Genomic DNA, 52459 nt, shown 5'->3' on the forward strand with positions numbered 1-52459 from the left:
CTTGGCATCATCTCGGGTGCAGTGGCCGGCCTGGTTGCCATTACCCCTGCAGCCGGCTTCGTCCTGCCGGGCGGTGCGCTGGTGATCGGTCTTGTCGCCGGTGTGGTCTGCTTCTGGGCATCCGCCATTCTCAAGCCCCGCCTCGGTTACGATGACAGCCTCGATGCGTTCGGCGTGCATGGTACAGGCGGTATTGTGGGTGCGCTGCTGACCGGGGTGTTTGCCTATGGTCCGCTTTCGGCAACCGATGCCAATCCTGCCGGTGTTGTGGGCTCGTTCGCCCAGCTCGTGCGTCAGGCAGAGGCTGTTGCCGTGACGATTGTCTGGTGTGTGATTTTCACCTTCATCATCCTGAAGGTCATCGATCTTACGATCGGGCTCCGTGTGACGCGCGACGAGGAACTCGAAGGTCTGGACATGGTTCTTCATGGTGAGCGGATCAACTGATCCGCTGGTATCCACATAACGGGGAAATACCCATGGCACTGAAACTCTCTCATGGCCGCGCTTGGATGGCCGGTCTTCTGCTCGGCGGCGTGGCGCTTGCCAGTTCTTCCGCTCAGGCCCTGACGGCCAAGGAATGCCATGCGAAGTTTCAGGCTGCCGAAAAGGCGGGTACGCTGAACGGTCAGAAATACAAGGAATTCAAGGCGGCTCAATGCGGCGATGTTTCCACAACGACCGCACAGCAGGCCATGCCCGCTCAGGAAAAAGAGGCCGCTACCGACAGGAAAGTGACGACCGAAGCCCCTGCTTCGCCCGGTGCCGGGATTGCTTCGAAGCCCTCTACGACGGCTTCGGGTAATGTGGTCTTCCCTACGAGCGTCTCTACCGCCTACGCCAAGCTCTCGCCAGGCAAAGCGCGCATGAAAACCTGTCTCGATCAGTATCATGCCAACCAGCAGTCGGGTGGTAATGGCGACCTGAAATGGATCCAGAAGGGCGGCGGGTATTACTCCCAGTGTAACGCCAAGCTAAAGTAAACAGCTTATCCTAAAACGTCTCTACGGCCGCCTGTCGCAAGATCGGGCGGCTTTCTTGTTTATTGGCACTGATACGTATTGGTATATCTGCGTGCGATCGCGCGCTTTCCCGGAAGCGGTAAGGCCATGATATATAGAGCATGCCAGTGACTGCGCGTTCATGCGTGGAAATTGGCTTGCGTGTTCGTGGAGTGGAATCAGGACTGTGAGGGGAGGGGAAACTATCTGGCATCCGGATGGGTCGGATATCTGGCATCCGGATGGGTCGGATATAGGGAGCCAGATCTGTTTTCCCGCGACTTGCGGCGTACTGGCCGATGCGCAACGCGTTTGACCTGTACCGTTATGCGTGACGAAACAGCTCAGTGCGTGAAGCGTATCGGCAAAAGCCAAAGCCGCGTTCCGTCGCTTTCAGGATATGCAGCATTGCAAGAAAATCCCCGGACCAAGGAAATACGGTCCGGAGGATCGTTTGAGCGCGATTGTCAGGGCAGGGGTCTGCCGCTGAGGGGGTTCTGGGGGGCTGCCACGAGTCGGTCCATCAGATCCTCAAAACGGGGAATGTCTATCTTCTGCACCACGACTGTTTTCCCCTCGCCCAGTCCGGGCTGATAGCCTGGCGACCAGGAAATGATATCGCCGTAGGATGGCCCGAACTGGCTGTTCACATCCACATAGAGATCGGCCTTCTGCGTGATGAGGCTCGGATCGAGCCATACGGCTGCGGCAATCTCATCCCACAGAGGAAAGCCCGGTTCGCGCGTTTTCAGCGATCGGGCGACGGGGGTGCCTGAACGCGAGAGACGTTTCAGCAATTCGGGCGTCAGTTCGGTATCGGTGGAGGGGTCGACCGGGATCATGGTGATTTTGGCCCAGGGCGCGCGCAGCGCGATGCTGGCCCCTTCGGGGTCGAAGCGTATGTTGAACTCCCGACGCGGCGTGTTGAGAAATTCCCGTGCAAACTGGTGCGCTACTTCATCCGGTCGTGTCTGGCGTGGGTTCAGGCTGCCGCCCATATAGACCAGCTCTTTCGCCAGAGAGGCGAATTCGGGGTCGAGGCGCTGCGCCAGAGCAAAGTTGGTCAGCGGGCCTGTGGCGATGATCGAGACCTGATGCGGATAGCGATGCACCATATCGATCATGAAATCGGCCGCGCGTTCATGCTGTGCCTTGATCGTCGGATTGCCCTGGGGCAGGTCGGGCACGACATCGGGGCCATGGTAAGGTGGGAGTTTTTGCAGGGTTGGCTCCACCCAGTGCTTCATCCACACCCCTTTCCATACCAGCTTGCCATAAAGAGCTTCCCAGCGTTCGGTCTGGGCTTCCGTATTGACCAGCGGGTATGTCGCCCCCGTATAGACGGGCAAATCCGGACGCCCTGCAATCTCGACGCCACGCAAGGCATCGGCAGTGGCCTCTTTTGCCCAGGCATCGCCTGTCACGGTGGTGACACCGAGAACCTGCACATCGGGGGCCTTGATCACTATCCATTGCGCAAGGGCAAAGCCGTCGTCATCGAGAATGACCTTGCGTGGCTCCGCATGGGCGAGCGCGGTGCAGGCGAACAGCGCTGTCGTGACGGCAGCCAGCCTCATCGATTTGGCGGAACGTCGTCTGGCCGGTTTCAGGCATGATGGAAAGAACGCATAAAGGGACATGGATCGGAGACTTTCACGGGTTGGGGCTCGACAGGGCACGGTGGAAGCGCTGAGTCGTTCGGGCTCCAGTCGCCTTCATGGTGCAATGGCAGAAAAACCCTTGTGGTTTTCGGTGCCAGTGTGAAGCGCCCAATGGTACGCGACAATCCGTCAAAGCAGGGCGGAGGCTGACAAAACAGCGAGAAGGTCACACTGCTGGGTACAGCACCCTGACGGTACGTGGCGCTTCTCGCTTCAAAGCGTTCGAGCCTGTGACGGCCTGATGAAGACGGGATCGGTCTCAGGTCATGACGTGCGTGTTGCACAGATATCGGTCAGGCGTCGTCAGGCCTGCATCCGACTGGAAAGCCGGGCTGGCTGTATTGTCTGTCTCTGGATGAGGATATGCGAGCGACTGATCGTTGTGTGGCCATTCCTATCGGGAGGGGCGGCACTATAGATGCGGGCTTGTGCCGATAGCTATAATGGAACGAAGGTGACGATAAGGCCGGGAGAGCATGAGCCTCGATTGGCTGCGTCGGTCGCATCGGGATCGGATTTTCGGGAAAAGGTGACCTGGTGGAGAGAGTTGGATTCGAACCAACGTAGGCGTACACCAGCGGATTTACAGTCCGCCCCCTTTAGCCACTCGGGCATCTCTCCGGGTCGGGACGGGGAATATGGCGGATCAGGTTTGGTGTCAACGGGCATTCTTCATTTTTGTTGCATGAGAGGCCGGTTGCTTTCATAGAGCGCTCATGTCCAGACGTCCCTCCCGCTCTTCAGCTTCATCTTCTTCTCCAGCCCAGGAAGGCCGCACGCTAGGCAAGCGTAACGCCGAAGGGCATTCAGGCGGGGGGCGTTCAGGTGGAGGGCGCTCCACAGCGTCCGGCTACTGGATGTATGGGCTTCATGCGGTCGAGGCCGCTCTGCGCAATGCCGACCGGCAGGTGCACGAGCTTCTCGCGACGCGTGAGGCGCTTTCTGCACTCGAAGCCCGTCAGGTTCCCACCCGGATTTCACCCAATGTGGTCGAGCGTCAGCGTCTCGATCACCTGTGCGAGCGCGATGCCGTGCATCAGGGGATCTGCCTGCGTGTCGAACCCCTGACGCCTCCTTTCCTCGACGAGGTTCTCGATCGGCGCGAAGGCCCATTGCTGATTCTCGATCAGGTCACCGATCCACGCAATATCGGTGCCATCCTGCGTTCGGCCGCCGCATTCGGGGCTGCGGCTCTCGTGGTTCAGGACCGCAATACACCTCAGGAAGGCGGTGCTCTGGCAAAGGCGGCATCGGGGGCGCTCGATGCCGTGCCCATTCTGCGCGAGGTCAATCTGTCGCGTATCATTGCCCAGTTGCAGAATGCAGGACTTTGGACTGTCGGGCTCGATGCAGGTGGCTCCGTGCTGAATGGCCCGTCCTATACCGGTCGTCGCGTGGCGCTTGTGCTTGGCGCAGAGGGCGCAGGGCTGCGACGTCTTACGCGCGAAAGCTGTGACGAGATCGCAAGCGTCTATATGCCCGGAGACATGGAAAGTCTGAACGTCTCCAACGCAGCTGCCGTCGCCCTTTACGAACTGGTCCGCCCGGCCTGAATCCGGGTTCGGCGCCACTCTTCGCGTCTGTAGGGTATATAGGGTACGCGGCAAGACGCTGTCTGTTGTCGCGTTTGCGATGGCGTCCCATGTCTTGTCATGCATCTGTATTCGTCATGCATCGCAGCAAGGGACCTGTCATGAAAGCAGTCGGCTATACGGCACCGGGCGCGCCCGACATTTTGCAGGATATCATGCTCCCCGATCCGGCATCGCCGACGGGGCGTGATCTTCTGGTCTCCGTCAAGGCGGTTTCGATCAATCCGGTCGATACGAAAATCCGCCAGCGCGCCGGTGCACTTGAGGGTGAGCACTGGCGTGTGCTCGGCTGGGATGCCGCGGGGATTGTCGAGGCAACAGGGCCGGAAGTGACGTTCTTCCGCCCCGGCGATCATGTATTCTATGCCGGAGCGTTGATGCGTCAGGGGAGCAATGCTGAAAAGCAGCTCGTCGATGAGCGACTTGTCGGGGTCATGCCGGCCAGGCTCGATTGGGGGCAGGCGGCTTCTCTGCCGCTCACGAGCGTGACGGCGTGGGAAATGCTGTTCGATCGCATGGCGATCACAGCCCGGACACAGGGTGTCCTTCTGGTTGTCGGTGGGGCAGGCGGTGTCGGTTCGATCCTGATCCAGCTTGCCCGCAAGCTGACCGGGTTGACCGTGATTGCCACGGCTTCACGCCCGCAGACGCAGGAATGGGTGAAGACCATGGGCGCCCATCATGTCGTCGATCATCGGGGCGATATGGCCAGCCAGATACGCGCGCTCGGTTTCGATCACGTGACCCATATCGCAGCCCTGACCGCAAGCGACATCCATCAGCCATTCTACGAGAAAATCCTCGCACCTCAGGGGCATCTCAGCCTTATCGACGATCCGGCACAATTCGATATCACCGGCTTCAAACGCAAGAGCGCTACGGTCTCCTGGGAATTCATGTTTACCCGCTCGCTTTTCGCCACACCCGATCAGGTCAGGCAGCATGAGATAATCGATCGGGTTTCCGCTCTCGTTCAGGACGGTACGCTCGTCCCGACCGAACACGATCGGGTGCAGGGGCTGAGCGCCAGCACAGTGAGTGCGCTCCATCGTGAAAGCGAAAGCGGCCGTTCCATAGGAAAAACCGTTCTGGTTTTCTGAAATTCCGTATTGGCAGAATGGAGCAGGTTCAACACAGGACGAGGGCGCCGCTCTCTGTCGCTTGCGAATGGCGCCAGAAGGCTGTTCCCGCCAGCTTGTCGCGAATGACGGGTGGCAGAATGGAGCGCCGTGCTTCCAGAGCCACGCTCGGGCGCAGACGATGAAGTCCCGGTGTGGCCAGATTTCGGTCAAACGTTGCGCAATCGGGTGTTTTTATACTGTGCGGGTCATAAGGATGTTTCGGCAGGCCCAGCACCCGTGTCAGCGTGTCGAGTGTGGCAACCGGATAACGGGCCAGATAATCGTAGTCGACAAGAACGAGGCGATGCGCAAAGGGGCCGTGAAAGGCCTCGTTCAAGACGCGCCAAGCATAGCCGAAAATACCATCCTGCGAGAGCATATGCTCGATCCTGTCATGCTGTGTGGCGCGGCAGGAAAGCGGGACGAGGCGCGATGACAGAACAGGATCGCGCACGATCAGTCTTTCAAGGGAATCAAGTATCCATACCGGATCGCGCACACAGCATATGACCTTTGCATCCGGAAAGACGGCGTCGATCAGCCCCATGCGTGCGCACCAGTCGCGATGGGTGTCGATCACGATCCTGTTGTCCCTGGTCCTGTGGTCTTCGGGTCTGCTCTCGCACGCCCTTTTGTCGCAGGTTTCAGTATGGGTGGAGCCGGATGGATCGAGCCCGGCATAATACCCATCGAGTATAAGATGCAGAATACGGTCGCGCCGCGCGGCATCGAAATCGCTGGCATAATCGCCTTCTGCCATCAGCGATGCGATACGCAGCATCATCGGCGCGACGGGAGAGCTTCTGCCCGATGTGACGAGGCCAGGATTTTGCGTCAGGAGGGCAGAAAGCAGAGTCGATCCTGCGCGTGGCAGACCCGATATGAAATGAACAGCGCGTCGATGCGGCATGGGGAAATATCGTCCATCAGACAATTGATGGACAGTCGCCTAGAGCCCGGTGGATCCGTCCGCAATAGAGCGCCAAATCCTCATGGTGTGTCCGAAAAGGCACAGAACAATATAAAACTAATCTGCCGCTCAAGCGATAAGGATGATTGCAAGGAATGTGGTGTTTTCAGGCAACAAGCACATTTCATTACAGCATGAAACAAAGGGAATTTCCTGTTCGTCGATAACAGGAAGTTCCGAGAAACGGAGAGATGAAATGGGTATTTTCAGCACGATCATGAGCAAGATCTTCGGTCATGCAGAGGCCGCTCCGGCCAGCGGTGCGGCTAACAGCAGCGCCGGTACAGCGGGCGCTCCCGCAGCCTCGGCATCGACCACACCCTCTGCGCCGAGCGCCCCTGTCGATGTCGATGCCGTGCTCACCCGTATGGCCGCTGAAAAAGGCCAGACGCTCAACTGGCGTACGTCGATTGTCGATCTGCTGAAGCTGCTCGATATGGACAGCTCGCTGGAGGCCAGAAAGCATCTTGCACAGGAACTGCATTATACCGAAAGCACGGAGGATACGGCAGCCATGAATGTCTGGCTGATCCGTCAGGTCATGCAGAAGCTGTCGGAGAACGGCGGCAAGGTTCCCGAGGAGCTGCGTCACTGACGCACACGACTGGTCCCTGATTTATCCAGCCTGAAGAGGGAGCCATCGGCTCCCTTTTTGGTGTGGATGCCCGGTCTCTTCGGCATCACGAGGTTACACGGTATTCCGTTTGCCCGGACCTGTGCCTTTGGCGCGCCGGATCGGGAATGTCCGGACCGACCTCAGACTGCGAAATTCCTGACGAGCTGATAAAGCTCGATCGGGTCTTCGATCAGCATGGCCTGACGATAAAGCGTGTCGCAGGCGTCGAGGCTGAGCGAGCGTATCATTCTCTTCACCGGTGGCAGGAGAGCAGCCGACATCGAGAAAGAACGCAGCCCCATTCCGATCATGAGAGCGACGGCACGCGGGTCGGATGCCATTTCACCGCACACGCAAACCGGTCGGTGCGCGCGCAACGCCTCATCGACCGAAAGCCGGAGCAGACGAAGAAGGGCGGGATGCAGGGCCGTGTAGAGATCAGAGCCCATGGCGGCAGAACGATCCATGGCCAGCGTGTACATGGTCAGATCGTTGGTACCCAGCGCAAGAAACTCTGCCTGACGCAGGAGAGTGCCCGCGGTCAGAGCCGCTGCCGGTGTTTCGATCATGACACCGAGCGGTGGAAGATCGGCAGGGAGCTTTATTCCGCGTCGACGCAGCCTTTTGGCACATCGTTCGTAAATCTGTCTTGTGGTGACGACCTCGTTCACGGAGCTGACCATAGGCAGCAGGATGCGCAGATTGCCATCGAGGCTCGCGCGTAGAATGGCGCAGAGTTGCGTCTCGAGTATCTCGGGATGACGGAGCAGCAGACGCAGGCCGCGCACACCGAGTGCCGGATTTTCCTCGTCTTCCTCGCCTTGTATTCCGAGCTGCCTCAGGCGCGTCAGGCCTTTTTCTCCGCCCCAGTCCAGCACCCTGATCGTGGTGGTCTGACCGGGCATATTGCTGACGATACTGGCATAGGCCTGATACTGCCCGTCTTCGTCAGGGAGTGGCTCGCTTTCATCGAACAGGAACTCGGTGCGCAAAAGCCCGATCCCGGCTGCGCCGTTGCGATGCAGCAGCGGCAGTTCGTTGGCAATTTCGACATTGGCCAGCAATTCGATGTCTTCGCCACTGACCAGACGGCTCGGCAACCGCCTCAGGCGGCCTATACCCTTGCGCTCTTTCGCCTCTTCGGCCATCGCCGAACGGGCATCGGCCAGCGTGGTTGAGTCAGGGTGAAGAATGATGCATCCACGCTGCCCATCGACCACCAGAAGGTCGCCGTCGTGAATGCGTTCGGTCAGATCGGGTACGGCCAGTATGGCGGGCACGTTGAGCGCACGCAGCATGATTGCCGTATGGTCCGTTACGCCACCGCCCTCGGAGAGGACGGCAGCGATGCGGTTGGGATCGATGACCGCGGCATCGGCCGGGCGTATCTGCTCGGCAACGAGAATCGATCCGCCCGGAATATCGGAAAAGGCCCTGAACGATACGCCCGTAAGATTGCGCAGAAGGCGTCGTGCAACCTCGCGGAACTCGCCTTCACGTCGGCGGGCGCTTTCCACTTCCTCTTCGGGCATGTCGGGCTGCGGCCCTGCCATGGCGGCAAGGACGTCGCTTTCCAGCTGTACGGCCGCCTCGGCGGTCAGGCCGTCTTCAGCGAGACGACGATGGGCCGCACGCACCAGCCGCGAATGGTTGAGCATACGCTCATAGACCGAAAGCAGGGCATCGATCTCGATACGCCCTTCCTCGGGCAGGGAGCCAAGCTTGGTGCGGAGCTTTCTGAGCTGCTTGAGGGTCAGGGCTATGGCCTGATCCAGTCTTGCCCTCTCGGCCTCTACCCCCAGCTGGGAGGGTAATGCCTCTATGTGGGGAAGGGGGCGCTCGTAGGTCAGGCTGGCCCGGGCGATGACGACGCCGGGAGAAATGCCGATACCCTGCAGGATTTCCATCGGCAGGTCATGATCGGGGAGGGCTGTTTCGCTGGAAGGACGGCGCAGTCTCTTAATCACGTTCGCCAAAGCCGTCAGAGACCAAGGCAATCAGCGCGGTCAGAGCCGCGTTGGCCTGAGGTCCCGTTGCCTTGAGCCCGATCACTTCGCCTCGCCCCGCGCCGAGCATCATCAGTCCCATGATCGACAGGGCAGAGACGGTCTGTCCCTGACGGCTGACATCGATCGTGGCATCGAACGTTTCTGAAAGAGTCACGAATTTGGCTGCGGCCCGGGCATGAAGTCCAAGCCGGTTCACAATGGCCACATCGCGTTCCAGCGCCGGGCCGGAACCAGTCAGACCAGAACTGCCGGAGCCAGAGTCAGTGGGACCGGAATTCATCGGGCGACCTGACGCATAGGCGTCAGAAGGGGGGAGATGGGAGGAACATAGCTCATGGTGGTTGTCACCACCATTTCACAGCTTTTGCCGCCTTGCAAACATGACGGCGGCAACTGATAGGCCGCCGCAATGTATTTGCGCCCCGCCATGGTTGCCAGCTCGGCACATTCGGCCAGGCTGCGCGTGCAGCGCGCCTTGGCCAGTTTGACCAGCATAGGCACGTTCACGCCAGCCAGAACCTCGACACGCCCTTCCTGACGAAGGGAAAGGGCCAGATTGGAGGGGGTGCTGCCGAACATGTCGGTCAGAAGAAGAACGCCATCGCCAGCATCGACAGAGGCGATGGCCGCATCGAGCAGCGTACGGGCTGCGACCACATCATCATCGGGGGAGATGCCCATCACAGCGATCTGTCGCTGGGGTCCCACCACATGGGTTACAATTTCGAGAAGAGACTGGGCCAGAGAGCCATGGGTAACAAGAACGATCCCGATCATCGGGGCATTCCCTCAAGAGGTCTGCAACGCCATTGTCGCGTGGACCTCATGACATATTGGTCATCCGTTACGGTTATCAAGACGGCTCGGTCCGTATCTGTTCATCCGGTGTGACACGCTGTTGCGGAGCGCGCGCCCATCGCCATGAGCTGCGTCCCTGACGTGCCAGTTCCCGATGCATGACGACGATTGGTACGTCTGACAAGAGTTTAATGTCATCGGATTGGCTTAAAGATGCCGCAATCTCTTCAACAAGTGTTACAGACCGGTGCTGCCCGCCGGAGCATCCTATGGCAACGGTCGCATGTTTTTTTCCCTCGCTGACGAAGCGAGGCAGCACAAGCTCCAGCAACTCCATGATACGCGTGAAGAAAATCCGGTAATCGGGATCCTCTGCCACATAGTCGCGCACGGCCTGGTCGAGACCGGTCAGGGTCTTGAGTGCGGGGTCGTAATGCGGATTGCGCAAAAAGCGCGCGTCGAACACCAGATCGGCCTCACGCGGCAATCCCGCAGGGTAAGCGAAGGAAAGCAGCGTGACCGTCATCGAGTCGCCGTCATTCTGATGACCGAAGCGCGACCCGATCAGCCGGCGGAGATCGGGCGGCGGCAGGTCTGACGTGTCGATCACCAGATCGGCGGCATCGCGCAGGGGGGCGAGGAGGGCAATTTCCTGTTCGATGCTCGCCACAAGTCCGGGGGCTGATCCGCTGCTGTTATCGAGCGGATGCCGGCGTCTCGTCGCCGTAAAACGCCTGAGCAGGATATCGGTCTCGGCAGTCGCATAGAGCAGTTCGACATGCAGATCGGACTGTGTACGCAGCTGTGCCAGTGCCAGAAGCACGGCTCTGGCCTCGAATCCTCTCGTGCGGACATCGATCCCGATGGCAATCGGGTGCTCGGTCCGGGCGGCAAGCGCATCGAGCAGGGTGAGAGGCGGGTTATCCGTCACTTCGTAACCGATATCCTCGAGTATGCGCAGGATCGAGGATTTCCCGGCCCCTGACAGCCCCGTGACCAGAAGAATACGTCGCGCCGTACTCACAAACCGTTTCTCCTGCCCCGCGATGGAAAGTCGGAGGAAAGCTTATCCTCGTTCCGGGTTTCTGGGGAGGGGAGAGAATGCGCCGTGCCGCCATTGAGGCCGCATACCAGGGTCAAATCGCCGCGAAAACAGCGCAATGCCGTGCGTATGACCGACACGGAATCGGCATGAAACCCGTCCAGAACGAGCTGCCACAGGCCCGTCGCCTCGTCGATACTGCGTTCGGGCAATCTCGGCGGGACGCAGCCCGGCACAAGCTGCACGTGAAGGCCGAGTACGGTTTTGTGCAGATAAGGCATGCGCACGATGCCCAGCCCGCGTATCCCGATCAGCCCGGCGAGAGCGGGGGCGGGGCTGGCAGAGCGCCCTTCCAGGCAGATCCGGTCATCTCCGACAAGAGAGAAGCCGGAATCGATCAGACGCAGCAGAAGCGAGGATTTGCCACTGCCGGAAGGACCGCTCAGCAGAACGCCCGTCCCCTCCAGCGCAGCGCAGGAGGCGTGGACCGATCCCGGGGGTGCAAGGGAGCCGTCTCCGGCAAAAGGCGATGTGCAGTCCGATATTTGTGCGTTATGACTCAGCGCATGCACGATCATTCCCCCTCATCTCTCCGGCCTGTCCTGCAGGACAGTGTGACCTATTACGGTGTGACAGGGTTGGGCCCGGATGGCACCCCGCCCGAAAGCCTGATCGAGGAGTGCCAGAATGCCCTTGCCAAAATCCGGGAAACTCTTGCAACCCATGGTCTCGTGCCTGAGGATATCACCCATCTGGCCTATATGATTCCCGATAGTACGGTGTTCAGTACCTGTCAGCGTATTATCGCGGAGGCTCTGGGCCCCGCACGACCTGCCATGACCCTGCGCCTCAAGCCATCTTTTGACGTGCCTGGGCAGAGGCTGGAATTCAATTTCATCGCCTCTGCCTGATTTATTGCTCCCGTCTCAAGCCGGGTACGAATATCGGCAGCAGCCCGGACCGGTCATGCGGCTGGATTCTGCCTGACGGGCCATCAAGGGACCTGCCCCCCAGTCGCCCCCCCCCCGGTCGCACCCGCCGGGAGATGGCCGGGCAGCCGATTGTGACGGAAGGAGAACGCATCTTCCGTATCGCTGGGGTGGAGGGTTACCCATAGCCCTGGAACCGGGGTTCGATCGTCCCCGGTTCGGTGTCAACGCCCGTTCAGTTTCTGGGCGAATACAGTGTCGTCAGGCGATCGGGCGTGTTGTCGAGGCGTTCCAGATGCGGATAGCGCAGCCCGTCATGATACGGGATGGAGACCGTGCGGAAATGCGTGCCCGATTTGACCAGAAGCGTAATGGGCGCCTTGTCGGTCTTTGCTGTCTTGATGGCGTCGATCAGCCCTTCGGGTGAGAAGGTATCGCCATTGACGGCGACGATCTCGTCATGAATGGCCAGACCTGCCTTATAGGCCGGGCTGTCCCAGGCCACCGTGCCGAGCGTGCCGTTCTTGGCGTTGATGATCACGCCAAGCGAGAAGCGCAGGCCCACGCGATGACGGTTCTTGAGCAGCTGCGCCTCGAAGGCATTTTCCTGATCGGTATAGACCAGCTTGTACCCGCCCGCTTCGAGACCGCCCAGCGGTGCGCGCTTCTGCACTGTGCTGATACGCTCATGAAGGAACTTGGCCCAGTCATAAGGCACGACCTTGTTCAGCGTCAGAACCACATCGTCGAGCGTGTAGGGGCTGACGACGATGCTACCATTATTGGTGCCGAAGAAGGCCTTGGCAAAATCGTCGATCGACTTCGTGTCATGCGATAGTTTGCGGATCATCATGTCGGCATCGAGCCAGACCAGCTGACCTTCGACATAATAATCTTCCGAACGCTGGTAATCGCGCCAGGACTGCGGCGCACGCTGGGCAATGATCGGATCGTTGGTCGTATCGGCCACGGGGCGCCAGCTGCGACCTGCCTGCGAGTCGTAGGTGGCGGCCATCAGAGCAAGGCTGTCGAAGCCCTGATCCTTGGTCACCAGTCCTGAACGGGCGGCGAGGACATTGCCCCAGAACTCCGTCTGTCCCTCATACACCCAGAGCAGCGATCCGCGCTGGGGCGAGTTGAAGGTCGGGCCGTACAGATCGGCCGGACGGCGATACTTGCCGTTCCAAGAATGGGTGTATTCATGCGCCAGCAGATCGCGCTGGGGGAAGGAGTGCTTCCAGTCGGTAAAGTAGTCTTCGCTCACGCTGTCTTCGCTGGACTGATGATGCTCCAGCCCGATGCCGCCCAGCTCGTCCGTCAGCGCCATGAGGAAGTCATAATGGGCATAATGCTGCGAGGCGAAGACCAGAGTGGCCTGTTTGACGAGATTGCGATGGATCTGGATTTCCGCGTCGTCATAGGCCAGATCGCCCGGCTTGTCGGCAACCATGTTGAGCGTGACCGGCACGCCGCCCGGTGCATTGAGCGCGACCTTGCGGAAATAGGACCCGGCGAAGAGCGGTGAATCGACAAGCGTATTATAGGACACAACACCGTAATTCAGCGTGTCGCCCGTGTTGTTGCCGTTGGTGCGCAGTGCTGTGGCGGCCTGCCAGCCATGAGGCAGTGTCACGCTGGCCTGAACGGGAATATCGCGCGAGTAGTAGCCTGCCGGATAGAGCGAGACCTCGTTCCACTGCACATTGACGATATGGGGCGTCATGACCACGCGCCCTTCATTATCGGTCACAGGCGACAGCAGCTTGAAATCGAGATCGAGCTGGGTCTGATCCTTGGTGACAGGCACATGGAAGGCGAACACATCCACCGGGTCGCGCAGCCATGGAATGGTCTTGCCGCCTGCACTGACCACCAGTCCGCCCAGCTGTGTAATCGTGCCTTCAGGCGCATGGCCGCCCGGAATCCATTTGGGGTAAAGCAGCACGATCTCACCCGCCTCGCGTGCAGCCTGGGGCACGGGCACGGTTTCATGCATGGTCATGACATGATGATCGAGATCGGTGGCATTGACGCTCAGCTTGAGCGTGCCAGGGAAGGCGACGTCCTTGGGCTGGGGAAGCGGCGAAGGCAGGGGGGCTGCCTCGGGCTGGGGCTGGGCAGCCAAGGCTGGGGCGAGAGGTGCACCGAGAACGAGGGCAGCAACAAACGTGCCCGCGCGGAAAAGGCGGATGGTCAAGCGTGATACTCCACGGAATGCAGATCGATCCTGTCTGTTCATCACCAAAGTGCAAACGAACGCGGCTGACAACCCATATTCAGGGCGATATTCCGGATACGATACGAATTAAGGGCTTGCACCCTGTCCTGACCTGCTGCTTCCGATATCGCCCCGGGTGCCTCAGCTCACCGAGGCGATATCGCCACCCAGAACAGCCTCGTTCGTCGTGATCACCGTTTCGCTCAGCAGCCATTCAGGTCTGACGGTATCGAGATCGTAAACCGGCACGACCATTCCTTCACGGGCCGTGATTGTCAGCGCCGCTTGTTCGGCACTCTCCGCGCCGCGCTGGATCAGCATGGCATCGCATTCCGGCAAGGCGCCCGGATCGACGCGCGTGATCACATTGGCCAGTTGTCGCGATACCTGCCTCAGCCATTCCACAGCAGGATCGGGAGCCAGAACGAGCACTGTATTCCCTGCACCCAAAGCCAGCCCCACGGCATGAATAAGGGCAGGCCAGCTTTCGCAGGCGCACAGAATCACCCCTTTTGGGCGGATCGTATAGCGGTTGCTTTCTCCAGACGGGCCGGGCAGATCGAGGGTCAGGCCGCAGAGCCGATGCGCTATGGCCGCACGGACGCGTCTGGCCGAGGGGGGGTCGCGCGGCTCGAGAAATGCCAGAAAGGCCCGTGCTGCAGGAGGAACGGGCGCCGTTTCGCTGGCTTCGAACGGGCAGGCCGCTCCATACATCAGGCGTGGCAGAAGCAGAGGGCCGCCGAGCTTCGGGCCGGAACCCGACAGCCCACGGCCGCCAAAAGGCTGCGTTCCGATGGCGGCGCCGATGATCGCGCGGTTGACATAGATGTTCCCCGCACGGCTGCGTGCGCAGGCGCGTGCAATGGTATCGTGAATGCGGCTCTGCACGCCGAAGGTCAGGGCGTAGCCGGTTGCATTGAGGGCATCGATCACACCGTCGAGCTCGTGTCTGGCGTAGCGCCTGATATGCAGAACGGGCCCGAAAACCTCCTGTCCGATATCGGCCACGCGACCGATCTCGATCAGCGTCGGTGGAACGAAATGACCCTTGAGGGTCTCGGCCTGCAAACCGGGCTGCCAGACGCGATAGCCCGCCCGACGCATACGCTCGATATGCTCTTCGACGCGGACGCGGGCACCGGCAGAAATAAGAGGACCGATATCGGTGCCGATACGGTCTGGGGCACCGACATGACGTTCGTTCAGGGCAGCGCGCAGGCGTTCGATCAGGTCTTCGGCCCCGTCCTCCTGCAACAGCAGCACGCGCAGCGAGGCGCTACGCTGGCCCGCACTGTCGAAGGCCGAGGCGAGAATGTCAGGAATGACCTGCTCGGGCGGGACGCTGCTATCGACGATCATCGCATTCTGCCCGCTGGTATCGGACAGGAGCGGAACCGGTTGTCCCGTTCGCCCCGTACGACCGAGCAGCTCGCGGCTGATGGTCTTGGCAACGGCGGTCGAGCCGGTGAATATCACGCCATCGATGCGGGGATCGGCCACCAGAGAGGCGCCGACATTGCCTTCGCCCGGCAGGAGCTGAAGCGCACGTGAGGGCAACCCGGCCGAGAGGAACAGCGAGACGAGACGCGCCGCCACCAGTGGCGTTTCCTCCGCCGGTTTTGCAATCACGGCATTTCCCGCCGCAAGGGCCACCGCGACCTGCCCCGTAAAGCTGCTGACCGGGAAATTCCACGGGCTGATGCACAGCACGATGCCCAGCGGGGCACCGTGCCCGCCAGTTTCATCGAACAGGCGAAGCTGCGCGGCGTAATAGCGCAGGGCGTTGATCGCTTCGCAGATTTCGTCTGTGGCACCCGACAGGGTTTTGCCCGCCTCGCGTATCAGCAGGTCGAGCAGGGTCGACCGGTCGGCGTCCAGAGCTTCGGCTATGGCGTCGAGACAGGCGGCACGCGTTTGCGGGTCGGTACGACGCCACTCCTGCTCGCCCTCGGCCGTATTCAGTGCCGCATCGATGTCGCGCGGGCGCGCATAGGTAACGCTGCCGGGATGGTCGTCGTGCAGGGCGGGATTGACGATCGTGCGCGCGCGCCCCTCCGGGCGCGGCATGGCGGGGCCGAGGGGCATGGCCCTGAACGGCGCCGGGAGAGGAAGCAGGTCTTCGGCCAGCCTCTGCATGAAAAGCCTGTCATGCAGATCGGGTCTGATTGCAGTCTGTCGCCCGGGCAGGGAAAGATCGGGCGGCAGGGGAATGGTGCGGCTTGGAGACCCGCGAGGCACAGGGGTGCGCGCCAGGGCGACCGGATCGGATACGAGCGTATCGAGCGTAACGGTACGGTCGTAGATCTGGTTGACGAAAGAGGTGGAAACACCGTTCTCGATCAGCCTGTCGATCAGAAGAGGCCCCAGGCGGGATTCGGGGCCTACCGGCACAAGCAGGCGGCAGGCCGCGCCGGGAAGGGGAACCGGAACACCCCCTACCATTCCCGAAAGCGGAGCATGGTTTTTTGTGCGTGATTTTGCCGCTGCACCCGATGGGCGCGCCTGTAATACGGCTTCGTAAGGCGTTTCACCCGTACCGAACAGACAGCCGAATTCGTAGCGACCGGGAGACCAGGGCGGCGCAATGGCAAGGATCGTGGCGATGCTGCGCGCATTATGGGTAGCGAATTGCGGGTAAAGCCATGCCTCGGATGCAAGTGCCTGACGGGCACAGGCGATGAAACTGACATCGGTATGATATTTGCGCGTGAATACGGTGTACTCGGCGCAGGACTCAGCCTGACTCTGCCTTATCTCATGCGTGTGATATCGCCCTTTGACAAGGCGCAGGGCAATGCGCCGACCGGTCTCCCGCGCAATGGCGATCAGGTGATCGATCAGGGGCAGGGCGCGTTTGTCATAGGCCTGAACGGTAAACCCCAGCCCGTTCCAGCCCGCGAGCTCGGGTGCGCGACAGAGTGCATCGAAGAGATCGAGCCCGAGATCGAGCTTCTCTCCCTGTTCGGCATCGATATGGACAATGAGATTGGCCGCGCGCGCGCGCAGGGCGAACGCCGTCAGAAACGGTAGCAGCTCGCTCATCACGCGCTCGCGCTGGGTCTCTTCGAAACGTGGGTGCAACGACGAGAGCTTCAGCGACAGGGAAGGACGATCGTGAAGACTCTGACCGCGCCCGTGGCGCGCGAGCGTTTCGACCATCGCCAGCGCGTCCTGCCTGGCCCACTCGGCCTCTTCCGCTGTCTGGGCCGTGCCGTGCAGCGCGCTATAGGCCAGGCTGAAACCGGCCTGTTCTGCCGTGCGGCTGCGTTTGAGCGCCTGGGTCAGCGTTTCTGCGGGTACGAACTGTGTGCCCATCATCTGCATGGCCCGTTCGACACCATGACGTATGAACGGTGCGCTACCGCGCATGGCGAGACGGCGCAGCCCGCCGGGCACGGCATGAAAGCGCGATGAGGTGGACATGGCCCAGCTGGCCGCATTGAGAAACAGCGGCGGCTCATGACCTCCATGATGCTGCCAGCCCCCCTGGCCGATCTGGTCGCGTATCAGGGTATCGCGTGTCGCGGCATCGGGAATGCGTAGCAGACAGCCAGCGAGGCAGAGCAGTGCCCTGCCTTCTGCCGAATGCAGGGGAAAAGCCTGCAACATGGTGTCGATGCCATCCGTGCCCGCGTGGTTGCGCCAGTAGGTAACAAGGCTGCGTGCGTGACTGTCGATCTGTTCGGGCAGCGGGTCGGCAAGGGTTGCAAGAGTCAGCAACCCGGCAAAGGCTTCCGCCTCCGGGCGTCGCGCAGCATGGGAGATGGCCTCTCTCGAGGGCTCGGACGCCGGAAGCCCGGAGAGAAGGCGGGAGAAAACTGTCATGCTGCTTCAGTCACGCAAAGACCCAAAACACCAGACTAGGCGAGGGCACGGATCAGGAAAACCCTTGAGACGGGACTTGAGCGTTACTTGTGAGTCATACGCCGGGGACACCCGACATACGGCAATCGAGCAGACTGCCATCCGACGGGTTTTCCCACTTGTCGGGGGCGATTTCAGGCGGGGTGGCGACGCGTGAAAAAGCGTACGGAGCGTTCCTCAATGGAAAATTCGCGCAATGCTGCGGCAAATTTCTCGAAATGCGGTGTTTTGAGATGAGCTTCGAAAGCGGCACGGCCTGCATAGACCTCGTGCAGCACAACGACGTCTTTCACATCCTGCTCGGTCAGCACATCGAAGGCCAGGCAGCCTTCTTCATCGGCCAGGGAGCGGTCGCTGTCGTAGCGACAGATATCGAGAAATTTCTCGAAATTTTCAGCCGGTGCAGCGAATTCCGCGATCACTGTAAAGTTTTCAGACATGGAATGAATCCTCCCGGTTTCCTTAATTGACTTTTCTGCCGCATTTCTGCGAAGAGTAAACACCGATTCACGGGAGAGACCGGATAATTTTCCCGGCGCCGAAGGAGCAACCGCCCCGGAAACTCTCAGGCAAAAGGACCGCGATCGGCTGGAACTTCTGGAGAGAGGCATCCCTGTGGGATGTCCGCCGACGGGATAGCGATCTCAGGCAAAGGCGACAGAAGGGGCGACGAATTTTTCGTTTTCTGCCTTGGGGGATTCCACCCGTTGTCCGACGCTCTCTCGCTTACGCCGCTTGACGCCCTGCATATCGAACTCGGCGCCCGTATGGTGCCGTTTGCCGGCTATTCCATGCCGCTGCAATATCCTGCCGGATTGATGGCGGAGCATCTGCACACCCGCAAAAGCGCCGGATTGTTCGACGTCTCCCATATGGGGCAGCTGCGCATTACCCCCAGACAGGGCACGTTGCAGGATGCCGCGCTGGCTCTGGAAAGCCTGATCCCCGTCGATCTGGCAGGTCTGGGACCAAACCGTCAGCGTTACGGGTTCCTCACCAACGAGAACGGGGGCATCCGCGACGACCTGATGGTTGCCAATATGGGCGACTGGCTGTTCGTGGTCGTCAATGCCTCCTGCAAGGTTGCCGATACCGCGCTGATGAAACAGGCGCTCGGCGATCGTGTCATCATCGAGAAGCTCGACGATCGTGCGCTTCTGGCACTTCAGGGGCCGGAAGCGGTCAATGTGCTGCAGGATCTGTGCCCCGATGCTGCCGAGATGCGCTTCATGGATGCGATCGAGACCCATATCGACGGCATCCCCTGCACGCTGACGCGCTCGGGCTATACGGGCGAAGATGGCTACGAGATCGGCATTCCCGCCGAGCATGCCGAGCAGATCGCCCGTGCAATACTGGCCGATGAGCGCGTTCTGCCGATCGGGCTCGGCGCGCGCGACAGCCTGCGTCTCGAGTCCGGTCTGTGCCTGTATGGCAACGATCTTGACGAAACCACCACACCCGTCGAAGCCGCGCTCGGCTGGGCCATGCAGAAGGCCCGCCGTGAGGGTGGCGCCCGTGCAGGGGGCTATCCGGGTGCCGACATCATCATGAAGCAGGCTCGTGAAGGCGTCTCCCGCCTGCGCGTCGGTCTTGCTGCCGAAGGACGCGCGCCCGTACGTGCCGGGACCGAGCTGTTTGCTGATGAAGCTGGCACGCAGAAAGTCGGTGTCGTCACCTCGGGGGCCTTTGGCCCGAGCGTCAATGCGCCGGTTGCCATGGGTTATGTCGACACCGCCCATGCAACGCTCGGCACCACGCTTTACGGTGCCCTGCGCGGCAGGTTCGTACCGGTGCAGGTGCGCACCCTGCCTTTCGTCCCGCCCGGCTTCAAACGCTGAAAACCGTCAACTGAGAGAACGCGATCGATGAGCACCACCTATTATACTCCCTCCCATGAATGGATCCGTCTCGAAGGCGATATCGCCACGGTCGGCATCACGGCCCATGCTTCCGACGAACTCGGTGAGCTGGTGTTTGTGGAAGCCAAGGACGAAGGCACCGAAGTTCCGCAGGGCGAGCCCGCTGCTGTCGTGGAATCCGTCAAGGCAGCTTCGGATATCTACGCGCCGGTGAGCGGCGTGCTGGCCGGGTTCAATACCCGTCTTTCCGACGAGCCGACCCTTGTCGGATCCGATCCGGAAGGCGAAGGCTGGATCTTCAAGCTGCGTGTCAGCGATTCTGCCCAGCTCGAATCCCTGCTCGATGCAGACGCTTACAAGGCTTCTCTCTGACCAGCCGATACAATGCACCAGCAACAGTCCAGTCGATCTGGCTGCCGGGCCGGTGCATGAGACTTCGCCAGCGCCGGTTCGCCGGTCTGGCTCATGATTGTTCTGTCAGATACGGCCTGCCGTTCTGATGTTCCGAGCTGAGCGCAGGCTGGCGTAGCGACGCTGACCTGCCTCTTTTGCGTTCCTGACGAGGATCTGCCGCGACGTGACCCGTAACGCTCCTGCCAATACGCCTCTCTGGCCTGCCCATGAGGCCGATCAGTTCGTTTCCCGCCATAACGGCCCCCGCCCCGGCGAGGTCGTTTCCATGCTCAAGACACTCGGCGTGCCGAGCATCGACGCGCTGATCGAACAGACCGTGCCGGGCGCCATTCTCGACCGCAAACCATCGGGTGTGGGCGAAGCGCTGACAGAGAGCGAGGCGCTGGCCCGTCTCAGGCAGATCGCAAGCCGCAATGTGGTCATGCAGTCCATGATCGGTCAGGGCTATCATGGCACGATCCTGCCCCCCGTCATTCAGCGCAATATCCTCGAAAACCCCGCGTGGTACACGGCCTATACGCCGTATCAGCCTGAAATCAGCCAGGGACGTCTTGAGGCGCTGCTGAACTTCCAGACGCTGGTCTGCGATCTGACCGGGCTCGACATTGCCAATGCCTCGCTTCTCGATGAAGCCACGGCCTGTGCCGAGGCGATGGCGCTGGCCCAGCGCAATGCCAAGACAAAGAGCACGGTCTTTTTCGTCGATTCCGACACGCATCCCCAGACGCTGTCTGTGTTGCGCACGCGCGCCGAGCCGCTCGGCTGGACCATTCAGGTTGGCAACCCCGAGACCGACCTCGATGCGTCTGCCGTTTTCGGCGCCCTGCTGTCCTACCCGGGCAGCTCGGGTGAGGTGCGCGATTTCCGTGGCGTGATTGCTGCCCTGCATGAAAAGGGTGCGGTTGCTGCCATGACCTGCGACCCGCTGGCGCTTGTCATGCTTGAGGCGCCGGGCAAGCTCGGTGCCGATATTGCCATCGGCTCGATGCAGCGTTTCGGCGTGCCGATGGGCTTCGGTGGTCCCCATGCCGGATTCATGGCCGTGCGCGATGCCTATAAGCGCACCATGCCGGGACGTCTGGTCGGCGTGTCGCGCGACTGTCGCGGCGCCCCTGCCTATCGTCTGGCCCTGCAGACGCGCGAGCAGCATATCCGCCGCGAAAAAGCGACGTCCAATATCTGCACGGCGCAGGTGCTCCTGGCGGTTATCTCCTCGATGTACGCGGTCTATCATGGTCCCGAGGGCCTGCGTGCCATCGCGCATCGCGTGAACCGTCTCGCCTCCATCCTGGCTGAGGGTCTGCGCGATCTGGCAGTGAAGGTCGAGACCGGCGTTTTCTTCGACACCATCACGGTCGAGGCCGGTGAGTCTGCTGCCCTGGTTCTGGAACGTGCCCGCAAGGTCGGTATCAATCTGCGCGATGCCGGTCAGGGTCGTATCGGTATCGCCTGCGACGAGACCACCGAAGCATCTCATATCAAGGCACTGTGGCGCTGCTTCTGCCCCGATGAAGCACGTCTTGCTGCCCTTGAGGCCAAGCTCGACGGTGCCAGCACCCTGCCTGAAGTGCTTTTGCGCACCGGTGCCTTCCTGAATGCTGCCGTGTTCCATGCCCATCGCTCCGAAACCGACCTGCTGCGCTATATGCGCCGCCTGTCGGATATGGATCTGGCTCTGGACCGCACCATGATCCCGCTCGGCTCATGCACCATGAAGCTGAATGCAACCGCCGAGATGATCCCAATCACCTGGCCGGAATTCGGTGCGCTGCATCCTTTCGCGCCTGCCGATCAGACCGAGGGATATCAGGAGCTGTTCGGTATTCTCGAACATGCCCTGTGCGCCGTCAGCGGCTATGACGCCGTCTCGTTGCAGCCGAATTCCGGGGCGCAGGGTGAATATGCCGGTCTGCTGGCGATTCGTGCCTATCATCAGGCTAATGGCCAGAGCGAGCGCGATGTCTGCCTGATTCCGGCTTCGGCTCACGGCACCAACCCTGCGTCTGCCCAGATGGTCGGTATGCGCGTGGTCGTGACCGCCTGCGATAGCGCAGGCAATGTCGATCTGGATGATCTGCGCAAGAAGATTGCCCAGCATGAAGGGCGTATCGCCGCGCTCATGCTCACCTATCCCTCGACGCATGGCGTGTATGAGGAAGCGGTGATGGCGATCTGCGATCTGGTTCACGAAGCGGGCGGACAGGTTTATCTGGACGGTGCCAACATGAACGCGCAGGTCGGTCTGGCGCGACCGGGCCTCTACGGCGCCGACGTGTCTCATTTCAACCTGCACAAGACCTTCTGCATTCCGCATGGCGGCGGCGGTCCGGGCATGGGGCCGATTGGCGTCAAAGCCCATCTCGCACCGCATCTGCCCGGTCGTCCGGAACGTGGCGATGCGCGTGCTGTATCCGCCGCCCCGTTTGGTTCCGCCTCGATCCTGCCGATTTCGGTCGCCTATGTGCTGATGATGGGCGATGACGGCCTGCGTCAGGCGACGGAAATGGCAATCCTGAACGCCAATTACATCGCTGCCCGTCTCGAGCCGCATTATCCGGTGCTCTATCGTGGCAGCAATGGACGGACCGCGCATGAGTGCATCATCGATCTGCGTCCCCTCAAGGATGCGGTCGGTGTCACGGTGGACGATATCGCCAAGCGCCTGATCGATCACGGGTTTCATGCGCCGACGGTCAGCTTTCCGGTGGCAGGCACGTTCATGATCGAGCCGACGGAATCCGAGGGCAAGGCAGAGCTGGATCGCTTTTGCGATGCCATGATTGCTATACGCGAAGAGATCCGCGCGATCGAATCCGGCAGCATCGCCATGGAAGCCAGCCCGTTGCGCCACGCGCCCCATAGCACTGCCGATCTGGTGGGCGAGTGGGACCGCGCCTATGACCGGATGCAGGGATGCTTCCCCGGCGGCCTGGATCGTGTGAAATATTTCGCGCCGGTCAACCGTATCGACAATGCCTGGGGCGACCGCAATCTGGTCTGTTCCTGCCCGGATATCTCAACTTACGCTGAAGCAGCGGAGTAAAGTCGGGCGACCCCCGTTCCCGGTTCGGGGCGGGGGTTTTTCTTTTCCGGAAGAAGATGCCCAAGACGCCTCCGCATTTCGCTTATGGGCACCGGGTAGCGCAGAAGCCCATCAACCGTCGGAGGCATCAAACTCCCGAGCGGCGATGCCGGACGACTGGTGGCACGGTTCTGTCTCAAGACGACCGTCCTCCCAGATTAGAACAGGAGCTTTTTGGTTCTTTTTCTCAAAAAAGAATGATCACTTCCCATCTTGTCGCACATGCACCCATAAGCCGCCTGTCAGTTCGACAAGACGTTGCGGCGTCATGCGAACGGAGGCGGTAATCGACCCTGCAGCGGGAATGATTTCCTCGAAGGCCTGAAGAGACTCGTCGCAATAAACGGGCAGGGGGGCTGGCAGGCCGAAAGGGCAGACGCCGCCGACGGGATGGCTGGTCGCTTCCAGCACGGCCTCCGGGCCCAGAAAACGCGGCTTGCCACCAAGCGCTTCGCGGGCACGCCTGTTATCGAGACGTGCCGTTCCTGCCATGACCACCAGTACGATACGCCCGCCAACATCGACGCAGAGGGTTTTTGCGATCTGGTCGGGTTCGACGCCATGGACTTCTGCGGCCTCTAGAACCGTGGCGGTGCTGCGCCCTTCATCGATGATCGAAAGTTCCGGGGCGAGGCGGGCGAGTTCGGCGCGAACGGAATCCAGGCTCATGAGAGTCTCAGCGTCTTATCAGGATATAGTTGATGGTAAGATCGATGTCGAAGTGATCGCCCTTCATGTCCGGGGGCACGGGTGGAAGCTGCGCGCCCTGGAACATGCCCGTGGTTGCCGCATCGAGCGAATAGGAACCCGATTGCCCCGTAAGGCGCACGGATTTCACCCGGCCATTCCGGTCAAGCACGACATGAACGGAAGAGGGGCCATCCTCGCCATTCTTGATGGCATCTTCGGGATAATACAGATGCGCACGGATCCAGCGGTCGATCTCGCTGCCATAATCGTCACTGACGCCCCGGATGGAATTGCGCGTCATGAAGGGCGCGTTGATCTGGCCGTTGGTCGACAGTGGGCCCAGCGACATGTCGATCGGCGCCCCGGAGCCGCCGCGTCGGCCGCGCTGGCGGCGTGGCGTGGAGGGCGCTTCGCCGAAATCGAGCGTCGTCATGTTCGCAAACGGATTATCCGACTGCTTCGCGGTCGGGCGACGGCTCGAACGATGGCTATGCGCGTGCGTCTGGCTTTTCGTGCCTGATTTGGCAATGCCCGGGCTGACAGGACGATCCGTGCGGGTTTTGGGTATTTCCGTCGAGGGACCGTCGGGGATTGGGGGCGATGCAGGGGGCGTCGGTGTGGGAGGCGCCGGGGTCGGTACGGATTCCTCCTCGTCGGGCTGCTGTTCCTGCTCCTTGTCCGGGCTGGAGGCTGAAGGCGCGTCATGGCTTTCGGACGGTTTTTCCTCGCCGCCCGGCTTGTCTTCATGCGGGCCGGCCATGCCACTCCGGGACGGGGGAGCGAACATCATTTCGACCTGCGGCTGATCGATGCCCTGCGGCAGGCCACGCGCATGACGTGCCCCTTCATAGATCAGCAGGCCGAGCAGCAGCGCATGGGCGACGGCGGAAACGACGAGAACCGTTATGACGCCCGGGTCTTCGAGCACCTGCGGCCGGATGAGGGAGGTCCCTGCCGGTTTCAGGTCGGGTTCGAGCCCGGTGCGCGGTTCGTAATGGGTAAGAGGCGCGCGGCTTCCCCTCATCGGAGGAAGGGCGCGCGTCGATCTGGCGGCCGGTGCGAACAGCAACGGCTCGTTACGCGCCCGTTTCCTGTCCGGGCGCGGACCATGGACTGCACCGGATGGCGGTGGAGCCGGATCGACGGGTAGGGTGCGTTTCAGAAGAACACCTGCAAGAATCAGAACACACGCCACCACCTGAGCGGGCAGGCAAGGGACCTGCTTCGCGACACGATCTGGCATCTGCTGCTATCATGGCATCTGACCCATCGTCTTGCCAAGCGCATCGGCGTCACGCCTGTTACAGAAGAGGAAAAACCTTGTACGACGATCCGGTGCTTTATGCCTGTCTGGGGCAGGATCCCGCGCTTCGGTCCGCCATCGAACGTATCGGTCCGTGTCGCCTCAGAGGGGCGGACGGCAAAACGCCGTATCAGGCCCTGATACGCGCCATTATCGGCCAGCAGCTTCATGGGCGCGCGGCAGAAGCCATTCTGGGCCGTGTCTGCGCCCTGTCTGGCGGCGATATGCCGGAGCCGGAAGCCCTTCTTGCATTGCCGGAAGAAACTCTGAGGGGGTGCGGTCTGTCGGCTGCAAAATTCGTGGCCCTGCGCGGTCTGGCTCAGGCGCGTCTTGAAGGGATTGTGCCCGGCGTGGATGAAGCGCGGCTACTGGATGATGAAGCACTTATCGCCCGCCTGACTTCCCTGCGTGGTGTGGGGCGATGGACTGTGGAGATGTTACTCATTTTTACACTGGGGCGTTCAGATGTGCTGCCGGTCGATGACTTCGCCATCCGCGCAGGGTGGCAGAAGCTCTATGGGCTCGATACACCGCCCCGACCCACCGCGCTCAGAACGGCAGGGGAGAAATTCTCTCCCTGGCGTTCGGCGCTCGCCTGGTATCTGTGGCGTCTGTCCGAAGAGGGGAAGTCGGTCAGAAATGCCCTGACCGGGTGAATACCCTTCCGGGCAACGCTTTTCCCGTCAATGTGGCGCGCTTTCTTTTCCCGACAGGTCGCGGATGAGCGACAGCAGAAAATGCAGTCCCGGGGTGATGGTTGAGAGCGGTACGCGCTCGTTCAGCCCATGGCTGAAATCATCCGAGGTCTTCATGAATATGGGGCTCGCGCCGTAGCTCGGAATCCCGGCGGCCCGGAACCACATGCTGTCCGTTGCGCTCGATGTCATGCTCGGGAAAACCGGAACGCCGGGATAGGCGGTCTGAACGGCCTGGGTCACGGCGTGAGCGAAAGGCGTGTTCAGAGGCGAGGCCTCGGTTTCCACATAGCCAGCGCTTCTGTCCTCGAACCGGACGGATGGATCATCGACCACCGATTTCAGCTCGTGAATGATATCGAGCCGGGAATGGCCAGGGAAAATGCGACAATTGACATTGGCCTCAGCCTGTTGGGGCAAAGCGTTCAGCGCGTGGCCACCCTTTATGGTGGTAACGACGCATGTCGTGCCGATGCTCCCGGCGAGCAGCGGATTGGCGCGCAGAACCGAGACGGCCTTCGCATTATCCGGTGTTGCAGCGAAAGTCCGCAGTGCTTCGGCCAGATGCGGAGGCGTAAAGCGGGCGACATTCATGAAATAGCTTCGCGTCAGGGCATTCAGCTCCGGACGGAAGGGGTGAGCCTCGATCTTGAGAAGGGCCTGAGCCAGTACGTCGATCGCGTTGCGTGTGCGTGGTTCGGATGCATGACCACCCGGATCGCTGACGCTCAGGCGCACATCGAGATAGGTTTTCTCTGCCCCGGACCAGGCATAGAACAGCGGTTTGCCGGTTTCCTCATCGAGCGTTCCGCCACCGACATCGAGATTCAGGACCTGCGAGGCGTTCGAGAGCGTCTTTGCAAGTATCTCTCCGGTTTTCATGGCCGTTTCTTCATCGCCGGAAAACGCGAGGACAATCTCCCGCTCGGGGGTGAAGCCGTGCTTGTAGAGATGAATGAGGGCCGTGATGGCCATGGCATTGCTGAGCTTCATATCGCCAGCCCCACGGCCGAACAGATAACCGTCTTCGACGACGGGAACCAACGGGTCGCGTGTCCAGTCCGATGGATTGGCCGCCACAACGTCCATATGTCCGAGAATGACGAGTGGCTTGAGCGATGGATTGCGGCCGGGCCAGCGCATTATGAAATAGGCGGTATTATCGACCCGCGTGATCGATATGGACTTCTCGGGAAAGCCGCCCGCGACCAGCGTTTTCTTGTAAAGCTCGGCGACCGAGGCGGTCTGGTTGTGCTCGCCGGCAGACGATTGAAAGGCGATGGAGGCTTCCGCCAGTGTCAGGGCTTGCAGCCCTTCGCGTGTCAGTGGGGGAAGTGGATCGGCGAGGGCAGGCCCAATCGAGAAAAGCAGCAGCGACAGGGCAGCGCGCTTAAGCATAGTAAAGGAAAACCTCAGTACAGAAAACAAACGGTCATATCGATGCTATGAAGTCTAGCATCTTCTCGCTGAAAAGTTTTGGATTATCTGCATGGAGCCAGTGTCCTGCATCGGGGATGGTTTCAAGCCTGTAATGCGGGAAGAGACGCCTCATGACGGGTTCGTGCTCTTTGCCGATATAGGGCGAATGCTCACCGCGCAGAAACAATGTCGGTCCCTCATAGACATAGCCCTCGGGCATATAGGGCCAGTTCTCGATATTGGGCATTGCCACCGTGATGTCCTGCAGGCCGATCTGCCAGCCGGGATCGCTGCCCAGACGGACATTCTGCAGCATCAGGTCGCGCACGCTGCGATTGGGTATTTCCTGCGCCAGGAGTTGATCAGCCTGCTGTCGGTCAAGCTGATCGGGGAAGTGGATGTGCAGCATGGCTTCGGCCAGTTTGGCCTGGCCGAAGCCGGTGCGTGCGGGCGCCATATCGCCGACGAGCAGCCCTGAAACAAGTTCCGGATACTGAAGCGCCAGGAGCATGGCGAGTTTGCCGCCCATGGAATGACCGACCAGAATGGCGGGGAGGGCTTCATGGGCGCGCAATGTCTCGACCACGTCGTCGACCATTGTGGGGTAATCCATGGGGCCGTGTGGACTTTCCCCATGGTTGCGCAGGTCGAGAGCGAGGGTACGATGGGTGCGTGAAACCTGTCTTTGCAGGAAGCCCATATTGCGTGCGCGTCCGAACAGGCCATGCAGGAACACGACCGGCGGGTGTCCCGCTGGCTGGGCCGGAAGGCGTTCGATAACGTTCAGCAGCACGATAGGGAGATCCTTTCGGGGAGAGAGCCGGCCGGAGCACGGATAAAAGCGACCGGAATTCTGGGGTTTTCTGTTGCTTGGGACAAGTCGGCACGACAATAAGGACTGCGCTTGCCTCCGGTCCTCAAAGTCATGTCAGGGTCTTTCTTGGGTTCAGGGTTCCACAGAACTATCGGACGACACGGTGTCAGGCGACTCCGTCTCATGGTTCACGTCCCGTATTATGTGCGTGCCCTCGTCCGATCCAATGAAATCTGGTTGACTGTTCTATCATCCTGTGTCGGCGTTCTGGCGGGGCTGAGTGTCTGGATCATGACGCGTGCCACGCTGATGGCTCATCGCGTTCTGTACAATCTGCATAACGACGGCAGGCTCTCTGGTCTTGCGACGCTCGCCCCCTGGCGCTGCGTGCTTGTTCCCTGCCTCGGCGGGCTGGTGCTGGGTGGATTCGGTCTGCTTGTGGCGCGACGGTTCCGGCACAGGCCGGTCGATCCGATCGAGGCCAATGCCCTGCATGGCGGGCGTATGTCGGTGCGCGACAGCGCCATTGTGGCGTTCCAGACATTTCTTTCCAATGGAAGTGGCGCTTCGCTTGGACTGGAAGCCGGATTTTCGCAGATTGCTGCGGCATTGGGGTCGCGCTGCGGTGCCATTTTCAGGGTGCGCCGTGCCGATATGCGCATTCTTGTCGGATGCGGGGCCGGAGGCGCGATAGGGGCGGCGTTCAATGCGCCCATTGCTGGGGCATTCTATGCTTTCGAGCTGGTGATCGGCACGTATTCCCTGGTCAATCTGGCGCCTGTTGCCGTGGCGAGTATCAGCGCAGTCGGTATCGTGCGCCTTCTGGGCGGTGTGACCGCGACCGTCACGCTCCTGCCGCATGAAAGCCTGGGTATGCGTGACAGCCTGCCTGTCATGGGGCTGGGTATTCTGTGCGGTCTTGTCGGCATTGGCGTCATGCGCGGCGTCACGATAGCCGAACTGGTATTTCGCAAGAGCCACCTGCCTGTCTGGTTTCGCCCCTGCCTGGGCGGGCTATGTGTCGGATGTCTGGCCCTTTATTCGCCTTCCATTCTGTCCGCAGGTCATGCCGCCGTCAGGAAAGTGCTCGATGGAGGGCTGCCGCTCACGACGCTCTTGCTCCTTCTCCTTCTCAAGGCAGTAGCGTCTGCAATCTCCATAGGCAGCGGGTTTCGTGGCGGGCTGTTTTTTGCTTCGCTTTTTCTGGGCGTGTTGTCGGGGTCGCTTTTCGGGCATGGGCTTGAGGCTCTTGTGGCGACCGGTCTTTCGGTCACAACCTGTGCCATTCTCGGTATGAGCGCTACGGCCGTGGCCATTATCGGCGTGCCCATGACGATGACCTGCCTCATTCTTGAAATGACGGCAGATATCACACTTGCCAGTGCCGTCCTGTTGTCCAGCGTGCTCTCCCTGCTCACGGTGAGGCGGCTATTCGGATATTCCTTTGCCACATGGCGGTTTCACCAGCGCGGTGAATCGATTCGCTCTGCCGTCGATATCGGCTGGCTGCGCGCGTTGACCGTCGGACGCATGATGCGACGGGACATGACCGTGTTTTCCCCTGATACCACAATTGGTGAAGCACGCCTCTGCTGCCCCCTTGGGGCCATGCCTCAGGTCGTTCTGGCTGATGCAGAGGGTGCTTACAGGGGGATCGTGCTCGTTTCCGATATTTACGGCCCCGATCACCCGCCGGGACGGACGCTCGCCGATCTGGTCCAGCATGAACAAATTATGCTTCTTCCCGACATGACCTGCCGTGACGCCGCACGCCGTTTCGAGGAAGCCGAAGCCGATGCCCTTGTTGTGATCGCCGACATGGCCTCGCGTCGGGTGATCGGCCTGCTGAGCGAGAAATACGTGCTGCGCCGTTATGCCGAGGCACTCGACCGGACGCGTCGGGAGCTGGCTGGCGAGACGAGGGCGTAAGCTGCGCATGCGACACAGGTGTGTGACCTCTGCCGCGGGGGCTGAAGAAATCATTCTCCTGCAGGTACGAGACGTTGACATGACACCTCTTCATGGGTAGCAGACGCGCACCAAGGACTCCCCGGACAGGGGGGATAAGCGAGGTATGGAATCGTGGGCGCACAGGACGACCTGAACGTTTCCTCGCAGGCGGAGAAAGGGGCCGACAGCTTCGACAAGAGGCTGGCCGATGCCGAACTCCGGATGCGCGGCAAAAGCGACAAGTCGGACTCTGTTTCCACCGGAAATGAAGGCAGTGCCGATTATTCGGCATTCGGGCTGGCAATGAGGATCGGGACCGAGATGGTCGCGGCACTGGTTGTCGGCGTTGTTCTGGGTTACGGGCTGGATCGCCTGTGTGGAACAAAGCCTCTTTTCCTGATCCTGTTCTCGCTGGTCGGCGGTGCAGCAGGGATGCTGAATGTCTGGCGTGCGGTGAAAAACGCCAACGTCTGACAGAGCGGCGCAAGGTATCGCGCCTGTTTTGTGGGTTTCATGGATCTCCGCCTTGGCGGAAGGTTCGTATCGTAAGCGGGAGAGGCAGCTTGGCCGCCGGATCAACGATTGACGCGCTCGGCCAGTTCGAGCTCCATCCTGTTCTCGGGCAGATCGGCGAGGCGCTGCGCTTCAGCCAGTCTCCGGCTTTCATGCTGGTGGCTGTCGTTCTGGTTCTGGCGTTCCTGTATATCGGTATGCGTCCTGCTGCCGTGGTGCCGGGACGTATGCAGGCCGCAGCCGAACTGGGATACGATTTCATCCACAACATGGCTGTCGAAACGATCGGCAAGGAAGGTACGTCCTTCTTCCCATTCGTTTTCGCGCTGTTCTTCTTCATTCTGGCCGGTAACTATCTTGGCCTGATCCCCTATTGCTTCACGTTTACGAGCCATATTGCCGTGACGGCCTCGCTGGCCATTCTCGTTTTCGTGGTGTCGATCCTCGCTTCCCTTCGCTATCAGGGCTTCAAGTTCTTCGCGCATTTCATGCCCGAAGGCGCGCCGGTCTTTCTGGCGCCGCTTCTGATCCCGATCGAGATCCTTTCCTTTCTTTCGCGACCTGTCAGCCTGTCGATCCGACTTTTCGCCAACATGATGGCTGGTCACGTTCTGCTCGAAGTCTTTGCCGGCTTTACCCTGATGCTGGCAGGTCTTGGGGCATTCGGCTCGGTGCTGGCTGTGACGCCCGTCGTCATCAATGTCGCGCTGACGGCTCTGGAATTGCTGGTGGGCGTTCTGCAGGCTTATGTGTTCGCCATCCTCACCTGCATTTATCTGCGTGAGGCTGTGGCGCACTGAGGTGCTCGCCGCGACCTTCGCTCAACTGTTGTTCTGTCGTAACCAAGGAACCTGACTCATGGACGTCTCTGCTGCTCGCGAAATCGGTGCCGGTATTGCTGTTATCGCTCTTGCCGGTGTCGGCATCGGCCTCGGCAACATCTTCTCGACGCTGGTGAGCTCGATCGCTCGCAACCCGGCTGCCCGCCCGCACGTGTTCGGCCTCGGCATGCTCGGCTTCGCCCTGACGGAAGCCGTTGCGCTCTTCGCTCTCCTGATCGCCTTCCTGATCCTCTTCGTCTGATCGAAAGGCAGGATAACAGTCATGCGCCTTCCGTCTCGTAATCTCGCTGCCACGCTCGCCGTTGTGCTTGCGCTCGGCACTGTGCCGGGACGGGCCTGGGCCGCTGGCATGCCGCAGCTCGACTTCTCCAACCCCCTGCTTATTGGGCAGGTGGTCTGGGGCGCTGTCATCTTTGCGGTTTTCTACGTCATTCTGAGCCGCTCGGCCCTGCCGCGCATCGATCGGGTTCTGACCCATCGACGCAACCGGATCGAGGGCGATCTCGATATTGCACGCCGTGCCCGTGACGACGCAGACCGCGCCGTCGACGAGCTGCGCCGTGCCCGCCACGATGCGGCAGCACAGGCACAGGCCAATATCGATCGGGTCGTTCACGAAGCCCGTATGGCGGCCGAGGCACAGACCCACGAAATGAACCGTCGGCTTCATGCCGATATCGCCGAAGCTGAAAAGCGCATTGCCTCTGCCCGTGCAGAAGCGCTGGCCAGCCTGCCAGGTGTAGCGACCGAAACGGCACAGAGCCTGATCGGCAAGCTCCTGCGTCCGGCCGGTCTGGACAATGCGATTTCACAAGCTCAGGTCGAGGACGCTGTCCGCGCCGGGCTCGCGACCAGCAAAGGCTGAGGAGAATACGCGATGTTCCACGACCAGCGTTTTTATGTCGCTATTTCCTTCGTCCTGTTTTTTCTGCTGTTCGGTCGCAAGCTCTGGGGTGCCATAGCTTCCGTTCTGGATGCACGCGCCGAGCAGGTGCGCAGCAATCTCGATGAGGCGAGCCGCCTGCGTCGCGAAGCTGAGAAAATGCTTGAGGATGCGACGCGCGAGCGTGAGCAGGCACTGGCAGAATCCCGTGCGCTGATCGAGCGCTCGCGTGCTGAAGCGGCCAGCATTGCTGAAAATGCTCGCCTCGAAGCCGAAGCCATTGCATCGCGTCGCGAGCAGATGGCGCGTGACCGCATTGCCGCCTCCGAGCGTGCAGCCATTCGTGAAGTGCGCGAGATGGCTGCCGATGCTGCGATCAAGGCGACGCGCAACCTGCTGACACAGCATTTCTCCGCAGATGCGTCTGGCGCATCCGTCCTGCTGGATCGCGGTATCAGCGATCTGCCCCAGGCGCTGAAGGCTTCGAACGAAGCCGGTTCGCGTAACCGGAACGCAGCCTGATATATCTGTCCGGATCTTCTGGGATCCGGACAAGCCATAGGCGGTTTCTGTCATGAGTGTTCGTCTCTCCATCGTCATTGCCGTTCTGAACGAGGCCGAGAACATCCGTCCGGTTTGCGAAGAGCTGGCGAATGTCTTCGAAAACGACCCGGACATCGAAATCATCTTTGTGGATGACGGAAGCCGCGACGCGACCGTCCCGCAGCTTCTGGCCGCGCGTGAGGCCCTGTTGCCCGGTCTGCGTCTGCTCAGCCATGATCGGTGCCGTGGTAAATCGGCGGCGCTCCGAACCGGAATCGAGGCTGCCAGCGGACGCTGGATCGCCACGCTCGACGGCGATGGGCAGGATGACCCAGCAGTCATAATCGACATGCTTAAACGTGCCGAGGCTTTCGACGGGGGCGAGCCTCTTGTCGTGGGTGTGCGCCTCAAGCGCAACGACCGCCTTTCGCGTGTTATCGCCACCCGTCTGGCCAACGGGCTGCGTCGCCGTCTGCTCAACGACGGTTGTCCCGATACAGGCGCACCGATGAAGCTGTTCGCCCGCGAGACGTTTCTGCGTATTCCGCAATTCGAGGGCGTACACCGTTTTCTCCCCGCTCTTCTGGGGTGCTACGGTGCCAAGCTGATCTGTGTCGAGACGCGTCATCGTGCACGACTGCATGGCCAGTCCAAATATACCAATTTCAATCGCGCGCTCGTTGGCATCCGTGATCTTCTGGGTGTCATGTGGCTGCTCAATCGGACGAGACTGCCGGGCCGCGTAACCGAACGCTGAGGGCTCTCATGACTCTGACCTGGCGCCATTATCTCGGCGTGGCTCTGCTGACGCTGCTGATCTTCCTGCCGGGGCGCATGACGCTTGTGCCGCTCGACCGCGACGAGCCGCGCTATATGGAAGCCTCGGCCCAGATGATCGAGAGCGGCAATTATGTCGATGTCCGCTTTCTCGATCAGCCGCGCTATCTGCAACCGGCTGGGATCTACTGGCTCGAGGCTACCGCACAAAGGGTTTTCGGTGGCCCTCACGACCGTCATGTCGCGTGGCCCTATCGTATTCCCAGCCTGATTGCTGCCGTTTCAGCGGTAACGCTTACAGCCTATCTCGGTGCAACGCTGTTCGGCGGTCTGACCGGTCTTCTGGCTGCGGCTTTTCTTGCGGTCTCGACGCTGCTGACCGCCGAAGGCCGCATGGCCACGATTGATACCGTGCTTCTGCTCGATATCCTGCTGGTCGAAACGGCGCTTTTGCGTGCCTATCTCGATGCGCATAAAAACAGGCCGACCCCGGTCGGAATCGCCCTTCTTTACTGGGGGGCTCTTGGCTGCGGTCTGATGCTCAAAGGCCCTGTCGTGCTTATTCCGGGGCTGGCAACGCCGATCGCACTCAGGATCATCGATAAGCAGGCCCACTGGTTCCGGCGCCTGCGCCCCTCCTGGGGCTGGCTTGTCACGCTCGCCGTCGTTCTGCCCTGGTGCATCGCCATCGGTGTTGTGAGCCATGGGGAGTTCTTCTCCCGCGCTGTCGGGACGAATTTTCTTGGCAAGATCGGTCATGGGCAGCAGGCCCACGGGCTTCCACCCGGTTTTCATATCGTGGTCTTCCTGCTTGCTTTCTGGCCGGGGTCACTCTTCCTCGTGCTCGGTCTGCCCGCTATCTGGGCGCGTCATCGTGAGCCTGCCATACGTTTCCTGCTGTGCTGGATCGTCCCTCACTGGTTGGTATTCGAGGCGATCGCGACGAAGCTGCCGCATTATGTGCTGCCAACCTATCCCGCCCTGGCGATACTGACTGCTGCAACGCTCGTGAAATGGCCTCTGCAGCGGCCCAAGGCGGGTTGGGCTCGTGGGCTGATGGGGCTTTACGGCCTGCTCTGGGGCGTGCTGGCACTCGGCTTTGCCGTGACAGGCGTGGCACTGCTCTGGCAGAGCGAGCACAGGCTGGATGTCGGCGCGCTGATCGCGCTTATCGGGGCGTTACCTCTGGTCGGGTATGCCCTCTGGCTGCTTTGGAGAGCGCAGCGTGTTCGGGCGGCATGGACGATCATCTGTGCGGCAGTCGTGATTCATGCAGGTATCTTCCTGACTGTGATCCCCAATCTGGGGCTGCTGCAACTCGCCCCCCGCGCTGCGGCGCTTTACGATGATTATCGCCCCTGCGAGGACAGCACGCTCGTCTCGGTCTCCTATTCGGAGCCGAGCCTTGCATTTCTTGCCGGATCCAATACCCGGTTGCTCGGTGTGCCCGATGCGGCACGCTATCTCTCGGAGAATGCGTCCTGCTCTCTCGTTCTTGTCGACCGACGGGACGAACAGGCGTTGAAGACCGCCCTGTCTGAAAAAGGCTGGTCTCTGACGGAATATGGCCGTGTTACCGGACTGAATTACTCGAACGGACACAAGCTCGATCTCGGCTTGTTCGCTCCGAACCGTCAGTGAAGTAGTGGGAATGAAAATCTTGAAGACGGGAGACGGAAGGTAAAGTCTCCGAATCTCTTCTTCAAGTTATCATAGCCTTGGAAAAGTAAAGGTCAGGCAGTGCGGTCGGCAGCGATCGTAGCGACCAGCAGAGCGCCAATAACAGGAATGAAAGAGACCATTGTCAGGGCGCTGAGTGCGCTGAGGGGATGGGCAACGAAGTTCATGAGTTCGACGGCAAACATGTGTGTTTCCTGGAGTGTTTGGTGTGTGGGCGCGGAAAAAGCGCCCAAACGGCTCCAGGAGCAATCGCTCAAAACGCGCTGCAGCAATGCAGTAAACGCATGGAACTGCGCTATTTTCTACTTAGGTTCTACTTGAGCCTTCAGCGCGAAATAAAATAACCGCCCGATCCCCCGGAACGGCTATCTTGTTGCTTTGACGACCGGCACGGTCTTGGGCAGGGCCCCGTCTCTTTTCAGCCCATGCCAGGCCAGAAGGGTATCGACAAGAAACGCTGTCAGTGCTGCGACCGTGCAGAACAGGGCCCCGCCGAACAGAAAGATCAGCCAGGCGACGGTCTGGCTGTTGTGCAGGCTGCCCAGAAACAGGGCCAGCGCGGCACCGCAGGTCGAGGCACCCCCGACACCCCCCAGCATGACGGCACAGTCGAGCGAAAGAACGCGCTGTCGCAGTCTTTTCTGATGCCGTTCGAGACGTGCGGTGTCTTCTGTGGTGTTTTCCGACTTCGCGCTGTCATCCAGGCGACGGGCAACTTCCTCCACATGATCGGAGACCCGTGCGAGGCGGGTATTGAACAGGGTCAGAAGCGAGGCGACGCCCGACAGCATAAAAACCGGGGTCAGGGCCACCTGAATGACATGCGCCACGCTATCGATCGGTTCGGGGGCCAGTAGGGCATTGAGGCCGACGGGGTCGAGCGCCATGGAGGTCGGTTCCTGTCCAGAAAGCAAGGGGAGGGGAGGTTTTACAGGCATGGCAAAACTCTGCAATATAATCTGCCAGACTATGATGGCCGGACCGGTCGCGCCGGCGCTGGTGCGTGAGCGATGCTGTGATAGACTGGCGCAACCGAAGACGACCCTTTTCCCGAGCGAGAGCATATAGCGTGGCCTTCATTTCCGCCCTTGGGCAGAAAGCCTTTCCGGCTCTTCTGTCTGTCCTGCTCGCGATGGGTTTTGCGGCATCCTGCAGAGCCGATACCGTTTCTTTTGCGCGACTGACCTGGACAGAGATCCAGAGCCGTCTGCAGTCGGGAACCGATACGATTATCGTGCCTGTAGGGGGTACGGAGCAGAGCGGGCCTTATATTGCCGTGGGCAAGCATAACGTGCGTGCCGAGGTACAGGCAGAGCGTATTGCACAGGCGCTCGGTCATACGCTGGTCGCGCCGGTTATTGCATATGTGCCCGAAGGAGGAACCGATCCACGGACCTCACATATGCGCTTTCCCGGCACCATCTCGATTCCGCCCGCTGTATTCGAGGGGCTGATAGAGGGCGCTGGAGAGAGTTTTCATGTACAGGGCTTTAAACGCGTCGTCTTTATTGCCGATCACGGTGGATATTTGTCCTATCTCAAGGCAGCGGTGGCAAAGCTGAACAATAAATGGCGCGGTCGGGGAGAGGCGGTCTATCTGGCAGCCTATTACGACAGTATCGGAACGCGTTATGCGGAGGTTCTGCGTCAGAAAGGATACGGCAATGCTCTCGGCAAGCATGCCGATCTGAGTGACACCGCGCTTATGCTTGCCATCGATCCGGGCATGGTACGCGAACAGGCGTTGAAGAATGCCCCTCTGCCGGGTGTCGCACAGGGTGTGTATGGAGGCGATCCTCGCCCTGCCACGGCAGAGCTGGGGCGGATCGGAACAGGGATTCAGGTTCAGGCAGCTCTCGATGCTCTTGGCGCGTCGCACTGATCTGGACCGTTATCAAGGAGCATCTATGAAGTTCTCACGTCACGCGCTCGTCGCCTCGGTGTACGGGATTTCGGCATTCGGTACGGCAATGGTCGGGCTGTCGCATGGTGTGGCTCCGGCCGCATGGGCTCAGGAAACCGCTGCGCCTTCCAGCCAGACTGTACCGGCGCAGGCTCCTGCGGCAGTTCCGTCATCCGCCGCTGCCGCGACAGCGCCGGTTCAGGCGCCTGCGCAGCCTGAAGTGCAACCGGGCTCTCCTGGTGCGGAGAATGCGGTGCAGACCATTCCGGGCATGCCGGCTGTGATCGATCCGCATAACATCTATAGCGAGACCGGGGCCGGCAGGATTGCCGATGCCATCAAGAACGATCCTGCGCGTGTCTATGTGCCTAATCTGCGCGGCAACAGTGTATCCGTTATCGATCCGGCCACGTTCAAGGTCGTGGATACATTCAAGGTCGGTCGCAGCCCGCAGCATGTCGTGCCGAGCTGGGATCTGCGTACGCTCTGGGTGACCAATAATGCCGAAGGCAGCAATGACGGCAGTCTGACGCCTATCGATCCGCGCACAGGCAAGCCCGGCCCCGCAGTGACGGTGGATGACCCCTACAACATGTATTTCACGCCCGATGGCAAATATGCCATCGTCGTGGCCGAAGCGCATGAGCGTCTGGATTTTCGCGATCCGCATACCATGGCGCTGGTCGGATCGGTAGAGGCACCCCAATGCAAGGGGATCAACCATGCCGATTTCTCGATCGACGGGCGTTACGCCATCTTCACCTGTGAATTCGGTGGCTATCTGGCCAAGATCGATACGGTCAATCGCAGCCTGATCGGCTATCTGAAGCTTTCCAAGGGCGGTATGCCTCAGGATATCCTGACCGCGCCCGACGGACACAAGTTCTATATTGCCGATATGCACGCCGATGGTGTGTTCGTGGTGGATGGCGACAGCTTCAAGGAAACGGGTTTCATCCCGACCGGTCCGGGCACGCATGGCGAATATCCCAGCCGCGACGGCAAGTTCATGTATGTGGCCAATCGCGGATCGCACAAGATCCACGGGCCACGTCATAGCCCCGGTAGCGTCTCGGTTATCGATTTTGCGACAGACAAGGTGATCAAGACGTGGCCTATCCCCGGCGGTGGCAGCCCCGATATGGGCAATGTCAGTGCTGACGGCAAACTGCTCTGGCTCTCGGGCCGCTTCGACGACGTGACCTACGCCATCGATACCGAAACCGGCGATGTGAAGAAAATCCCGGTCGGTGCCGAGCCGCACGGTCTGACTGTCTGGCCGCAGCCGGGTCGTTACAGCGTGGGCCATACCGGCATTCTGCGCTGAAACGACGAAGTCCGGATGGCAGCGTCATCGATGGAGCGCTGCCATCGGTCTTCATGAAAAGCATGCGACTTCAGAGCGGTATCTGGAATTGCAGCCAGTACCGCTCACCGCGGGTACTGTTCTGCACCCCCATTTCATGCTGCCATTTGAGCGCGACCGCATAGGGTGGTCTGAAAAACCAGATCAGCTGCGGGCCCAGTCCGTATTTCGCCAGCCGGTTACCATCGCCAACGCGATGGCCGTACTGCACATCGTTGGTGAATTGCGACGTGACGAAGCCGCTCAGGCCCAGACGAAACTGTGGCAAGGCCGGGCTAAGCATGTAGTTGGCGCCGAAATCGATATTGATCACATTGCCCGATCTGTAATCGGTGGCCCCGTTTTTTGCGTTGATCTGCAGCTCGCCTTCTGCGGAGACATCGAAGCGTCTGGTCGGCATCCAGGTCAAGGCGGCCTCCTGATTGAAACCAAAGACATGGGTCGATTCACTGACAAGGTCGGTTTTGCTGAAAGACCCGATCGGCAGGAAAGCCCCTTCACCGAGATACACATGCAGTTTCGGTGTGTGCCAGGAGAGATAGAGCGGAGCGAGGTAGAGCCAGTTGGCCCCGAATGCTGCGCCGCCCTGACCGCCCGCACGCAGGCTCAGACTGTTGATGGCAAGGATGGCGCTGCTTGAGAGAGTGGCGCCGAGCACCTGTCCGTGCCAGCTGTGAAAAATTCTCGCGGCATTGGCAATAGCGGTGGCCCTGAAGCCGGGCAGGGACGACTTTTTCGTGGTGCTCGAATAGGCCCCGTTCGGATTGACCACAAAGTAATCCTGCCAGAACGTTTCTCCCTGCGGCGGTGTAAGCGCCGGATAGACCGTCTGAACACCTGAGGCCCAGTTTGTCTGTCCCCCTTCGGTGGCCTGTGCCTCAGGCATTGTCACGGCGCCGATCATGCCCAGACAGATCAGAAATCGAGCGCCTGCTATAAGACCGTTTTTCATTGCATCCCCGCTTGAAGCCAAGGGGGAAATCCAGCATGGCGCTAGAGTGCGTTCTTGTCTGGAAGAGTGCTATCTTTTGCTCACGCAGGCCGGATTGTTCCAATACGGAACGATAACGATACCGAAACATTGTGGTCTGTGTTAATCGGGGTTCCGGGTCGGTCAACCGCATTTTACGGGCAGAACGTCATGCCACTTGTCTTGCAGAGCTATGACACAGCGGGTTTGTCTCCCCGGGCAGGTGCAGAACTCTGGCATGATATCGTCTGTCAGGCGTTCGTCCCGCTTGAATGCAAACCTCAGGATCCCGAATTTCGCGGGGCGATCACCCGTATCGGGCTGGATACCTCGAGTATTGCGTCTGTCAGCGCACGCGCCCAGTCTGTATCGAGAACGCGTCGCCTGATCAGTACCGCGGCAAGCCATCATTTTCTGCTCAGCTTCGGGGTCAGCGGCAGAGGGCAGGTCATCCAGGACGGTCGTGAGGCAATCATGCAGCGCGGAACCTTTGCGCTCTATCATACGGGACGGCCTTATACGCTCCGGTTCGATCGCAATTTCGAACAGATTGTCTTCATGATGCCTGACGCGGCGCTCGCGACGCGTTTTGGCCATGCCGACTCTCTGACCGCGACCCCGATCGGTGACGGTAATCCACTGGCTGCTTTGACAGGTCGGTTTCTCGAGGGGCTGATGGGGATGACGCGTCCGCTATCTGATATGCTGGTTTCGCGTCTTGCAACTCAGGCTGCCGAGCTTGTCGCCTCGATGCTGATTGCGACGGGCCATCGTTCTGGTGCAGCCACATCGCATCGTCTGGCCATGGGTTTGCAGATACGCAATGCCATCGAGCTGCGACTGCGCGACCCTGAATTCGGTCGTCGTTCCCTTGCGACCCAGTTCCGGATTTCGACACGCTATCTGGATGATATCTTTGCCGATGAAGGAATGGGCGTTGCGGAATACATCATGAAACGCCGCCTCGAATGGGCGCGTGAGGCTCTTTCCGATCCGGGACGGGACCGTTATCAGATCGGTGAAATTGCCCGCATGAGCGGCTTTGTCAGCCAGGCGCATTTCAGCCGCGTTTTTGCCGCGGCATATCGCTGCACCCCAAGAGACTGGCGCAATGCCTGTCGTGCAGCGCCGATGCATCCGGCTCTCTGAAACTGTCCTGCCCGATGTCCGCAAGGAGGCATGTTTTGCTTCTCTTACAGACAAGACAGCAATTCGTTCCGACCTAAGATCGATTTCGTTCCGGGTATCCAGACCCGATCAGAGATCACTCGACGGAGCGCAAGATGAGTCTCAGGCACCCCCGCTACAAGGTTGCGGTCGTACAGGCCGCCCCGGTCTTTCTCGACCTCGATGCCACGATCGACAAGACGATTGCCCTTATAAAAGAGGCTGCGTCTGCCGGAGCCGCGCTGATCGCTTTTCCCGAGACCTTTATCCCCGGATATCCGTGGCATATCTGGCTCGACAGTCCGGCCTGGTCGATCGGGCGTGGCTTTACCGGTCGCTATTTCGACAACTCGCTTTCCTATGACAGTCCTGAAGCCGATCGCCTGCGCAAGGCCGTGCGCGAGGCGGGAATCACGGCGGTTCTCGGTCTGTCGGAACGCTATGAGGGATCGCTTTACATTGCCCAGTGGATTCTCGGCCCCGATGGCGAGACGATCGCCACACGTCGCAAACTGCGTGTGACCCATGTGGAGCGCACTGTTTATGGCGAGGGCGATGGCAGCGATCTGGCAGTGCATGACATACCGGGATTGGGGCGTGTGGGGGCATTATGCTGCTGGGAACACATCCAGCCGCTCACGAAATATGCGATGTATGCGCAGAACGAGCAGGTCCATATTGGCGCCTGGCCGAGCTTCTCGCTCTATGAGCCCTTTGCCTATGCGTTGAGCGCAGAGGTCAATAATGCTACCTCGCGCGTCTATGCGGTAGAGGGGGGATGCTTCGTTCTGGCGCCATGCGCGATTGTTTCTGAAGCCATGCTCGACGAGCTTTGCGACACGCCGAACAAGCGGGAGCTGCTTCGGGCCGGGGGAGCCGCCGCTCGTATCTTCGGGCCGGACGGTCGCGAACTCGTTGCTCCCCTGGCGGAAGATGAGGAAGGCCTGCTTTACGCCGAGATCGACCTTGCCGCCATTCCCATCGCCAAAGCCTCGGCCGATCCGGTCGGGCATTATTCCCGCCCGGATGTCACGCGTCTTCTGTTCAACCCCGTCAGGGCTCGTCGTGTGGACTATGTCAGACCTGCCGATGTCGAGCCGGTCGAGACGATGTCGTTCGCTTTCCCGCTTTCTAATGAGGGCTGATTATGGAAAGCGCCATTGCACCCCATCTTCGTTGCCCTCGTACGCGTGAACGACGGCATGCCGATGACTTCCAGCCGCCTTTTCCTGCCTGGACTGCGCGTGGTCTTTCGGAAGAGGAAGAGCTGGTCATGGGTTATTTCGGCGTGCAATGGCGTGGCGAGATTACAGCGGACGCCTTGCGTGCCACCCGTATCCTCGACGATCTGATGCAACGCCTGAAGGAGGGGGATGGTGCCTCCAATATCGAGCGGGCCAGTTTTATCGACAATGCCGGCTATCGCAACGACGTCGCCATCGCTTACTGGCCCAGGGCGCACGATCACGTTTCATGGTGGCGTCACCATGCCGGATGGTGGAACGAACAGGCGCGCGAATGGGCCGGTATCGGGATTTATCGCGAGATATTCCTGCCGCGCAGCACGCATCTCGAAACCCTTTTCAGTGCGTCCGATCGTCTTGAGGGGATCGGTGTCATGCTGGGAGGGAGAAGCGACGATACCATCCAGGAACATGGTTATTGGGGCGGTATGCGAGATCGCCTGCCAGCCAGTCAGACCCGGAGCCTTCAGGCGTATGGGGAGCGCCGGCTGATCGATATCGAACCGGGGCGTCGGCTTGTGTTCAGCCATGAAGGCGTCGCCCTGATCCGTTCGGGTCAGGACTGGTCCGATGTAACAGGGGAGGAGATGACCCTTTATCGCGACCGGATCGAACCGACCCTGCGCACAGGAATGGATTTCCTGCGCGATGAAGGGCTGGAAATAGGCTGTTATTTCAACCGCTATATGCGTGTCAGCGCAGAGAGCGGTGGCAAACCCTGTCGCAGTTTCGGCATGAGTGCATGGCGCGATCTGGCTGCGATGGAACACTGGGCCGAGCATCACCCGACCCACAAGGCAATATTCGGCGACTTCCTGCAGGTCGTTCAGACGCTTCAGGGCAAGATTTCCCTGCGCCTGTTTCATGAAGTCGCCGTGCTTCATTCCGATGCGCAGATACTGGATTATATCGGCTGCCATGACCGAACAGGCATGCTGAATGGCCTTGTCTGAGTGGCGACGATATCGGAGTGCGCATAAACGACTGGGTCACTTTTTTCTCTGCTGTCGCTCTGCCTTTACTCGGCCGTCCCTGACTGGGCCTTGATGTTGTTCCGTGCGCCGCCGATGCAGAAAGACCAGTCGTAACAGAGACAAGTGACCTGAGGGGCGGACCGACAGGAAGAACCTCTCTATTTCAGCGGAAAGCCGAGCTTGTGCAGCGATGCCAGCAGGGTGTCACGACCATGCAGGCCGGCGCGCGTCCCGATACGGGCGGTCATGGTTTCGGACCAGTGACGTGGTGGAAGCCCCTGTTCTTTCTGGAATGCGCTGTCCCGTTCATCGTGAAGGGCGATCTGTGAGGCCTCGTCCTGCGTCTCGTAACGCTCGCGATGCAGAACGGCAGCCTGGGGCAGGCGTGGTTTGACGCTTGCCGGATGGGACGGATCGGGCAGACCGACACAAAGACCGAACAACCCCATGCAGCGCGGCGGCAGGGCGAGTTCACTGGCGACGCTTTCCGGATGATTGCGCAAGCCGCCGATATAGACGGTGCCGAGCCCCGCAGCCTCGAGGGACGCAACGGCATTTTGCGCGGCCAGTGCAGCATCGATGGTGGCAAGCAGGAAGGTCTCTGTGTAGTCCAGCCCTTCGCGTGGTTTGTTCTCACGCTCTGCCATGCGGTCCAGACGGGAAAGATCCGCCACCCAGACGAGAAAGACTGGTGCCTGGGCAATATGGGCCTGATTGCCGCACAGGGCCGCAAAACGGGCCCGTCTGGCCGGATCTTGCACCGCAATGACGCTCCAGCACTGCAGATTGCTTGATGTGGCCGCAGATTGTGCGGCGGCAATGGCGGCCTCGATGGTACCGGGCGGCAGGGCATCGGGCAGATAGGCCCGTACAGATTTATGGGTGAGGAGCGATGCGAAAACATCGGTTCGGCTCACCGGGTCCTGCCCCAGCGTGGAAGGCGGCGCGGAGCGGTAACGCTCCTGCCAGAGGGAGGTAAGGCGATCGGTCATGACAGGGCGCTCTCCGCAGGATCGCCTGTCACGAAAAGGGCGGCAGCGACGGGGCGCGCTGCCGCAGGGGCGTGATCAGGCTGTCAGGCGGGATAGGTTAGAAGCGAATGCAGCGGCACGTCCAGCTTGTCACGTCCACCAAGCCCGTCGAGCTCGACCAGAACGGATGTGCCTACCACTTCGGCGCCGACATTCTGCAGCAGCTTGATCGAGGCAGCCAGCGTGCCGCCCGTGGCCAGAAGGTCGTCAAGCACCACAACGCGCTGACCCGGCTTGATGGCATCGGCCTGGATGTGCAGCTCGTCATGGCCGTATTCCAGCCCGTATTTGAGCGAGATGGTCTTGCCCGGCAGCTTGCCCGGCTTGCGCAGCATGATGAAACCGCAACCCAGACGCATGGCCACCGGGGCCGCCGTCAGAAAGCCGCGGCTTTCGATTCCGGCCAGAAGGTCGGGCTGCCAGGGGGAAATGGCTCGGGCCAGACGTGCCGTGGCAATCTGCCAGGCATCGGCGTTCCGGATCAGGGTCGAGATGTCATAGAACAGGATGCCGGGTTTCGGAAAATCCGGGATCTCGCGAATGTATTTCTTGAGATCGAGTTCGGGCTGATCGCCGGGTGTCGTCGTCTGGTCCATGGTCCTGCGTCTCTTTCCTGCTTTGCTTCATCGTCAAAAGGCGCGGCATCTAGCCGCGTCGGGTCTCAAAAGTAAATGTCAGGGTTGTGTCGCTTTGGCTGTTTCGAGCGCTTCGAGCAGTGCTGCGCGCCTGAAAGGCTTGGGAAGAATGACTGCGCCCGGCACCAGATCGTCTCTGGGTGTTGCATCGTCGAAATCGCCCGAGATCAGGATGACCGGCAGATGCGGCGTGCGTGCGCGCAGTTGCATGGCCAGCGTGTCCCCCCCCAGATCGCCCGGCAGGTTGAGATCGGTGATGAGAAGACCCGGCGCCGTCGTTGCGGCAAGAGACAGGGCCTCCTGACCGGACACGGCGCGCGTGACGACCAGACCGGCGGTGGAAAGGATCGTTTCCACGATCAGGGCTATGGAATCGTCATCCTCAACAAGCAGGACAGGCGAATCGGTCATGCAGGCACGCTCCATACACTGGGGTGCCTGACCCGAGGGGACAGGTCACCCGGCTGACGATGTTCCTTTGTGCCCATGAGGGCGCAATATGGCAAATACCCCCATCATCAGCGCGGCGAAAAGCATCAGCGCCGCCATGGGCATGGGGGTGCTGGCAGGCAGCAGGCCGATGGCGGTGCTGGCAAGCGAACCCAGAGCATATTGCATGGTCCCGGCAAAGGCCGAGGCGCTTCCTGCAAACTGCGACTGGTTGCTGAGCGCGCCCACCATGGCATTGGGGCCGATAATGCCCGTCATGCCCAGAGTGATCATCATGCAGCCCACGATGGGAATGAGCATGATGGGGCGTATATGACCGTTGGGGCCGAGATACTGTTCTGCCACCATGACCACCACCAGAAGGGCTACGGCACCCAGTATGGCGATGACGAGCGCCCAGCCCAGCATGGCGCCGGAACTCACGCGTCCGACCAATGCTCCGTTGATCTGCGAAGAGCCGATCATGCACACGGCGAACAGGCCGAAGAGCATGCCGTAATGGGCTGGTGTAAAGCCGAAAATATGCTCGAACACGGTCGGCGCAGCCGTGAGGTAGGTGAAGGACAAGAAGCCGCAAAATCCCCAGACGAGCGCATTGGTAATGAAGCAGCGTTCGCGTGCGATGGAGAGATAGCGATGCAGCAGGGAAAGCGGGCGCAGTTCGCGCCGGTTTTCAGGCGGCAGGGTTTCGGGGAAAGCGCGCAAAAGCAGCAGCACGCAAAGAGCGCCATAAACCGCAGAAACCCAGAAAATGGCGCGCCAGCTGATATAGTCCAGCGCAATGCCACCCAGCATGGGTGCCAGAATCGGCACGATACCCTGGATCAGGATCAGCTTGGACATCAGGCGTGCGGCTTCGTTCCCGGTCGAGAGATCACGCACGCAGGCACTGGGAATGACGATGCTGGCCGAGGCTGCGATGGCGGCTATCAGGCGGAAAATGCACATTGAGGTCATGGTCGTGGCCATGGCGCAGCCGACGCTGCCGATCGTATAGACCAGCATACCAAGCAGCATCGGAATACGTCTGCCGAAACGGTCTGCCAGCGGTCCCATGCTGATCTGCCCGATGGCAAGCCCCACCATCCAGGCAGAGAGCGTCATGCCTGCACTGCCCGCCGGGGAATGCAGCGACTTCTCCAGAGCGGGGAAGGCTGGCAGGTAGATGTCGGTCGAGACGGGACCGACAGCTGTCAGAAATCCCAGCAGAAGCGGCAGCCAGCCGGGCATGGCTATGGCTGTCTGGGGTGAGTCGGCCTGACGCCCCGTCGCAGGAGTGGCAGAAAGAAAGATCCCGTCGGGAGAGGCCATGAGGCGCTCCTGCTGGATAAAGGGCTGTAAGGTAGGACGAATTTCCCCGGTCGTTGGGGCGCCGCGCTTTTGGAGCGTTATCGTGAAGAAAGCGGTTTCAAAAAGGCGGTTTTCTGACCAGTCTCTGGCAATGAGGTGTCAGATATCGCAGCGCTCAGGTTTTTCAATGCGTTTTTCGCCGCAGCGGTCGATTTTCGTTCTTTTTGATACGCACCGGACGCCGGGCTCTTCTGCGTATCGTGTGTGTCCCATCCCGTAGGGGAATGTGAAATCACGGTTGGGGAGATGATGCGTTCTCGTCCTCGGGGCGTGTGTCTGCCAGCGTGGCGATAGCGCTTCCTTCGCGCCGTGCACGTGCGAGAAGCACCCAGGCAAGCAGGGATGACCCTGCGAAAAGCAGAATACCAAGCCCGATCTGCGCGCCTTGTCCCAGGCGGGCACCGGCACCGACCAGCACGAAGACGAGATTCTGGGGCAGCGCGCCCAGAAGTGTGGCCCAGGTGAATGCGGAAAGCGGAACACCGTAAAGCCCGGCAGCGATTGTCACCATGATGGCAGAACCGACCGGCAGAAGCCGCAGGGTAAGAATGGCCTGGAACGGCGATTGCTCCAGTATGCGGCCGATCAGCCCGAGCCTGCCGCTGAAACGCGCCTGCATCCGGGTCCGCTGCGCCGGTGTGGCAAGACGACGCATCCACAAAAAGCCAAGCACCGATCCGGCGAGACTTGCGAGCGTAGCAAGAACGAAGCCCCAGACGACACCGAATACGAGCCCGGCTACAAGGCAGAGCGCCTGACGCGGGAGCCCGAAAAAACTGTAGGGAATGCCGATCAGCAGAAAGACGAGCGGGGCCCCGGGTCGATGCTTCCACCCTGCGATGTAGTCGAGCAGCGAGCGCGTCACCTGAAACTCCCGCAGAAGAAGCAGGAAGGCAGCCAGAGCCATCAGCGTAAGCGCAGGCTTCCAGGCAGATTTCAGGCGCGTTCTTTCAGGGGAGGGCGAGGGGGTCAGAGCCGGACTCCTTGCTTGGCTTGCCGAGCGCTTAGCAGCCCTTATCCCCTAGAGGAAGCACCCTGTGATGCAGATCGGTAACAGTGGATGACTATTCTGTCACTACACCGCAATTGTCATCGGGGTTTCGTTGCTGTTGGTGAACGTAACTGGTAGCCGGGAAGTAGGTTTCTGTTTGATATCGTAACGATATGGTTTGTGTCGAACAGTGACAGTTTTTTCGTCAAGTGCCGAGGGAAACGCTACTCTATGCCGTCCAGTTTCACGCATCGCTGTCTTATGACGCTTCTTGCAGGCACTGCCCTTGCAGGAAGCGTTCAGGTCTCGACCGCCGCGCCGACCCGTCACAAGCACCATGCGTCCACTCATCGGACGGCTCATTCAGCTCCGGCTCCTGTGGCATCGCCCGCTATCGCCGCAGCACCGGTTGCGCGTCCTGCGCCAGCGGCCGTCATGGCGCGTTCCCAGCCGGAAGAAATTGCCGTGACCGGTCGCAGCAGCCGTAGCCGCCAGCCGGGCGGCGGTCTGCTTCGTGTCGAGACAGCCCCCAAGGCCGTTCAGACCATCACGCATGACTTCATTGCCAAGCTGGCCCCAAGCGTGAACCTGCAGCAGGTCATCGCCATGATGCCTGCCGCGAATGTCACCCAGGCTGACCCGTTCGGTCTTTACACGGGCCAGACCAATGTGCGCGGCTTCGACACGACCGAAGTGGGCTGGCTGCTCGATGGCGCGCCGCTCAACGATATCGGTGGCGGCCAGTTCTATGCCAACGAAGTGCTCGAGTCTGAAAACCTCGAGAGCGTCTCGATGCAGCCGGGTTCGGTGAATATCGACACGCCGGTCATCAGCGCTTCTGCCGGTATGACGACCATGACCATGAGCAACCCTACCCATCACTTCGGTGGGGTGATGGACGTCTCTTTCGGCTCGTTCGACACATTCCGCGAATTCATCCGTCTGAACTCGGGCGATATCGGCAATAGCGGCGTGCGCGCCATGTTTGCCTTCAGCCATACCAAGGGCAACACCTGGCGTGGTCCCGGTCAGGCCGAAAAATACCATTACGACTTCAAGATGGTGAAGGACTTCCGCAACGGGAGCCATACCGGCCTGACAGTCGCCTATAACGACCAGACGAACGATTTCTATCTGGCCCCGAACCTGACCCAGTGGCGCACGACAGGCTACTCCACCAATTATGCCACCGATTATGCCGGGCCGAACGCGGCGGGTGCGAATTATTACAAGCTGCACGTCAATCCGTTCGAGAACGTGGTTGCGGCCCTGCCGACCCATATCGTCATCACGCCCAAGCTGACGCTCGAGGATTCACTGTATTTCTGGCATGGCATCGGTAATGGTACCGGCGCTTCGGTCATCAATTCCTCAACCCATATGGGGGATCAGGCTGTACAGCTCGATCTGGGCGGCGCGAAAAGCGTTCTGGCGCTTGCGCCGTCGAACCAGGAACAGTTCCGCACCGGCAATACTATCTCGCTGCACTACAAGCCGGATCACCACCACGATATCTCGCTCGGCTGGTGGTATGAGTACGCCAACCTCTATCAGTACTCGCCCTATGGCATCGTTAACCAGCAGACTGGCGAAGCGAACAACATCTGGGGCACGACGGACACCATCAAGACCACTACGGGTGAGTCCTTCCGCTCGCGTGACTTCCTGTCGCTTACTCAGGTCAACATGATCTTCATCGGCGACACGATGAAGTATTTCAACGATCGCCTGAATATCGTCGTCGGCTTCAAGGAAGCGATGGTGACGCGCCGTATGTACAACTACACACCGGGCACGCAGTACAACCGCAATCTGCATACGCCCGAGCCGCTACCGCAGATCGGAATCGGCTGGAATTTCAACAAGCATCACCAGATCTATGTTTCCGGCAGCACCAACTTCAAGGCGCCGTCCAACACGTCTCTGGTCGATTACTACAACACCTCGGGCGTGCAGACACAGCGTGGCGGGTCGTCCAAGCCTGAATACACGATCGAGGAAGAGCTGGGCTATCGCTACAACGGCGATCTGATCGTCGGCTCGGTTTCGCTCTTCAATTACAACCTGACCAACCGTCAGCAGACCCTCAATTATTATGACGGCGCTTCGGGGGCGAGCTACAGCCAGACGGTCAATGCCGGCGGTCAGACTACACGCGGTGTCGATATCCAGATCGGTACGCGCGCATGGCATCATTTCCGTCCCTATGCGACGTTCGAATATCTGCGCTCGACCATCGACAACAACATTCGCGTCGGGAACGACCTGCTGCCGACGGCAGGCAAGATCGCCATCCGTTCGCCTTCCAAGCAGGCCAAACTCGGTCTCGATTATGACAATGGCAGCTTCTGGTTCTCGGGTCAGGTCATCTATGTCGGCAAGCAATATGCCAGCTTCATGAATGACAGCTCGGTTCCGCAATATGTCACCAACCAGGTGGGCATCGGTTATCGCTTCAAGAACAAGGGTTTCATGAAGTCGCCGCAGATCCAGCTGAACATGACCAACCTGACGGGCGCCAAGTTCCGCAACGGTGTGTATGGCTTCACCACCAACGCAAACCCGACCAAGGGCGTGTATGGCACCATGATCGCTTCCGGTGGTCTGCCTTCCTACTATCTGAACCCGCCGTTCTCGGCGATGGTCACCCTCTCGACCGGGTTCTGATCACTCGGCAACAGCGCCGACTGTCCAGCCGAAATGGCTGGCAGCGGCTCTAGGGTCGATTTCGCATTGCAGGCCTCTGCGACCGGCATTGACGAAAATCCGTTCCTGTTCCAGCGCGTGTTTGTCCAAAAGGACGGGCACGCGTTTTTTCTGTCCAAAAGGGCTGATACCGCCCGTCTTATAGGCGGTCAGGCGCTCGGCATCGGGCGGGGCCATCATCGCGGCCGATTTGCCTCCCAGCGTCGCAGCCGCGGCTTTCAGGTTCAGCTTGTGATCCGACCGGATCACCGCACAGGCTGGCCTGTCCTTGTCCACCCAGAGCAGCAGTGTTTTGAAAACGCGCTCCGGTGGAACACCGAGCGATTCAGCAGCCTGCAAGCCTTTGCGGCTCGCATCGGGGTCGTATTCGTGGCTGTGCAACGTATAGGCGACCCCTTCTTTTTCCAGCAGGACGAGGGCAGGGGTCTGTCCGGAAGCAGGTTTCATCGCAGGGGTTCCTGTGGGAGGTAAATGATAGGCCCATCAGAAAACCGCCCGGCCCGACTGTCAAACTCCGTCCGGATCGGATGTCGGTCAGCCCTGTTCCACCTCCACAGGCTGTGGGAGGGGTTTGCGGCGCAGAAAAGCCAAAACATTGCCCGACAGGATGAGAACCAGACCCGCCAGCATCGGTACCGACCAGTATACCTGTTCGAAAAAGGCCGACATGCCCAGCGCGATGACCGGTGAGAGAATGGTGGCGTAGGCAGCCTTGTCGGCTCCTATGCGTCGGACCAGTTCGAGATAGAACAGAAATCCTGCAACCGAGCCGAAAAGTGCGAGATAGAACAGGCCACCCAGCCAGCGTGGCGTGAGCGGGAAGGCGTAGCCATGCCCTGACAGCGGAATGACGCATGCCAGCAATGAAGCCCCGCAGATCATGCCCCAGAAAACGGTATTGGTCAGGCTGATGTCGAACTTGGCGAGATGGCGCGAGAGCATGTTGCCGCAGGAGAACAGGAAGGTGCCCAGAAGGGCAAAACCCATTCCTGCAAGCATCATATGCCGGTTTTCATGGGCCATATCTCCAGCCAGCAGCAGGGCAACGCCGCATACGCCCAGAATACCGCCCACCAGCACACGCAGATCCGGTGTCTTGCGGAAAAACAGCCAGAGATTGAGCGTGTTGAACAATGTCGCCATGCTGAACACGACAGACACCGTCCCGCTCGGCAGGTAGAGTTCCGAACTGTAGATCCCCAGGAAATTGCAGGAGAACAGACAGGCCCCCATTCCCGCGATCCAGGGCCATGCAGATTTCGGGGGAGGGCGGAGCTTGCCGGTAGCGGCCAGTCCCACACCAATCACCAGTGCCGAAAGTACGAAGCGCCAGAAGATCGCGACATCGGCTGTCGTGCCCCCGATCTGTAGATGAATGGCAAACCAGGTCAGTCCCCAGAGCACGACAACGGCAGAAAAAAGGAAGAGAGCCATGTCATCGCTTTCTTGAGGGGGGAGTCAGGAGTCGTTCACCTTATGGGATCGCGACAGAAGGAAAAAGACCATCCCTGTCCGGAAAAAGGATCTTTCGTGCGACTTTGTTCAGGCTGACGCGTTGAAAGACCCGTCCTGCCAAAAGCGACGCCAATGAAGGCAGATCTGACAGAGGCAGAACCTAACGAGAAGGACCAGTATCATGAGTTCATTCACGGATAAGGTCAGCGGTACCGTCAAGCAGGTCGTTGGCTCGATCAAGGAAGAAACCGGCAAGCTCACCAATAACGAGCGGCTGGAGGCTGAAGGCGCTGCTGAAAACCTTGAAGGCAAGGCAGAGAAGGCCAAGGGCGATGTCAAAAGCGCCGTGAATAACGGCATCGATAGCGTCAAGGATGGTCTCAACAAGCTCTGAGTCTCTCCAGACCAAAGCTCTGACAAAAACGCCCCGTCGGTTTGTGGGGCGTTTTTGCGTTCAAATCCTGGGCCAGGCGTAACGGCGGCGCGTTGAATGGTCGCTCCCCCTTTCCATCGGCTAGTTGGCAACCCATATGGATGATCCTGAGGATCGCTCCTGTCTCGATCCGGTTGGACACTGGGACATTCCGACACGGTGGCGCCTCTTCCAGCGGGTAACCACGGTCCCGGTTAGCCCTCATACTCTCCGAACATCGCTCTGGTGGTCATTTGAGTGTGTCGTTTCCTGTGGTTTGAGATTGTTGGTTGGGATTTTTGCTTTTTTTTGGACTTTTTTGGTTTGGATTATGTGTGTTGGGGTGTGTGGAATCGGGTGTGGTCCATATGTGGCGTGGGTTTTGGGGAATTTGAGGAAGTGTTTGACAACCCCCCCCGGTTTCCGTAAAAGCCCGTTCACCGCAGCGGAACACGCCGCGGCGACTGCCTGAAAGACTGAGTAAGATCAGTGAGTTAGGTAGGGTTCTTTGAAAATT

Annotated in this window: 50 protein-coding genes, 1 tRNA gene and 1 riboswitch (1 of these 52 only partly in view); of the genes, 25 read left to right on the forward strand and 26 right to left on the reverse strand. The window is 60.2% G+C overall.

The window, feature by feature from the left end; genetic code table 11:
- A protein-coding gene (locus tag NF685_RS02295) for an ammonium transporter (RefSeq protein WP_373317831.1) crosses the window boundary here: on the forward strand, nt 1-447 show its 3' end. It extends 852 nt beyond the left edge of the window; only the last 447 of its 1299 coding nucleotides appear in the window; the start codon falls outside the window, past its left edge; it ends in the stop codon at nt 445-447.
- 32 nt (nt 448-479) lie between these two features.
- On the forward strand, nt 480-983 hold the full coding sequence (locus NF685_RS02300; protein ID WP_252848421.1) for a hypothetical protein: 504 nt from the start codon (nt 480-482) through the stop codon (nt 981-983).
- A gap of 485 nt (nt 984-1468) precedes the next feature.
- Here NF685_RS02300 and NF685_RS02305 read toward each other — a convergent pair whose 3' ends face one another.
- The gene (locus NF685_RS02305) at nt 1469-2641 is read right to left on the reverse strand and encodes a nucleoside hydrolase (RefSeq protein ID WP_252848422.1); all 1173 of its coding nucleotides are present in this window, start codon (nt 2639-2641) and stop codon (nt 1469-1471) included.
- Nucleotides 2642-3197: 556 nt separating this feature from the next.
- Nucleotides 3198-3283 (reverse strand) — tRNA-Tyr (locus NF685_RS02310).
- A 95-nt stretch (nt 3284-3378) separates the two neighbouring features.
- On the opposite strand from NF685_RS02310, the gene rlmB reads away from it, so the two are divergent.
- Entirely contained in the window at nt 3379-4215 is an 837-nt protein-coding gene (gene rlmB / locus NF685_RS02315) for a 23S rRNA (guanosine(2251)-2'-O)-methyltransferase RlmB (protein ID WP_252848423.1), read from the forward strand.
- A gap of 140 nt (nt 4216-4355) precedes the next feature.
- Entirely contained in the window at nt 4356-5354 is a 999-nt protein-coding gene (locus tag NF685_RS02320) for a zinc-binding alcohol dehydrogenase family protein (RefSeq protein WP_252848424.1), read from the forward strand.
- Between the two features lie 28 nt (nt 5355-5382).
- Here the strand turns inward: NF685_RS02320 and NF685_RS02325 are convergent, their stop codons facing one another.
- Complete coding sequence (locus NF685_RS02325) at nt 5383-6285, reverse strand: sulfotransferase (protein WP_252848425.1); 903 nt, start codon at nt 6283-6285, stop codon at nt 5383-5385.
- A gap of 256 nt (nt 6286-6541) precedes the next feature.
- On the opposite strand from NF685_RS02325, the gene NF685_RS02330 reads away from it, so the two are divergent.
- Nucleotides 6542-6940 carry a DUF3597 domain-containing protein gene (locus NF685_RS02330; protein WP_222546678.1) on the forward strand — a complete coding sequence of 133 codons (399 nt, stop codon included), beginning with the start codon at nt 6542-6544 and terminating at the stop codon, nt 6938-6940.
- 161 nt (nt 6941-7101) lie between these two features.
- On the opposite strand, the gene ptsP is transcribed toward NF685_RS02330, so the two are convergent.
- From ptsP to NF685_RS02355, 5 genes are all read right to left on the reverse strand, one after another.
- Nucleotides 7102-8928, reverse strand: coding sequence for a phosphoenolpyruvate--protein phosphotransferase (gene ptsP / locus NF685_RS02335; RefSeq protein WP_252848426.1), 1827 nt, complete (start codon nt 8926-8928; stop codon nt 7102-7104).
- Nucleotides 8921-9250 (reverse strand): HPr family phosphocarrier protein, encoded by a 330-nt coding sequence (locus NF685_RS02340; protein ID WP_252848427.1) that lies wholly within the window; start codon nt 9248-9250, stop codon nt 8921-8923. The genes ptsP and NF685_RS02340 overlap by 8 nt, the downstream gene beginning before the upstream one ends.
- The gene (locus NF685_RS02345; protein ID WP_252848428.1) at nt 9247-9747 is read right to left on the reverse strand and encodes a PTS sugar transporter subunit IIA; all 501 of its coding nucleotides are present in this window, start codon (nt 9745-9747) and stop codon (nt 9247-9249) included. Before NF685_RS02345 ends, NF685_RS02340 begins: the two co-directional genes overlap by 4 nt.
- Before the next feature lie 76 nt (nt 9748-9823).
- Entirely contained in the window at nt 9824-10792 is a 969-nt protein-coding gene (gene rapZ / locus NF685_RS02350; RefSeq protein ID WP_222546681.1) for an RNase adapter RapZ, read from the reverse strand.
- Nucleotides 10789-11388, reverse strand: coding sequence for an HPr kinase/phosphorylase (locus NF685_RS02355; RefSeq protein ID WP_252848429.1), 600 nt, complete (start codon nt 11386-11388; stop codon nt 10789-10791). The genes rapZ and NF685_RS02355 overlap by 4 nt, the downstream gene beginning before the upstream one ends.
- Here NF685_RS02355 and NF685_RS02360 point away from each other — a divergent pair.
- Entirely contained in the window at nt 11377-11721 is a 345-nt protein-coding gene (locus NF685_RS02360) for a RidA family protein (RefSeq protein ID WP_222546683.1), read from the forward strand. The genes NF685_RS02355 and NF685_RS02360 overlap by 12 nt on opposite strands.
- Before the next feature lie 253 nt (nt 11722-11974).
- On the opposite strand, the gene NF685_RS02365 is transcribed toward NF685_RS02360, so the two are convergent.
- The 3 genes from NF685_RS02365 to NF685_RS02375 all read right to left on the reverse strand — a co-directional run bounded on the left by NF685_RS02365 (nt 11975) and on the right by NF685_RS02375 (nt 18261).
- A complete protein-coding gene (locus NF685_RS02365) occupies nt 11975-13936 on the reverse strand; it encodes a M61 family metallopeptidase (RefSeq protein ID WP_289847331.1) in 1962 nt (653 codons plus the stop codon).
- Nucleotides 13937-14098: 162 nt separating this feature from the next.
- Nucleotides 14099-17782, reverse strand: coding sequence for an L-glutamate gamma-semialdehyde dehydrogenase (locus NF685_RS02370; protein WP_252848430.1), 3684 nt, complete (start codon nt 17780-17782; stop codon nt 14099-14101).
- A gap of 173 nt (nt 17783-17955) precedes the next feature.
- Entirely contained in the window at nt 17956-18261 is a 306-nt protein-coding gene (locus tag NF685_RS02375) for a putative quinol monooxygenase (RefSeq protein ID WP_252848431.1), read from the reverse strand.
- Nucleotides 18262-18321: 60 nt separating this feature from the next.
- Nucleotides 18322-18412: riboswitch (glycine riboswitch) on the forward strand.
- 116 nt (nt 18413-18528) lie between these two features.
- Here NF685_RS02375 and gcvT point away from each other — a divergent pair.
- The 3 genes from gcvT to gcvP all read left to right on the forward strand — a co-directional run bounded on the left by gcvT (nt 18529) and on the right by gcvP (nt 23140).
- Nucleotides 18529-19662, forward strand: coding sequence for a glycine cleavage system aminomethyltransferase GcvT (gene gcvT / locus NF685_RS02380; protein WP_252848432.1), 1134 nt, complete (start codon nt 18529-18531; stop codon nt 19660-19662).
- Nucleotides 19663-19689: 27 nt separating this feature from the next.
- Nucleotides 19690-20055, forward strand: a complete 366-nt coding sequence (gene gcvH, locus NF685_RS02385) for a glycine cleavage system protein GcvH (RefSeq protein ID WP_222546688.1) — start codon at nt 19690-19692, stop codon at nt 20053-20055.
- Nucleotides 20056-20260: 205 nt separating this feature from the next.
- On the forward strand, nt 20261-23140 hold the full coding sequence (gene gcvP / locus NF685_RS02390; RefSeq protein ID WP_252848433.1) for an aminomethyl-transferring glycine dehydrogenase: 2880 nt from the start codon (nt 20261-20263) through the stop codon (nt 23138-23140).
- A 240-nt stretch (nt 23141-23380) separates the two neighbouring features.
- Here gcvP and NF685_RS02395 read toward each other — a convergent pair whose 3' ends face one another.
- Nucleotides 23381-23848, reverse strand: coding sequence for a YbaK/EbsC family protein (locus NF685_RS02395; protein ID WP_252848434.1), 468 nt, complete (start codon nt 23846-23848; stop codon nt 23381-23383).
- 7 nt (nt 23849-23855) lie between these two features.
- Nucleotides 23856-25112 (reverse strand): energy transducer TonB, encoded by a 1257-nt coding sequence (locus tag NF685_RS02400; protein ID WP_252848435.1) that lies wholly within the window; start codon nt 25110-25112, stop codon nt 23856-23858.
- Nucleotides 25113-25189: 77 nt separating this feature from the next.
- Here NF685_RS02400 and NF685_RS02405 point away from each other — a divergent pair, with 77 nt between their 5' ends.
- Nucleotides 25190-25828, forward strand: a complete 639-nt coding sequence (locus NF685_RS02405; RefSeq protein WP_252848436.1) for a DNA-3-methyladenine glycosylase family protein — start codon at nt 25190-25192, stop codon at nt 25826-25828.
- Between the two features lie 27 nt (nt 25829-25855).
- On the opposite strand, the gene NF685_RS02410 is transcribed toward NF685_RS02405, so the two are convergent.
- Nucleotides 25856-27265, reverse strand: coding sequence for a M20/M25/M40 family metallo-hydrolase (locus NF685_RS02410; RefSeq protein WP_252848437.1), 1410 nt, complete (start codon nt 27263-27265; stop codon nt 25856-25858).
- 34 nt (nt 27266-27299) lie between these two features.
- Entirely contained in the window at nt 27300-28079 is a 780-nt protein-coding gene (locus NF685_RS02415) for an alpha/beta fold hydrolase (protein ID WP_252848438.1), read from the reverse strand.
- A 204-nt stretch (nt 28080-28283) separates the two neighbouring features.
- Between NF685_RS02415 and NF685_RS02420 the strand changes: the two genes are divergently transcribed.
- From NF685_RS02420 to NF685_RS02455, 8 genes are all read left to right on the forward strand, one after another.
- Complete coding sequence (locus NF685_RS02420) at nt 28284-30029, forward strand: chloride channel protein (protein WP_252848439.1); 1746 nt, start codon at nt 28284-28286, stop codon at nt 30027-30029.
- Between the two features lie 153 nt (nt 30030-30182).
- Entirely contained in the window at nt 30183-30524 is a 342-nt protein-coding gene (locus NF685_RS02425) for an AtpZ/AtpI family protein (RefSeq protein WP_252848440.1), read from the forward strand.
- A gap of 89 nt (nt 30525-30613) precedes the next feature.
- On the forward strand, nt 30614-31363 hold the full coding sequence (locus tag NF685_RS02430; protein ID WP_222546697.1) for a F0F1 ATP synthase subunit A: 750 nt from the start codon (nt 30614-30616) through the stop codon (nt 31361-31363).
- Nucleotides 31364-31421: 58 nt separating this feature from the next.
- Nucleotides 31422-31646, forward strand: a complete 225-nt coding sequence (locus NF685_RS02435) for an ATP synthase subunit C family protein (RefSeq protein WP_023977841.1) — start codon at nt 31422-31424, stop codon at nt 31644-31646.
- Between the two features lie 21 nt (nt 31647-31667).
- Entirely contained in the window at nt 31668-32270 is a 603-nt protein-coding gene (locus NF685_RS02440; protein ID WP_252848441.1) for a F0F1 ATP synthase subunit B family protein, read from the forward strand.
- 12 nt (nt 32271-32282) lie between these two features.
- A complete protein-coding gene (locus NF685_RS02445) occupies nt 32283-32810 on the forward strand; it encodes an ATP synthase F0 subunit B (RefSeq protein WP_252848442.1) in 528 nt (175 codons plus the stop codon).
- 52 nt (nt 32811-32862) lie between these two features.
- Entirely contained in the window at nt 32863-33588 is a 726-nt protein-coding gene (locus NF685_RS02450) for a glycosyltransferase family 2 protein (RefSeq protein WP_252848443.1), read from the forward strand.
- Nucleotides 33589-33596: 8 nt separating this feature from the next.
- A complete protein-coding gene (locus NF685_RS02455) occupies nt 33597-35249 on the forward strand; it encodes an ArnT family glycosyltransferase (protein WP_252848444.1) in 1653 nt (550 codons plus the stop codon).
- A 92-nt stretch (nt 35250-35341) separates the two neighbouring features.
- Here the strand turns inward: NF685_RS02455 and NF685_RS14260 are convergent, their stop codons facing one another.
- Both NF685_RS14260 and NF685_RS02460 read right to left on the reverse strand, forming a co-directional pair.
- Entirely contained in the window at nt 35342-35473 is a 132-nt protein-coding gene (locus tag NF685_RS14260) for a hypothetical protein (protein WP_261390251.1), read from the reverse strand.
- 180 nt (nt 35474-35653) lie between these two features.
- Nucleotides 35654-36175 (reverse strand): DUF2721 domain-containing protein, encoded by a 522-nt coding sequence (locus NF685_RS02460; RefSeq protein WP_252848445.1) that lies wholly within the window; start codon nt 36173-36175, stop codon nt 35654-35656.
- Nucleotides 36176-36357: 182 nt separating this feature from the next.
- On the opposite strand from NF685_RS02460, the gene NF685_RS02465 reads away from it, so the two are divergent.
- Nucleotides 36358-37170, forward strand: coding sequence for a creatininase family protein (locus NF685_RS02465; protein WP_373317826.1), 813 nt, complete (start codon nt 36358-36360; stop codon nt 37168-37170).
- Nucleotides 37171-37195: 25 nt separating this feature from the next.
- Nucleotides 37196-38518: a YncE family protein gene (locus NF685_RS02470; protein WP_252848446.1), complete on the forward strand. Its 1323-nt coding sequence runs from the start codon at nt 37196-37198 to the stop codon at nt 38516-38518.
- A gap of 70 nt (nt 38519-38588) precedes the next feature.
- On the opposite strand, the gene NF685_RS02475 is transcribed toward NF685_RS02470, so the two are convergent.
- Complete coding sequence (locus tag NF685_RS02475; RefSeq protein ID WP_252848447.1) at nt 38589-39509, reverse strand: SphA family protein; 921 nt, start codon at nt 39507-39509, stop codon at nt 38589-38591.
- A 189-nt stretch (nt 39510-39698) separates the two neighbouring features.
- Here NF685_RS02475 and NF685_RS02480 point away from each other — a divergent pair, with 189 nt between their 5' ends.
- The 3 genes from NF685_RS02480 to NF685_RS02490 all read left to right on the forward strand — a co-directional run bounded on the left by NF685_RS02480 (nt 39699) and on the right by NF685_RS02490 (nt 42891).
- Nucleotides 39699-40676, forward strand: a complete 978-nt coding sequence (locus tag NF685_RS02480) for an AraC-like ligand-binding domain-containing protein (RefSeq protein WP_252848448.1) — start codon at nt 39699-39701, stop codon at nt 40674-40676.
- Between the two features lie 134 nt (nt 40677-40810).
- Nucleotides 40811-41839, forward strand: coding sequence for a carbon-nitrogen hydrolase family protein (locus tag NF685_RS02485; protein WP_252848449.1), 1029 nt, complete (start codon nt 40811-40813; stop codon nt 41837-41839).
- Nucleotides 41840-41841: 2 nt separating this feature from the next.
- Nucleotides 41842-42891, forward strand: coding sequence for a phenylacetaldoxime dehydratase family protein (locus tag NF685_RS02490; RefSeq protein ID WP_252848450.1), 1050 nt, complete (start codon nt 41842-41844; stop codon nt 42889-42891).
- A gap of 179 nt (nt 42892-43070) precedes the next feature.
- Here NF685_RS02490 and NF685_RS02495 read toward each other — a convergent pair whose 3' ends face one another.
- The 5 genes from NF685_RS02495 to NF685_RS02515 form a co-directional block, all read right to left on the reverse strand.
- Nucleotides 43071-43904: a nitroreductase family protein gene (locus NF685_RS02495; protein WP_252848451.1), complete on the reverse strand. Its 834-nt coding sequence runs from the start codon at nt 43902-43904 to the stop codon at nt 43071-43073.
- Nucleotides 43905-43987: 83 nt separating this feature from the next.
- On the reverse strand, nt 43988-44539 hold the full coding sequence (locus tag NF685_RS02500) for an adenine phosphoribosyltransferase (protein WP_222546708.1): 552 nt from the start codon (nt 44537-44539) through the stop codon (nt 43988-43990).
- Nucleotides 44540-44617: 78 nt separating this feature from the next.
- Nucleotides 44618-44989: a response regulator gene (locus NF685_RS02505; RefSeq protein ID WP_252848452.1), complete on the reverse strand. Its 372-nt coding sequence runs from the start codon at nt 44987-44989 to the stop codon at nt 44618-44620.
- A 45-nt stretch (nt 44990-45034) separates the two neighbouring features.
- Nucleotides 45035-46339 carry a multidrug effflux MFS transporter gene (locus tag NF685_RS02510; RefSeq protein ID WP_373317825.1) on the reverse strand — a complete coding sequence of 435 codons (1305 nt, stop codon included), beginning with the start codon at nt 46337-46339 and terminating at the stop codon, nt 45035-45037.
- A 271-nt stretch (nt 46340-46610) separates the two neighbouring features.
- Nucleotides 46611-47285: a TVP38/TMEM64 family protein gene (locus NF685_RS02515; RefSeq protein ID WP_252848453.1), complete on the reverse strand. Its 675-nt coding sequence runs from the start codon at nt 47283-47285 to the stop codon at nt 46611-46613.
- 315 nt (nt 47286-47600) lie between these two features.
- Between NF685_RS02515 and NF685_RS02520 the strand changes: the two genes are divergently transcribed.
- Nucleotides 47601-50036 (forward strand): TonB-dependent receptor, encoded by a 2436-nt coding sequence (locus tag NF685_RS02520; protein ID WP_252848454.1) that lies wholly within the window; start codon nt 47601-47603, stop codon nt 50034-50036.
- Here the strand turns inward: NF685_RS02520 and ybaK are convergent, their stop codons facing one another.
- Complete coding sequence (gene ybaK, locus NF685_RS02525) at nt 50037-50522, reverse strand: Cys-tRNA(Pro) deacylase (protein ID WP_252848455.1); 486 nt, start codon at nt 50520-50522, stop codon at nt 50037-50039.
- Nucleotides 50523-50609: 87 nt separating this feature from the next.
- Complete coding sequence (locus tag NF685_RS02530) at nt 50610-51509, reverse strand: DMT family transporter (protein WP_252848456.1); 900 nt, start codon at nt 51507-51509, stop codon at nt 50610-50612.
- 202 nt (nt 51510-51711) lie between these two features.
- Here NF685_RS02530 and NF685_RS02535 point away from each other — a divergent pair, with 202 nt between their 5' ends.
- On the forward strand, nt 51712-51924 hold the full coding sequence (locus NF685_RS02535) for a CsbD family protein (protein ID WP_222546714.1): 213 nt from the start codon (nt 51712-51714) through the stop codon (nt 51922-51924).
- A gap of 268 nt (nt 51925-52192) precedes the next feature.
- Here NF685_RS02535 and NF685_RS02540 read toward each other — a convergent pair.
- On the reverse strand, nt 52193-52459 hold a 267-nt coding region (locus NF685_RS02540; RefSeq protein ID WP_252848457.1), incomplete at its 5' end, for a hypothetical protein.

Source organism: Asaia lannensis NBRC 102526, assembly GCF_024054035.1.
GTDB lineage: Bacteria > Pseudomonadota > Alphaproteobacteria > Acetobacterales > Acetobacteraceae > Asaia > Asaia lannensis.

Bases quoted from the DNA above. Each gene is read 5' to 3' on its own strand.
- NF685_RS02305 (WP_252848422.1), bottom strand. From the start codon at position 2,641: ATGTCCCTTTATGCGTTCTTTCCATCATGCCTGAAACCGGCCAGACGA.
- NF685_RS02440 (WP_252848441.1), top strand. From the start codon at position 31,668: ATGCGCCTTCCGTCTCGTAATCTCGCTGCCACGCTCGCCGTTGTGCTT.
- NF685_RS02375 (WP_252848431.1), bottom strand. From the start codon at position 18,261: ATGTCTGAAAACTTTACAGTGATCGCGGAATTCGCTGCACCGGCTGAA.
- NF685_RS02470 (WP_252848446.1), top strand. From the start codon at position 37,196: ATGAAGTTCTCACGTCACGCGCTCGTCGCCTCGGTGTACGGGATTTCG.
- NF685_RS02530 (WP_252848456.1), bottom strand. From the start codon at position 51,509: ATGGCTCTCTTCCTTTTTTCTGCCGTTGTCGTGCTCTGGGGACTGACC.
- NF685_RS02355 (WP_252848429.1), bottom strand. From the start codon at position 11,388: ATGATCGTGCATGCGCTGAGTCATAACGCACAAATATCGGACTGCACA.
- NF685_RS02495 (WP_252848451.1), bottom strand. From the start codon at position 43,904: ATGACCGATCGCCTTACCTCCCTCTGGCAGGAGCGTTACCGCTCCGCG.
- NF685_RS02490 (WP_252848450.1), top strand. From the start codon at position 41,842: ATGGAAAGCGCCATTGCACCCCATCTTCGTTGCCCTCGTACGCGTGAA.
- NF685_RS02400 (WP_252848435.1), bottom strand. From the start codon at position 25,112: ATGCCAGATCGTGTCGCGAAGCAGGTCCCTTGCCTGCCCGCTCAGGTG.
- NF685_RS02475 (WP_252848447.1), bottom strand. From the start codon at position 39,509: ATGAAAAACGGTCTTATAGCAGGCGCTCGATTTCTGATCTGTCTGGGC.
- NF685_RS02505 (WP_252848452.1), bottom strand. From the start codon at position 44,989: ATGACCGATTCGCCTGTCCTGCTTGTTGAGGATGACGATTCCATAGCC.
- NF685_RS02500 (WP_222546708.1), bottom strand. From the start codon at position 44,539: ATGGACCAGACGACGACACCCGGCGATCAGCCCGAACTCGATCTCAAG.
- NF685_RS02300 (WP_252848421.1), top strand. From the start codon at position 480: ATGGCACTGAAACTCTCTCATGGCCGCGCTTGGATGGCCGGTCTTCTG.
- rlmB (WP_252848423.1), top strand. From the start codon at position 3,379: ATGTCCAGACGTCCCTCCCGCTCTTCAGCTTCATCTTCTTCTCCAGCC.
- NF685_RS02325 (WP_252848425.1), bottom strand. From the start codon at position 6,285: ATGCCGCATCGACGCGCTGTTCATTTCATATCGGGTCTGCCACGCGCA.
- NF685_RS14260 (WP_261390251.1), bottom strand. From the start codon at position 35,473: ATGTTTGCCGTCGAACTCATGAACTTCGTTGCCCATCCCCTCAGCGCA.
- NF685_RS02420 (WP_252848439.1), top strand. From the start codon at position 28,284: ATGGTTCACGTCCCGTATTATGTGCGTGCCCTCGTCCGATCCAATGAA.
- NF685_RS02435 (WP_023977841.1), top strand. From the start codon at position 31,422: ATGGACGTCTCTGCTGCTCGCGAAATCGGTGCCGGTATTGCTGTTATC.
- NF685_RS02360 (WP_222546683.1), top strand. From the start codon at position 11,377: ATGCACGATCATTCCCCCTCATCTCTCCGGCCTGTCCTGCAGGACAGT.
- NF685_RS02520 (WP_252848454.1), top strand. From the start codon at position 47,601: ATGCCGTCCAGTTTCACGCATCGCTGTCTTATGACGCTTCTTGCAGGC.
- NF685_RS02460 (WP_252848445.1), bottom strand. From the start codon at position 36,175: ATGGCGCTCGACCCCGTCGGCCTCAATGCCCTACTGGCCCCCGAACCG.
- NF685_RS02510 (WP_373317825.1), bottom strand. From the start codon at position 46,339: ATGGCCTCTCCCGACGGGATCTTTCTTTCTGCCACTCCTGCGACGGGG.
- NF685_RS02445 (WP_252848442.1), top strand. From the start codon at position 32,283: ATGTTCCACGACCAGCGTTTTTATGTCGCTATTTCCTTCGTCCTGTTT.
- NF685_RS02535 (WP_222546714.1), top strand. From the start codon at position 51,712: ATGAGTTCATTCACGGATAAGGTCAGCGGTACCGTCAAGCAGGTCGTT.
- NF685_RS02340 (WP_252848427.1), bottom strand. From the start codon at position 9,250: ATGAATTCCGGTCCCACTGACTCTGGCTCCGGCAGTTCTGGTCTGACT.
- NF685_RS02330 (WP_222546678.1), top strand. From the start codon at position 6,542: ATGGGTATTTTCAGCACGATCATGAGCAAGATCTTCGGTCATGCAGAG.
- NF685_RS02370 (WP_252848430.1), bottom strand. From the start codon at position 17,782: ATGACAGTTTTCTCCCGCCTTCTCTCCGGGCTTCCGGCGTCCGAGCCC.
- NF685_RS02515 (WP_252848453.1), bottom strand. From the start codon at position 47,285: ATGGCTCTGGCTGCCTTCCTGCTTCTTCTGCGGGAGTTTCAGGTGACG.
- gcvH (WP_222546688.1), top strand. From the start codon at position 19,690: ATGAGCACCACCTATTATACTCCCTCCCATGAATGGATCCGTCTCGAA.
- NF685_RS02410 (WP_252848437.1), bottom strand. From the start codon at position 27,265: ATGCTTAAGCGCGCTGCCCTGTCGCTGCTGCTTTTCTCGATTGGGCCT.
- NF685_RS02480 (WP_252848448.1), top strand. From the start codon at position 39,699: ATGCCACTTGTCTTGCAGAGCTATGACACAGCGGGTTTGTCTCCCCGG.
- NF685_RS02455 (WP_252848444.1), top strand. From the start codon at position 33,597: ATGACTCTGACCTGGCGCCATTATCTCGGCGTGGCTCTGCTGACGCTG.
- ybaK (WP_252848455.1), bottom strand. From the start codon at position 50,522: ATGAAACCTGCTTCCGGACAGACCCCTGCCCTCGTCCTGCTGGAAAAA.
- NF685_RS02485 (WP_252848449.1), top strand. From the start codon at position 40,811: ATGAGTCTCAGGCACCCCCGCTACAAGGTTGCGGTCGTACAGGCCGCC.
- NF685_RS02450 (WP_252848443.1), top strand. From the start codon at position 32,863: ATGAGTGTTCGTCTCTCCATCGTCATTGCCGTTCTGAACGAGGCCGAG.
- NF685_RS02395 (WP_252848434.1), bottom strand. From the start codon at position 23,848: ATGAGCCTGGATTCCGTTCGCGCCGAACTCGCCCGCCTCGCCCCGGAA.
- NF685_RS02345 (WP_252848428.1), bottom strand. From the start codon at position 9,747: ATGATCGGGATCGTTCTTGTTACCCATGGCTCTCTGGCCCAGTCTCTT.
- NF685_RS02320 (WP_252848424.1), top strand. From the start codon at position 4,356: ATGAAAGCAGTCGGCTATACGGCACCGGGCGCGCCCGACATTTTGCAG.